The sequence below is a fragment of the Rhizobium ruizarguesonis genome (assembly GCF_012349115.1).
GTDB classification, from domain to species: domain Bacteria; phylum Pseudomonadota; class Alphaproteobacteria; order Rhizobiales; family Rhizobiaceae; genus Rhizobium; species Rhizobium ruizarguesonis.
The window spans coordinates 1-42,846 of the sequence record NZ_PQIG01000109.1; the positions used below are offsets into that span (position 1 = coordinate 1).

General features: G+C 60.0%; 46 protein-coding genes and 2 pseudogenes. 25 read left to right on the plus strand and 23 right to left on the minus strand.

All coding sequences use genetic code 11. The annotated features are described in order from the left end of the window. Positions 1-1,240 (minus strand): cation diffusion facilitator family transporter (locus C3Y91_RS29285; RefSeq protein ID WP_168576109.1); only part of this gene is annotated, 1,240 nt, incomplete at its 3' end. A 527-nt stretch (positions 1,241-1,767) separates the two neighbouring features. On the opposite strand from C3Y91_RS29285, the gene C3Y91_RS29290 reads away from it, so the two are divergent. After that, positions 1,768-2,040: a BON domain-containing protein gene (locus tag C3Y91_RS29290; protein WP_024323401.1), complete on the plus strand. Its 273-nt coding sequence runs from the start codon at positions 1,768-1,770 to the stop codon at positions 2,038-2,040. A gap of 409 nt (positions 2,041-2,449) precedes the next feature. Here C3Y91_RS29290 and C3Y91_RS29295 read toward each other — a convergent pair whose 3' ends face one another. Further along, entirely contained in the window at positions 2,450-2,830 is a 381-nt protein-coding gene (locus C3Y91_RS29295; RefSeq protein ID WP_024323402.1) for a hypothetical protein, read from the minus strand. Positions 2,831-3,030: 200 nt separating this feature from the next. On the opposite strand from C3Y91_RS29295, the gene C3Y91_RS29300 reads away from it, so the two are divergent. Next, positions 3,031-3,327 (plus strand): BON domain-containing protein, encoded by a 297-nt coding sequence (locus C3Y91_RS29300; RefSeq protein WP_075225336.1) that lies wholly within the window; start codon positions 3,031-3,033, stop codon positions 3,325-3,327. On the opposite strand, the gene C3Y91_RS29305 is transcribed toward C3Y91_RS29300, so the two are convergent. The 5 genes from C3Y91_RS29305 to C3Y91_RS29325 form a co-directional block, all read right to left on the minus strand. Further along, a complete protein-coding gene (locus C3Y91_RS29305; RefSeq protein ID WP_018068449.1) occupies positions 3,328-3,585 on the minus strand; it encodes a GlsB/YeaQ/YmgE family stress response membrane protein in 258 nt (85 codons plus the stop codon). Between the two features lie 163 nt (positions 3,586-3,748). Beyond that, on the minus strand, positions 3,749-3,967 hold the full coding sequence (locus C3Y91_RS29310; protein WP_024323404.1) for a hypothetical protein: 219 nt from the start codon (positions 3,965-3,967) through the stop codon (positions 3,749-3,751). A gap of 390 nt (positions 3,968-4,357) precedes the next feature. Continuing rightward, positions 4,358-4,969, minus strand: a complete 612-nt coding sequence (locus C3Y91_RS29315) for an ATP-dependent Clp protease proteolytic subunit (protein WP_018485617.1) — start codon at positions 4,967-4,969, stop codon at positions 4,358-4,360. Between the two features lie 45 nt (positions 4,970-5,014). Next, the gene (locus C3Y91_RS29320) at positions 5,015-5,374 is read right to left on the minus strand and encodes an SRPBCC family protein (protein WP_024323405.1); all 360 of its coding nucleotides are present in this window, start codon (positions 5,372-5,374) and stop codon (positions 5,015-5,017) included. Further along, positions 5,371-5,685: an ArsR/SmtB family transcription factor gene (locus C3Y91_RS29325; protein WP_003557361.1), complete on the minus strand. Its 315-nt coding sequence runs from the start codon at positions 5,683-5,685 to the stop codon at positions 5,371-5,373. Before C3Y91_RS29325 ends, C3Y91_RS29320 begins: the two co-directional genes overlap by 4 nt. Positions 5,686-6,329: 644 nt before the next feature. On the opposite strand from C3Y91_RS29325, the gene C3Y91_RS29330 reads away from it, so the two are divergent. Then, a complete protein-coding gene (locus tag C3Y91_RS29330; protein ID WP_168576110.1) occupies positions 6,330-8,723 on the plus strand; it encodes an arylsulfatase in 2,394 nt (797 codons plus the stop codon). A gap of 393 nt (positions 8,724-9,116) precedes the next feature. Here the strand turns inward: C3Y91_RS29330 and C3Y91_RS29335 are convergent, their stop codons facing one another. Further along, positions 9,117-9,710: a TetR family C-terminal domain-containing protein gene (locus tag C3Y91_RS29335; protein WP_498370389.1), complete on the minus strand. Its 594-nt coding sequence runs from the start codon at positions 9,708-9,710 to the stop codon at positions 9,117-9,119. Positions 9,711-9,866: 156 nt separating this feature from the next. Between C3Y91_RS29335 and C3Y91_RS29340 the strand changes: the two genes are divergently transcribed. The 5 genes from C3Y91_RS29340 to C3Y91_RS29360 all read left to right on the plus strand — a co-directional run bounded on the left by C3Y91_RS29340 (position 9,867) and on the right by C3Y91_RS29360 (position 12,341). After that, positions 9,867-10,256: a RidA family protein gene (locus tag C3Y91_RS29340; protein WP_168576111.1), complete on the plus strand. Its 390-nt coding sequence runs from the start codon at positions 9,867-9,869 to the stop codon at positions 10,254-10,256. A 343-nt stretch (positions 10,257-10,599) separates the two neighbouring features. Beyond that, positions 10,600-10,917, plus strand: a complete 318-nt coding sequence (locus C3Y91_RS29345) for a PepSY domain-containing protein (protein WP_131712538.1) — start codon at positions 10,600-10,602, stop codon at positions 10,915-10,917. 18 nt (positions 10,918-10,935) lie between these two features. Further along, on the plus strand, positions 10,936-11,535 hold the full coding sequence (locus tag C3Y91_RS29350) for a general stress protein (RefSeq protein WP_168576112.1): 600 nt from the start codon (positions 10,936-10,938) through the stop codon (positions 11,533-11,535). A gap of 92 nt (positions 11,536-11,627) precedes the next feature. Further along, positions 11,628-11,726 carry a BBE domain-containing protein gene (locus tag C3Y91_RS38200; protein WP_210271246.1) on the plus strand — a complete coding sequence of 33 codons (99 nt, stop codon included), beginning with the start codon at positions 11,628-11,630 and terminating at the stop codon, positions 11,724-11,726. A gap of 78 nt (positions 11,727-11,804) precedes the next feature. Continuing rightward, complete coding sequence (locus C3Y91_RS29360; RefSeq protein WP_018068462.1) at positions 11,805-12,341, plus strand: GNAT family N-acetyltransferase; 537 nt, start codon at positions 11,805-11,807, stop codon at positions 12,339-12,341. Between the two features lie 158 nt (positions 12,342-12,499). Here C3Y91_RS29360 and C3Y91_RS29365 read toward each other — a convergent pair whose 3' ends face one another. Next, a complete protein-coding gene (locus C3Y91_RS29365; RefSeq protein ID WP_131612630.1) occupies positions 12,500-13,306 on the minus strand; it encodes a class I SAM-dependent methyltransferase in 807 nt (268 codons plus the stop codon). 413 nt (positions 13,307-13,719) lie between these two features. Here C3Y91_RS29365 and C3Y91_RS29370 point away from each other — a divergent pair, with 413 nt between their 5' ends. Then, positions 13,720-13,875, plus strand: a complete 156-nt coding sequence (locus C3Y91_RS29370; RefSeq protein WP_018068464.1) for a hypothetical protein — start codon at positions 13,720-13,722, stop codon at positions 13,873-13,875. 226 nt (positions 13,876-14,101) lie between these two features. On the opposite strand, the gene C3Y91_RS29375 is transcribed toward C3Y91_RS29370, so the two are convergent. From C3Y91_RS29375 to C3Y91_RS29385, 3 genes are all read right to left on the minus strand, one after another. Further along, positions 14,102-14,803 carry an alpha/beta fold hydrolase gene (locus C3Y91_RS29375; RefSeq protein ID WP_130797652.1) on the minus strand — a complete coding sequence of 234 codons (702 nt, stop codon included), beginning with the start codon at positions 14,801-14,803 and terminating at the stop codon, positions 14,102-14,104. Positions 14,804-15,048: 245 nt separating this feature from the next. Then, complete coding sequence (locus C3Y91_RS29380) at positions 15,049-15,735, minus strand: alpha/beta fold hydrolase (protein WP_168576113.1); 687 nt, start codon at positions 15,733-15,735, stop codon at positions 15,049-15,051. 201 nt (positions 15,736-15,936) lie between these two features. Next, on the minus strand, positions 15,937-16,860 hold the full coding sequence (locus C3Y91_RS29385) for a helix-turn-helix transcriptional regulator (RefSeq protein ID WP_246733187.1): 924 nt from the start codon (positions 16,858-16,860) through the stop codon (positions 15,937-15,939). Between the two features lie 361 nt (positions 16,861-17,221). On the opposite strand from C3Y91_RS29385, the gene C3Y91_RS29390 reads away from it, so the two are divergent. Further along, on the plus strand, positions 17,222-18,022 hold the full coding sequence (locus tag C3Y91_RS29390; RefSeq protein WP_168252023.1) for an SMP-30/gluconolactonase/LRE family protein: 801 nt from the start codon (positions 17,222-17,224) through the stop codon (positions 18,020-18,022). Between the two features lie 75 nt (positions 18,023-18,097). Here C3Y91_RS29390 and C3Y91_RS29395 read toward each other — a convergent pair whose 3' ends face one another. After that, positions 18,098-18,607, minus strand: coding sequence for a DUF2867 domain-containing protein (locus C3Y91_RS29395; RefSeq protein WP_130666783.1), 510 nt, complete (start codon positions 18,605-18,607; stop codon positions 18,098-18,100). A 343-nt stretch (positions 18,608-18,950) separates the two neighbouring features. On the opposite strand from C3Y91_RS29395, the gene C3Y91_RS29400 reads away from it, so the two are divergent. Both C3Y91_RS29400 and C3Y91_RS29405 read left to right on the plus strand, forming a co-directional pair. Beyond that, positions 18,951-19,628 (plus strand): winged helix-turn-helix domain-containing protein, encoded by a 678-nt coding sequence (locus C3Y91_RS29400; RefSeq protein ID WP_130672148.1) that lies wholly within the window; start codon positions 18,951-18,953, stop codon positions 19,626-19,628. Positions 19,629-19,732: 104 nt separating this feature from the next. Then, a complete protein-coding gene (locus tag C3Y91_RS29405) occupies positions 19,733-21,133 on the plus strand; it encodes a HAMP domain-containing sensor histidine kinase (RefSeq protein WP_168576114.1) in 1,401 nt (466 codons plus the stop codon). Between the two features lie 124 nt (positions 21,134-21,257). Here the strand turns inward: C3Y91_RS29405 and C3Y91_RS29410 are convergent, their stop codons facing one another. Both C3Y91_RS29410 and C3Y91_RS29415 read right to left on the minus strand, forming a co-directional pair. Further along, positions 21,258-22,598, minus strand: a complete 1,341-nt coding sequence (locus tag C3Y91_RS29410) for an FAD-binding oxidoreductase (protein WP_168576115.1) — start codon at positions 22,596-22,598, stop codon at positions 21,258-21,260. A 192-nt stretch (positions 22,599-22,790) separates the two neighbouring features. Next, a complete protein-coding gene (locus C3Y91_RS29415; RefSeq protein ID WP_168576120.1) occupies positions 22,791-23,615 on the minus strand; it encodes a glycosyltransferase family 25 protein in 825 nt (274 codons plus the stop codon). Between the two features lie 578 nt (positions 23,616-24,193). On the opposite strand from C3Y91_RS29415, the gene nthA reads away from it, so the two are divergent. The 4 genes from nthA to C3Y91_RS29435 all read left to right on the plus strand — a co-directional run bounded on the left by nthA (position 24,194) and on the right by C3Y91_RS29435 (position 26,633). Then, entirely contained in the window at positions 24,194-24,835 is a 642-nt protein-coding gene (gene nthA, locus C3Y91_RS29420) for a nitrile hydratase subunit alpha (protein WP_018068476.1), read from the plus strand. After that, the gene (locus tag C3Y91_RS29425) at positions 24,835-25,473 is read left to right on the plus strand and encodes an SH3-like domain-containing protein (RefSeq protein WP_018068477.1); all 639 of its coding nucleotides are present in this window, start codon (positions 24,835-24,837) and stop codon (positions 25,471-25,473) included. Before nthA ends, C3Y91_RS29425 begins: the two co-directional genes overlap by 1 nt. Further along, positions 25,460-25,810: a hypothetical protein gene (locus tag C3Y91_RS29430; protein WP_027689666.1), complete on the plus strand. Its 351-nt coding sequence runs from the start codon at positions 25,460-25,462 to the stop codon at positions 25,808-25,810. The genes C3Y91_RS29425 and C3Y91_RS29430 overlap by 14 nt, the downstream gene beginning before the upstream one ends. 127 nt (positions 25,811-25,937) lie before the next feature. Then, on the plus strand, positions 25,938-26,633 hold the full coding sequence (locus C3Y91_RS29435; protein ID WP_131612636.1) for a class I SAM-dependent methyltransferase: 696 nt from the start codon (positions 25,938-25,940) through the stop codon (positions 26,631-26,633). A gap of 154 nt (positions 26,634-26,787) precedes the next feature. Here the strand turns inward: C3Y91_RS29435 and C3Y91_RS29440 are convergent, their stop codons facing one another. Beyond that, complete coding sequence (locus tag C3Y91_RS29440) at positions 26,788-27,354, minus strand: DEAD/DEAH box helicase family protein (protein WP_130797644.1); 567 nt, start codon at positions 27,352-27,354, stop codon at positions 26,788-26,790. Between the two features lie 361 nt (positions 27,355-27,715). After that, a complete protein-coding gene (locus C3Y91_RS29445) occupies positions 27,716-28,612 on the minus strand; it encodes a LysR family transcriptional regulator (protein WP_168576116.1) in 897 nt (298 codons plus the stop codon). A gap of 226 nt (positions 28,613-28,838) precedes the next feature. Between C3Y91_RS29445 and C3Y91_RS29450 the strand changes: the two genes are divergently transcribed. The 5 genes from C3Y91_RS29450 (at position 28,839) to C3Y91_RS29470 (ending at position 32,196) form a co-directional block, all read left to right on the plus strand. After that, positions 28,839-29,573, plus strand: coding sequence for an SDR family NAD(P)-dependent oxidoreductase (locus tag C3Y91_RS29450; protein ID WP_130770231.1), 735 nt, complete (start codon positions 28,839-28,841; stop codon positions 29,571-29,573). A gap of 50 nt (positions 29,574-29,623) precedes the next feature. Next, positions 29,624-30,376 (plus strand): SDR family NAD(P)-dependent oxidoreductase, encoded by a 753-nt coding sequence (locus C3Y91_RS29455; protein ID WP_130765038.1) that lies wholly within the window; start codon positions 29,624-29,626, stop codon positions 30,374-30,376. Positions 30,377-30,408: 32 nt separating this feature from the next. Next, positions 30,409-31,008 carry an NADPH-dependent F420 reductase gene (locus C3Y91_RS29460; protein ID WP_168576117.1) on the plus strand — a complete coding sequence of 200 codons (600 nt, stop codon included), beginning with the start codon at positions 30,409-30,411 and terminating at the stop codon, positions 31,006-31,008. Between the two features lie 86 nt (positions 31,009-31,094). Continuing rightward, the gene (locus C3Y91_RS29465) at positions 31,095-31,508 is read left to right on the plus strand and encodes a nuclear transport factor 2 family protein (RefSeq protein WP_130762133.1); all 414 of its coding nucleotides are present in this window, start codon (positions 31,095-31,097) and stop codon (positions 31,506-31,508) included. Between the two features lie 55 nt (positions 31,509-31,563). Continuing rightward, positions 31,564-32,196, plus strand: a complete 633-nt coding sequence (locus C3Y91_RS29470) for a class I SAM-dependent methyltransferase (protein WP_168576118.1) — start codon at positions 31,564-31,566, stop codon at positions 32,194-32,196. A 448-nt stretch (positions 32,197-32,644) separates the two neighbouring features. Here C3Y91_RS29470 and C3Y91_RS29475 read toward each other — a convergent pair whose 3' ends face one another. Next, positions 32,645-33,586, minus strand: a complete 942-nt coding sequence (locus C3Y91_RS29475) for a hypothetical protein (protein WP_246711238.1) — start codon at positions 33,584-33,586, stop codon at positions 32,645-32,647. Positions 33,587-33,753: 167 nt separating this feature from the next. After that, positions 33,754-33,849: pseudogene (locus C3Y91_RS29480) on the minus strand (transposase domain-containing protein); the annotation flags it as partial. A gap of 267 nt (positions 33,850-34,116) precedes the next feature. Here C3Y91_RS29480 and C3Y91_RS29485 point away from each other — a divergent pair. The 3 genes from C3Y91_RS29485 to C3Y91_RS29495 all read left to right on the plus strand — a co-directional run bounded on the left by C3Y91_RS29485 (position 34,117) and on the right by C3Y91_RS29495 (position 36,534). Beyond that, positions 34,117-34,620 carry a P-loop nucleotide/nucleoside kinase family protein gene (locus C3Y91_RS29485; protein ID WP_130771183.1) on the plus strand — a complete coding sequence of 168 codons (504 nt, stop codon included), beginning with the start codon at positions 34,117-34,119 and terminating at the stop codon, positions 34,618-34,620. Positions 34,621-35,152: 532 nt separating this feature from the next. Further along, positions 35,153-36,118, plus strand: coding sequence for a hypothetical protein (locus tag C3Y91_RS29490; protein WP_130772144.1), 966 nt, complete (start codon positions 35,153-35,155; stop codon positions 36,116-36,118). Positions 36,119-36,297: 179 nt separating this feature from the next. Further along, on the plus strand, positions 36,298-36,534 hold the full coding sequence (locus tag C3Y91_RS29495) for a hypothetical protein (RefSeq protein WP_026170630.1): 237 nt from the start codon (positions 36,298-36,300) through the stop codon (positions 36,532-36,534). A 144-nt stretch (positions 36,535-36,678) separates the two neighbouring features. Here C3Y91_RS29495 and C3Y91_RS29500 read toward each other — a convergent pair whose 3' ends face one another. The 4 genes and pseudogenes from C3Y91_RS29500 to C3Y91_RS29515 form a co-directional block, all read right to left on the minus strand. Beyond that, entirely contained in the window at positions 36,679-37,494 is an 816-nt protein-coding gene (locus C3Y91_RS29500) for a methyltransferase domain-containing protein (protein WP_130771181.1), read from the minus strand. A 238-nt stretch (positions 37,495-37,732) separates the two neighbouring features. Then, a complete protein-coding gene (locus tag C3Y91_RS29505; protein ID WP_168576119.1) occupies positions 37,733-39,883 on the minus strand; it encodes a mechanosensitive ion channel family protein in 2,151 nt (716 codons plus the stop codon). A 227-nt stretch (positions 39,884-40,110) separates the two neighbouring features. Then, a pseudogene (locus tag C3Y91_RS29510) lies at positions 40,111-40,455 on the minus strand (integrase core domain-containing protein); the annotation flags it as partial. Between the two features lie 7 nt (positions 40,456-40,462). Beyond that, positions 40,463-42,235, minus strand: coding sequence for an adenylate/guanylate cyclase domain-containing protein (locus tag C3Y91_RS29515; RefSeq protein WP_024323238.1), 1,773 nt, complete (start codon positions 42,233-42,235; stop codon positions 40,463-40,465). A gap of 452 nt (positions 42,236-42,687) precedes the next feature. Between C3Y91_RS29515 and C3Y91_RS29520 the strand changes: the two genes are divergently transcribed. Continuing rightward, the gene (locus tag C3Y91_RS29520; protein ID WP_155249537.1) at positions 42,688-42,828 is read left to right on the plus strand and encodes a hypothetical protein; all 141 of its coding nucleotides are present in this window, start codon (positions 42,688-42,690) and stop codon (positions 42,826-42,828) included. Positions 42,829-42,846 lie beyond the last annotated feature (18 nt).

The following is a 42,846-nucleotide window of genomic DNA, read 5'->3' on the forward strand; positions in this document are numbered from 1 at the left end:
CGTTGCTGATCAAAGCGTGATGATCGGCCGGCGAAGGGAGCAGCGGCAGCCGCTCAACGACGCCATCGCGGGCGATCTCCACGACGGCCTCAAGTCCCCTAGCGTGTTTCGAAATGGAGAGCCGCATACGTTCACCCTCCGGCGTGTCGACAATCTCCAGGAATCCGGTCGCCAATCGGGAACTCACCGTGAACGCAGCGGGTGCGTGGTGATGCCCCTGGCCGCGATGGCTGGTGGGCGCTTCGGCGGCTGCTTCGGCGATCTGGATGGTTGCCGTACCAAGCGCCGGAAGATGTGCGTGAAGCTCATTGCGAAGCGTGGCCACGATGACCTTGGCATCCGCGACGGGCTTGTCGCCGCTGACCGAGATCGTAACGTCGGCATGGAGCCGGTGACCGATCCAGCGAGCCTTCACGTCCGTCAGACTACCAATGCCCGCGACATGTTCTGCTGCGTGACGGATCTCGTCTGTGATCCCGGGCTCGACGCCGTCGAGGCTGCGGGTAATGATGGCGCGCGCCGACTGCCAGACGATGCCGAAGATCGCGATGGTGATCAGCAGGCCGATGATCGGATCGGCGAGCGGAAAGCCGAACCAGACCCCGACGGCGCCGGCGACGACGGCCAGGCTCGTCAGACCATCGGTGCGGGCGTGGTAGCCGTCGGCGATCAGCGCGGCGCTGTTCATCTGCCTGCCGACACGGATGCGGAACACCGCCACGGCTTCGTTGCCGATGAAACCGATAACGCCGGCCACGGCCACAGCCAGAAGCTGGGTGATCGGCTGCGGGTTCAGCAGGCGGTCGATCGCCTCATAGCCGGCGACGATGGCGCTGAAGAGAATGATCAGCACGATCACCATACCGGCAAGGTCCTCGACCCGGCCGAGGCCATAATTGAAGGTTTTCGACGGCTTCCGTCTGACCAGCGTGAAGGCGATCCACAGAGGAATTGCGGTGGCGGCATCACCGATATTGTGGATGGTGTCGGCCAGCAGCGCCACGCTTCCCGACGAGAAGACGACGGCAAGCTGCAGAGCCGCGGTGATGGCAAGAATGACGAACGACCACTTGATCGCCCAGATGCCGCGCTCGGACGAGGCGATGCTGGGATCGACGACGCCGTGCGTGTGACCATGGCCTCCGGCATCTCCATGCGAGTGGCCGTGCGAGCCGTGACTGTGGCCATGGGATTGACCGCCTTGGCCGAAACCGAACCATTCCCTGATGCTGGCGAACATTGCAGACCTTGATTGATTGTGCCGTTTACCTATCCCCCCGGAGGGGATGCGTCAAGTTGGTTTCTTGTGTGTGGATGCGAACAAGGTTATCGATTGCGGCATGATTCATCGCCGGGACAACAGATCGAGCATGCTCGCTTCCGCCCGAAAGCGCGGCCCATTTCTCTTTTGCTGAACAATCCCGTGTTTCCCGCGCAACTGGTAAAGGCAGGTTGAAAGCGTTGTATGGTGGAGGCCACGCGTCAGAAGCTGCCCACCGAAACCGCCGCGGGCGCCAAAATCATCGATCAGACAGGCCTAGGGGAAAAGCGTTCGGTCGCTCCTGCATCATCAGGGAGGTTCTGACTGGAGTTTGGCAACATTCCTAAAACCTCCCTGATGTCCTTTTAACAAGGATCAGGAGAATCTAGGCCGGATCGTTCCGAGGGAAAGCCGGACTTAAGTCCAGGTGGCGACGTCAGGACACGCTGCTCATATGTTATGCGAGGTAATGTGAAGGTCCGTGGAGGGGCGGACAGGAGGAGAATATGAAGTTCGGCCCCGATAACTACAATCACGAAGAGCGCTGCTCGCAAGGCCACAGTTCGGCGTCCACCATCGCGACAATCGAAGCAACCCTTTCCGCCGATCCCGATATCGACAGCAGTGCCATCGAGATCAGGATGCTCGGCCCTGTCGTCCTGCTCGAGGGCTTTATAACCAACGCCGCAGACCGCGACAAAGCCATCTCGCTTGCTGCGATGATCGTCGGCTGGGAGAACGTCCAGGATCGGATGCTGAGCCGTTTCCCCACGCAATAGCCAGGCGGATCCCGAGAGTGAGGAATAAGGTCGGACCCGCCCCGGCGTGACGTCCGACGTCTGGAACACTTCCTTCATCTTTCGGTCGACGACGACATCCCGGTATCGGCGATCGACGACGCCCAGGGCCGGCGCTTCGTGCTTCGTGCTTCGTCCGTCGTGAAGGTGTAGTCCTTTCGGGTGAGAGGCGGAACTGCCGAACCCTCAGGCGGGTTTGAAAACAGGTCGCTCGGCTGGTTTTCACCCCGAAAACCGCTGTCTCCTGTTAAGCCGGGCGGCCGCCCCGGCTTGCAGGTCGACGGTCCTCTTGATCGATGTTGCAGATCCTTCAAGAAGGACGACAGCTCAGCTGCTTCACCGATGCTTGCAGCGCCCGCGCCCGGTTTGCAAATCGATCACGGCATCGAGGCTATTTCCAAGAATTTATGCCAATATTCTCTTTTCCGTTCAATACGCTAACAGACTTCGGGCCTGTTTTATTCCAGGCCTCACATACCGCCTTGCCCGCGTCCCTTCCCCCCTTCCAGGTACGGCAGAACGTGTTGCCGGAAATGTGCCATACGCCGTCAATTGAGATTACATCTCCAGAATCGAGTTTAACCTGACCATGTGCGGTGCCATCCTTGAGTACAGAAAGCTCCCCACTGTAGCCCTCACTTGGGCCGCCCAGCGCAATCACCTTGCCGTCTGAAAGCAGAGCCTGAAGCTCTTTCCCTATCATCGCGGTAGCAGCAATAGCTTGCGTTCCGAGAAAAATTACGGATAGTACAGTTAGTATAGTTCTGTGCATTGGCCAACTTCTCCCATCTCTGCCAAGCACAGTTTCTATCCAACACATATGGACTACAAGTCATCTTTTGTAATTAGCTGCCAATCGCTTTGCCGTAATAGCGAAGCCGCACGATAATTTGATAGTTTTCAGCAGAAGTACGGGAAAAGTTAGTTCATAGATTATTGTTTTATTGAAAACTGGCGGGACAGGTGGAGAATATGAGGTTCGGCCCCGTTAACTACAATCACGAAGAGCGCTGCTCGCAAGGCCACAGTTCGGCGTCCACGATCGCCACAATCGAAGCAGCCCTTTCCGCCGATCCGGATATCGACAACAGTGCCATCGAGATCAGGATGCTCGGCCCTGTCGTCCTGCTCGAAGGCTTTATAAACAAGGCTGCAGACCGCGACAAAGCCATCTCGCTTGATGCGATGATCGTCGGCTGGGAGAACGTCGGCCCCGGCATGAAGACCCACGTCAGGGCGGCCAGGTTTGCGAAGCCGGCTCCTGTTTGATCAGGCCGTGCGTCTGACCATTCTCGCCACAGCGATGAGGATGCAGGCTCCGATGAAGCCCGCGATCAGATAACCCAGCCATCCGCCAAGGACGACGCCGAAGAGGGACAGGATAAAGTTGGCGACGATGGCGCCGACAATGCCGAGAAGGATGTTCATCAGCACGCCCATGTTGCTCTTCATGAGCATTTCAGCGAGCCAGCCGGCGATGCCGCCGATGACGATTGCGGCGATCCAGCCGATACCTGCACTTTCCATAGCAATTCCCCTTGTGAATGATGAGCGGCCGGCGCGGGCAATCACGTCTCGCAGATCCAGGCTAAACCGATTGCCAAGCGACAAGACTATAATCTTCGCCGCGCCAGTTGGTTCCATAACCCCCGCCCCAAGAGGTCGCGTGCCCTCCCCGATCGGTTTCAGGTCACTTGTCGGCCGCGGGCCAATCGTTTGCAGGCTCCTCTATGACGGCAACATCATCCTCCGCAGGGTCGGGATCGCGCTCAAGGGCTGCGCGCAGATTGCCGATCTCCTTGATGATCGTATCGAAAACGTCCTGCTGCCTGGCCCCGGCCACAACGCAGTCGTCGACGAGATGCTCCAGCTTGGCGCGAAGCCCGGCCTTCCAATTATTCTTGCTCATCACCTTCTCCTCCTCTGATCGTTCCTCACGGAGCATCGTCGCTCGCGTGTTCCACCGCCTTTGATGGGCGGGCGGCGGTTTCCGCGCTCAGGAGACAGCGATCGATGCGTGGCCCTGGTTGGCGGTTCGATCCTCGCGAAATCCTGTTCTGCGGGATGAGATCGCGGCGAACGGGTAAGGTGCTCTCCTGGCGTTTCCGCCCGCACCGAGAAATCGGAAAAACCGGTGCGTTCACCATCTCCGTCACGTCCGATTGGCACGCCACGACCTCGACGGATTAACCGATCACCGCAGCAACGGTTCCGCCCTGCCTGGACTCTTTGCATCCGTGACAGGGTCTCGCCTTCACCATTCTACGACGTTGCAAAAGTCAGGAAAACAAGTGTCGCTTTAATCGGGAATTTCGCCTTCCCGAACCGTTAGAATACGGTCGATAAGACCCCATTCCAATGCTTCTTCCGCCGTCATGAAGCGGTCGCGATCCATCCCGCGCTCAAAGTCTTCATAGGAGCGTCCGCAATGCTCCGCGTAGAGCCGCGTCATGCGCTGCTTGGTCTTCGAAATTTCTTCGGCATGAATCAGCATGTCGGAAGCCTGCCCCTGGAAGCCACCGGATGGCTGGTGAATGAGGATACTGGCATTGGGCAAAGCAGCTCTTCCGCCGGCTTCGCCGGCCATCAGCAGGAACGATCCCATGGAACGGGCTGTCCCCATGCAAAGCGTATGAACCGGCGCGCGGATAAAGCGCATGGTGTCGTACATGGCGAAGCCGCTGGTCACGACGCCGCCCGGAGAATTGATGTAAAGATTGATCGGCTTCTTTGGATTCTCGGCCTCAAGGAACAGCAACTGCGCGCAGACCAGAGCGGAAACGGTATCGTTGACCTCGCCGTTGAGGAAGATGATGCGTTCGCGCAGAAGGCGGGAGTAAATGTCAAAAGACCGCTCCCCTCTGCTGGATTGTTCTACGACCATAGGGACGAGTTGCATCGCTTCGCGCATCGGCGAACTCCAATCTTCCAGAAATTAAAGGGAGAGCTTGCCGCGTCAGGCGGCGAGCATGACGGGTGGACTGTTGCTGTTCGCGGCCGTTTTCGCCATCCGGTCAAGCCTGGCGTCGGTCAGCTCGTGGATAATGCGCAGGCGGGTGCCGCCGGTCGCGTTCGGGACGATCGTGAACGTGACCGTGCTTTCAAGGAAAGGTGGAGCATCGTCGCGCAGGCTATAACGGACTTCCTCGCCAGGTGTGATCGTGGCCGGGGTAGGATCGGCTAAAGCGTCTTTCGGCAACCAGTTTTCCCGAAATTCCGGAATGCTGATTGCACGCCAGACCTTTTGCGGCGGTTCATCCAGATCGAATTCCAGTTCGAAGCCGTCTTTCTGCTCCTTGGCCTTTCCATCGTTCATTGGTCCATATCCTTCAGCAAGACCTTGAGAGCTTCGATGCGGGCAGGCCAGTAGGCGCGATATTTCGCCAACCATTGTGCGATGAGAGCCAGCCCGTCCGGATCGACTTCGTAATTCACGAAACGCCCCTGCCGTTCTTCCCTCACGAGCTTTGCGCTCCGCAAAACCGAGAGGTGTTGCGACATTGCCGGCTGGCTGATCTCCATGCCCTCACGCAGGGCACTGGCGTTCATGCCGCCCGCCGCCAGCTTCTCGAAGATCGCGCGGCGGGTCGGGTCAGCCAAGGCTCGGAAGATGTCATTCTCGATCATGCCAACACATAAGCACACACTTATGCGATTCGCAAGTCTATTTCGCGATGGCTTATCCGTTGTCGCGCAACTCCCGACTTTTGCGACACTCCGGTCTTTCCGGAAAGCGTTCGAGGATCCTCGCCGCAAAACTCTGCCGGTTTCTTGAAGGCAGCGGCTCCGCATCGCGGCGTCCTCGATTGCCATGCCTGCGCCCTACGCTGCGAAGCCGCGCGTTCAAGACAAACCGGTTTCCTTCAGTGGTGCAATCTTCTCTATCTTTTCCGGCCTCAGCATCTGGGACCAAATCGGCCATCCGACGTTCAAATTCTGCCCGTAGGATACAGTAAACTACCTTCCTTGCGAGAGCGCGATGCCGTAGCGTCACCTTGGAGCAAGACCTTTGCCTTGGATTTTCAACAAGCAGCACCGACCACGACTTGCAGGCGGAGACTTCTATTGGGTGCGCCGGTTCTCGCCGCGGTTTCCTATGCCGGCGTCGCGCGCTGCACCTATCGGCGAGCTGTCTTGTACTGAGGGACCAACCGCGCGGGGACGGAGCCGCCCGTTTTGTCACGGCGCAGCGCGGAAATAACCAAGACATCTGCAGGGGACAACACGCCTAAAGATCCAACCACATCAATGGGAAGCACAGGAGGCTTGTGATGAAATCTCGCACGTTGTTGCTAACGTCATTTCTGATCTCAACCGGATTCTACATTGCGCCAATCCACGCGCAGACCATCACCGGCACCCCGGGCTCGCCCAGCGCCACGACAACCGTCGACGGGAGGTACCTTCCCAATCCGCCGGAGGCATTCGGCGGTGAGATCAATCTCAGCGCCAAGGACTCGAAGCCCTATTGGCCGCCGCAAATCGTGCCGCCCAAGGGCGCGCCGAACATCCTCCTGATCATGACCGACGATGCCGGGTATGGAGTCTCAGGCACTTTCGGCGGCGTCATACCGACACCGGCGCTCGACCGGATCGCGCAGTCGGGACTGCGCTACACGCAGTTCAACTCCACGGCGCTCTGCTCGCCGACACGGGCAGCGCTGATTACCGGACGCAATCATCATTCGAGCGGCTTCGGTGTTATTTCCGAGCAAGCCACGGGCTATCCGGGCTACGATTCGGTCCTCGGCGTCGAGAACGCTACGATCGGCAACATTCTGAAGCAGAACGGCTACGCCACGTCATGGTTCGGCAAGAACCACAACACGCCGTCTTTCCAGTACAGCAGCTCCGGACCTTTCGACCAATGGCCGTCCGGCATGGGTTTCGACTATTTTTATGGCTTCATGGGTGGCGACACCAACCAGTGGCAGCCCTATCTCTTCCAGGACCACACGCAGATTTTCCCCTGGGTTGGCAAGCCCGGCTACAACCTGATCACCGACGAGGCCGACAACGCGATCAACCACATCAAGCAGTTGAACGCGTCAGCGCCCGACAAGCCGTTTTTTGTCTACTATGTTCCCGGCGCCACGCATGCACCGCATCATCCGACGCCCGAATGGATTGAGAAGTTCAAGGGCAAGTTTGACAACGGCTGGAACACCATGCGTGACGAGATATTCGCCAACCAGAAGCGTCTCGGCGTCATCCCGCAGAATACGCTGCTGACCGCCTGGCCGGACGACCTGCCGAAATGGGAAACGCTCGACCCCGAGAGCAAGAAGCTCTTCGCCCGGCAAGCCGAGGTATTCGCCGCCTACGTGGCCTACTCCGACAACGAGATCGGTCGGGTGATCCAGGCGGTGGAGGACGTCGGCAAACTCGACAACACCCTCATCATCTACATCGAGGGCGACAATGGCACGAGCGCGGAAGGGAGCACGCTCGGCACGCCGAGTGAACTGATCACCATCGAGGGCCTGACAATTCCGGTTGCCGAGCAGATGAAGTTCTATGACGCGTGGGGTTCCGACCAGACCTACCCGCATATGTCGGTGGCCTGGTCATGGGCTTTCGACACGCCGTTCAAATGGACCAAGCAGGTCGCCTCGCATTTCGGCGGCACGCGGCAGGGCATGGCGATGTCGTGGCCGGCCCGCATCAAGGATGCCGGCGGCGTCCGCAACCAGTTCCACCATGTCATCGACATCGTGCCGACGATCCTCGAAGCCGTGGGCATTCCGGCGCCGGTGATGGTCAATGGTGTTGCCCAGAAGCCGATCGAAGGGGTGAGCATGGCCTATGCCTGGGACAAGGCTAACGCCGAAGCTCCTTCCGCTCGACAGACGCAGTACTTCGAAATGTTCGGCAACCGAGGCATCTACCACGCGGGCTGGTATGCATGCACAACCCCACCAGCCGCGCCCTGGCTGATGGGGCAGTCCGCGATGCCGGAAGTCGTCAACGGCTATAAATGGGAGCTCTATAATCTCGCCGAGGACTTCTCCCAGGCTAACGACCTCGCGGCGGTCAATCCCGACAAGCTGAACGAAATGCAGGAGCTATTCCTGCTGGAAGCCGCGAAGTACGGCGTGTTCCCGCTCGACAACTCTATCCTGGAGCGCCTCATGACACCCCGGCCAAGTGCGACCGCCGGACGGAACGTGTTCAGCTATTCGGGCGTCATCTCCGGTCTGCCCGGCAGTAACGCCCCGAACATCGTGAACAAGTCCTACACCATCACCGCGGAGATCGAAGTTCCGGCAGATGGCACCGAGGGCATGATCGTCACCACGGGTGGCAAATTTGCCGGCTACGGCCTCTATTTGCTCAAAGGCAAGCCGGTGTTTCTCTACAACTTCATGGATATGGAGCGGTTCCGTTGGGAGGGCTCCGACGTGCTGACACCGGGCAAGCACACCATCGTGTTCGACTTTAAGTCGGACGGACCAGGCATGGCCAAGGGTGGAAGCGGCGTTCTGACGGTGGACGGCGAGGAGGTTGCCAGCCAGAAAATCCCGCATACAGTCCCTGCCTTGATGCCGTGGGACGAGACATTCGATGTCGGCTTGGATACGCGCACCGGCGTCGAGGACAAGGACTATCAGGTTCCGTTCGAATTCACCGGAACCATCGACAAGCTGACCGTGCAGTTGAACTGAGTTGAGCTAATGGCGGCTCTGATGCGAACCAGGGCCGCCAATGGCGAGACTGCTGAAAGAGGGAAACTGAGTGCAAGCGCAAAGCCAGTATTGTTATGCTCCACTCAGACTGCAACGAACGCGATCTTGACGGAAGCAAAGTTCTGAGGCTTGCCGATCGTTGCAGTGGATTGGTCCGACCGACTGCTCTGGGTCGAAAGCAGACCCATCGCCCCATCATCATCCCCCATCATCATCCCCCCCTCATCATCCAATGGCGAAGGTAAACTGACGACCACCGATCCAGCCCGTGCCGCTTCCCTTCTCTCGCTTCGAACAGCGAGTAAGGAGAAGGAGCCACTTTCGCCGTTACTGCGGTGAACGTCCCTTCGCTCGACTTTGGCCCTTGGCAGATCACAAACGCTGCACCAGCAGGCCTGCCGCCAAGGCATGGAAAGCCTCGACCGCCTTTGGCAGCACGCTCTGCGGATCTTCGCTGGCGGCGATCCAGAGAGCCGCATTGAGAGCGGCGCCGCTCAGCAACCGGGCCGCCGCCTCCGGGTCAAGCGGCTTGAGGATGCCTTGGGCGATCAGGCGCCCCACAGTGCTCTTGGTCACCTGCAGGCAATTGTTCTGGCTCGGCCACTGCGAGGGATCCCCCAGCACCGCAGGTCCGTCGAGCAGGACGATGCGCTGGACTTCCGGATTGAGCGCCATCTCGATATAGGCGGCCCCCTCGGCGAGCAGGCCCTGCCAATCGTTGCCTGCGCCCGCCCCGATCTCCTGAGCGCGCACCGCCATCTCAGTGTCGATCTGATCGACCACCGCCGCCAGCAGCCCGCGCTTGTCCTGGAAGTTGTGGTAAAGCGCGCCCCGTGTCAGACCGACGTCGGCCGTCAGTTCATCCATCGACGCTGCGGAGTACCCCTTTTCCGCAAAAGCCTTTCGTGCCGCCGCGATCAATTTGACGCGGTTTTCCTGCATCGTTTCGCTGCGCTTCTTGACCATTCCATCTCTCAATTTCATATACGAAGCGTATATGGACTTGACATACGATGCGTACGCCCGCATATTTCACATACGAACCGTATACCAAATTTGGCGCGAGATGTGAAGCGTCACGCCGCGCTCATCGGTCGTTGTCAACAATGAAGAGAGATCAGAATGACCCAACGCGAACCAATCTTTCCCGCCAACCGGCACGCTCTTTACGAGGAGCATGGCTATTCCGCCGCGATCCGATCCGGCGATCTGCTGTTTGTGTCCGGACAGGTCGGCAGCCGTCCGGATGGAACACCCGAACCCGATTTCGAACGCCAGGTCCGGCTCGCCTTTGAAAACCTGAAGGCGACGCTGAGTGCCGCCGGATGCACGCTGGATGATATCGTTGACGTCACCAGCTTCCACACCGACCCCGAAAACCAGTTCGGAACGATCATGGCGGTCAAGCAGGAGATTTTCAGCAAGCCACCCTACCCGAATTGGACGGCCATCGGCGTCAACTGGCTCGCCGGCTTCGACTTCGAGATCAAGGTCATCGCCCGTATTCCGTGAAGTCACTGACATTGCCGGGGCCGCATCCGTCACCCGCACGACGTGCCGGCAGGAGAGCGGCCCCGCGCTGCCACCCCTAGGACATTTGACGGCAGCACAACTTTAGGAGTTAGAGGATTGGCCTCACACCGAGAGGCTTCCTTGAAGCGCGCCGTGGATCGTCGGTTACCCCACACCGTTACTGTCTGCTTACATTGCCCCGGCGCCGCAGAGAATGAGCCGCAGCGCGCCGCTCTGCCATATATTTAGAAAAATCAATTGCATATTCTCGGGGAACAAAGATCTCCTCTGCATGTTTTCACCGCACGGATCGTCATCTGATCCGCAAATGGAGGAAACATATATGAAGAAGATCGTCTTTGCGGCGGCAATTCTCGGCGCGTCTGCCATTGCAGCCTTTGCCCAAACCACACCGGCTCCATCCAAGGATGGAAATACACCTGCGGTTGCAACCACAGATACCAAAAATCCGACCGCTCCCGTTGAGGGCGCCAATAGCTTTACCGAAGCTCAGGCGAAGGATCGCATTGCGGATGCGGGCTACACCGACGTCAAGGATCTCAAGCTCGATGACAAGGGAATCTGGATGGCCTCCGGCATGAAGGACGGCAAAGCCGTCGCCATTGCCCTCGATTATCAAGGCAACATCGTCGCCAAGTAACCCCCAGGGAGAAACATGATGAGAACTGTAACCGGACTTTTCGACGACTACTCGGACGCTCGCTCCGCCGTCAGCAAATTGGAAGCGGCAGGCATTCCCTCAAACGACATCAGCATCGTCTCCAACAAGGCTGGCCGCATCGATCGCGACTCTGACGTTGGCGAGGATGCCGCGACCGGCGCCGGCATCGGCGCTGCCGTCGGTGGCGCTGGCGGCCTGCTCACCGGACTGGGCCTGATGGCCATTCCGGGTGTCGGGCCGGTGGTTGCCGCAGGCTGGCTTGCCGCGACTGCGGCCGGGGCTGTCGCCGGCGCCGTCGCTGGCGGTGCCGCCGGTGGCCTGATCGGCGCCCTCACCGACTCGGGCGTCCCGGAAGTCGATGCCCACCTCTATGCCGAAGGTGTCCGCCGTGGCGGCAGCTTGGTCACCGCCAAGGTCGACGACACCCGCGCGCCCGAGGCGCAGGCCATCCTCCAGGGTTCAAACTGGGTCGACCCGATCGAACGCCGGCGTGCCTATAACGAGCAGGGATGGACCCGGTTCGACGACGCGCTCGATCCTTATTCCCCTGAACAGATCGCGCAGGAGCGCGACCGGTATCGGCCGACCGCCATCTAACCGCCCTTGAGTTCAACCCTCCTTGCACGTCGCAAGGAGGGTTGAAGCGTTGATTTCACGCAGAGAAGCGGGCAAGACCATCCGCAAGACGCATCCGAGGTGGCACCAATTATCCGCGCCTTGCCGCCATCAAGAAGCAATACGATCCGACCAATTTCTTCCGATTGAACCAAAACATCAGGTCTGGATAATTCGGAATTCGGGGGGGGAACCGTGCGCAGTCGCTGGACGATCCTCCCGAACGAAATTCGTCATATGGAGACTTGAACATGGCCAGTGAAAACTTTCGGCAGCGGATAGCACAACGCGAGGATCTCCCGGCCCTGATTGCGCTCATGAACGCGGCGATCTCTGAACTCCAGAAGCCCTTTCTGGATGACGCTCAGATCCAATCCAGCCGCACCATCATGGGGCTGGATACACAACTTGTCGACGACGGGACTTACTTCCTCGTGGAGCACAACGGCGTTTTGGCAGGTTGCGGCGGTTGGAGCCGGCGCGCAACGATGTATGGTGGAGATCAGTCGCCTGGACGTGATGCAGCGCTGCTTGATCCTGCCAAGGATGCAGCACGCATCAGAGCCATGTACACCCATCCGGACTTTGTCCGGCGGGGGGTCGGCCGCCTGATCCTTGCGCTTTGTGAGCGTGCAGCCAAGGCCGAGGGCTTCGCCCGTGCCGAGCTGGCGGCTACCGCGGCCGGAGAGCCACTGTATCGCGCCTGCGGGTACCAACCCGTCAAGAAATTCTTCGACGAGCGTGGCGGGGCTCCGGTTCCTATCCTGCTTATGAGCAAGACGTTCTGACCTCCGGCCCAGCGTGAAGGAATGACCGATTTGGGGCCGTTAGCGGCCTGGCAGCTTTTTGGCTGCCGAGGAACGACAGCTGATGATCATCCCGCGGGGTTAAGGTCTGAGAACGGCCCACACCAGGCCCTCGCAGGCCCATTGCATGCTCTCCAGAATCAGGCTGGGACCAAGCCACGCACCACACGGAACATCATGGGAAATGACCGGGGTCCATCGGGCAAGCCAACCAGATACCCGGCACGAACATGCTGTTCGATCGAACCGCGGGCGTCGTCCGAAAGTGCCATCAATATGCCTGTGACGCTGCCCGGGCCGTCGGTGAACGTAGCCCAATAATCCGCGAAGGACGCATACTCGCAATCCACGACAACGGGAATCTCCGTCACGTCGACGAGGCCGATCTTCCGCCACAACGTCGCTTGACCATTAGGCCAGAAGAGCTGGCGCCCCGCCCGCATGGATCTCAGCCTGGCGAAGTCGGTCTCAAGCACGGCGCCGGTGTTAATGACGAGATCGAAGGCGGGCATGCCGCCCAAGAACTGAGTAACGGCGGACGCGACCACGCCACCTGGACGGGTCACGCGCTTCATCTCGGCAACTACCTGTTCAATTTCCGGGATAACGTCCAGGGCCAGCGTGGAAACGGCCGCATCGAAAAAGTTAGTGTCGAACCGCATGTGCCGGACATCGCCGTGTTCATAGGCGATATTGGGGTGGGATCGTCGACGGCGGGCTCCTTCCAGGTATCCCTCCGATGCGTCAACCCCGATCACCTGCGCTCCCGCCTCGGCCAGTGCTTTCGACAACACACCTGTCCCACATGCTACATCGAGCACGCGACTGCCCGGAGCAATATTGGCGCGTGTGAGAAATGGGCTTGCCAGATGTTCGCTCCAGCGCCCTATGAATGTCTCGTAGACGTCGGGATCAGCCCAATTATATCGTAGTTCTGCGGCTTCCATGTCTTGCCATCCTCTCTCGATCAAGAATGGACCGTAACACGGCCATTCGGGTCGCACGTATCGCCGTCACACCGGGCAATCCAGTGGAACCTTGTTAACGCTTCTCAAGAAAATATGACACAGCGGGATCCCCTGAAATCACACTGGCCTTCCCCTCGGGGGGCTCCGACGTGCCGCCTGGTTGGTTTGACTAGTGTGATCCGCGTAGATCGCACGGCGGGAGCTCGCTTCGCCCACTCACTGCAATCCTTCAGCCCGGCCCGTGGTCTAAAGGATCAATTGCCAGCCAGGAACTGCGGATCGCTGGACAACGTCCGCTATTAGCGCGAGAATCCCGTTGCTGAACGACTGCTAAGAGGGCGCAAAGCAGCCTTATCCTTCGATAACCAAAAAGTCCGCTCTTTGGGCAGAAGGTGGACCGACAGCTCCAGGGTTCAAACTGGGTCGACCCGATCGAACGTCGGCGTGCCTATAACGAGCAGGGATGGAGCCGGTTCGACGACACGCTCGATCCCTACGCCCCAGAGCAGATCGCGCAAGAGCGCGACCGCTATCGGCGGACCGCCTAACCGGCCTTGAGTTTCAACCTTCCTCGCACGTCGCTAGGAGGGTTGAAGCGTTGATCTCACGCATCAGCCGGTGCCTTGGACCTGCGATGACGCCTCCCGCAGCTGGCATTCGCGCCTGATCCCCCTCGCACGGTGAACAGTTGGCGGACGCGCTTAAAGGCGCATCTGCCAATAACAGAAAAGACCGCCTCATGACGGTCTCTTCATAGGCAATGTCCACGATATATCAGCGACGCTGGACGGCCGCTGCTGCCTTGCGGATGACATCGATGACCACGTCGGGTTGAGAGAGCATCGGCACGTGGCTGCTTTCCACCTCCGTCACCGTCGCGTTCATACGCTTGGAAACCCAGCGCTGAAGATCGGGGTGCACCGTGTGGTCCTGCGTCGCCAAGACGTACCAGCTTGGCTTGGACTTCCACGCGATCCCGTCGGCACCGAGCTTTTGCTGGTTGAACAGATCGGCAACCGGCGCATAGTGCGTGGCCCATACAAGCTTCTGCTCTTCCTCCGAGAGGTCTCCAGCGAAGAACTTGGTTCCGCTCGGCAGCATCCAGGCCCGACCGTCCGCTGCCTCAACGTGGTTGAAGATGTCCGAAGGATACTTGGCGAGCTGATCCTGCACGGTCTCGCCGACATCCGGGGCGACCGCGGCGATGTAAACCAGGCCAACGACACGCTCGTCGATGCCGGCGGCCGTGATCGTTGCGCCGCCGTAGGAATGCCCGACGAGGATGACGGGGCTGCCGACACGATTGAGCGTCCGCTTAACCGTAGCCACGTCCTCCTCGTAGGAGTCCAGGCCGTACTGGACGGCGATGACTTCGTGCCCGTCCGCCTGCAGTGCAGGGATGACTTTGCTGAAGCATGAGCCGTCGGCCCAAATGCCGTGGCAAAAAACGATGGTGGGTTTTAGTGATGTAGACATGATCCTGTTCCTTCTTGGGTTGGATAAATAATTCCGCTGGGGGGCAAGCGAGCCAACGGCTTCTTTCGAAGCTTTTGTGACCAGGCGATGTGCGCCAGGTCGAACTTGGTCGAACAGACGCAGTCCGCTCAGGAATGGGCCGCTCAGGAATGGGCCGCTCAGGAATGGGTCGTCGTTTCGCCGCTGTGGCGAGGTCGTTCCGGAATATGTTGTTTCGAATGATGCTTCGGCTTGGGACCGAATTATCAGTCAAAAGACGCGGCGGCGTTGGCGATGAAATCGGCAACGGCTTTCGGCTGTGAAAGCATAGGCAAGTGGCTTGCCTGAACAACCATGATCTCGGCACCCATACGTTCGGCGGAGTCCTGCTGTACCGCGGGCGGAACCGTGTGGTCGAGCGTTGTGACCATGTACCAGGAAGGCTTGGTGTGCCACGCGCTTTTTGAGATCTTCTCTAATGTACTGCGTGTTCCAAGCGGTCCCTGAGTGGCGTAGACAATATCGGCTTCTTCGGTCGGAAGATCCTGGCCCAGGTATTTGCGCACCCCGTCGCGGGTGAGCGTAACATGCGCGTCGCCCCAGGGCCTCAGTTCATTCACAACAGCCGCAGTCGCATAACCGCTCCACCAGTCGTCGACGGACTGGCCACTGTCCGGCGCAGCGCCGGCGATGTAGACGAGGCCCGCAACTCGGGTGTGGTTGCCCGCCTCGGTAATGACCGCGCCACCATAAGACTGTCCGACGAGGATGACCGGACCGTCCTGCATTTCAATGGCGCGATGAACAATTGCCACGTCATCAGAGAGAGAGCTCAACGAAATCTGAACGGCGATTGCATCAATGCTTCGCTCTGACAGTAACGGTATAACTTTATTCCAAGCATTACCGTCGAGGAAATATCCGTGCACAAGAATAACGTTTCTAATATTCACGTTTATATCTCCTGCCTTGATGTCGTCCGTTGGCAATACATATGAACCACTTCGGAGATCAGGTCATGGCATTTTATTGCTGCATATGGGATGTTATTGCTTAAATTGAAACAATAAGACGAAAAATCTGTTTTTTCGCTTGATAGGTATCGAAGTTATCTTGCGTTTATGGTAACTTATTGCCTAGTTTGTACATTATTGTTATATCTCTGACAAATGCCGGCGGCCCTGCGCGCGTGCGTATGCAGCAGGGGTACTCCCTACGACCTTTTTGAAACGTCGGGTCAGGTGGCTTTGATCGACAAACCCAAGCTTATCGGCAATATCGGCCAACGATATTTCGGCTGTCTCGATCAATGACTTCGCTTGCTCAATTCTGCATTGCTCGACGTATCGCGCAGGCGTCATGCCAATCTCAGCTTTAAAAACCCGGATGAAGTGAAAGCGGCTGAGACCGGTCCGCTTGGCGAGCGAGGCGAGGTCGGGAAAGTCGTGTGTTGTCCGCCCAAGATGCTCGATTACCCGTCGGATGGCTTCCCTGTCGCTGATTTCACCGGTGTGATCGGAAACTGTGTAAACACCATACGTTGTCACGAAATGCACGGTTAGCGCTTCGGCAAGGTGACGCAGCAGAGGCATCCGCCATTCAAAATCCGGCTTGCGCATCTCCTCGAGGATCGCGCCGCCGATGTACAGTGCAAACAAATCGTTGGCGTGAAGGATGGAACCCGTCTGATCATCCCGGCCTCGGAGGGGCTCACGCAACCGGGAGCCATCACTGAGTTGCTCCGGGTCGATACCGATCCGGAGCATCGGCGGGATAGCGCCTCCAAGCCGTGCTGGGCTACCGGCCGGGACGACAATCAGATCCCCTGCTCTGCAAGATACCTCGCGGGTCGCTATGTGCGTTTGAAAGCGGAATTGCCTTGATGATCCCAGCGCCACTAATACTGCATGATGATCACACGCAGGCACAACCAGTTCGACGCCGTGGCTCCCGTCTCTCACATCAAAGTGCAGGCCGCGAGAGGTAGACGACATGCCTGCCGTCGATATGGGCCAGCCGCCGAACTGGGCTCGGATTTCACCGATACCAGACAGCTCACTCTGGCCCTGAATCTTCATCTCTTTAGCTCCATATTTAGGCCAGAATGTCCTTGGCGTGATACCGCCGCAAGAATCATGCACCGTTACGAACCTGCTGCGCAACATTCAACTTTGCTGCAAAGCTCCGCCTTTTTAAGCGGCGCGATTGCAGTTGGGATCATGGCATAGGGGCGCGGAAATGCCTTGAGGAATACGAACATTCGTGGTCCTGCAAGGCGTCTGCCAGATCTGGCGTGACAGCTCCCGCTACACAGCAGAGAGTACGATACGGCCGTGATTGCCCTTTTCGCCAGACACGTGTCGGCATTGGCTTTGCTTGTTCGTCTTTACAAGATGGCTCCATTCGACGAGCCAAGGCGCAGAACGACAGGAGGCAGAAATGAACAGGGCAAAGGTTCGGTTGGAAGACCGGGGGCTGGTCGAATGCCCACGATGGCATGATGGCGAGCTGTGGTTCGCGGATTGGACAAGCGGTGAAATCCTCGCCTTGAGCGAGCACGGAACTGTCAGAGTGGCGACAACCGCGAAAGCCCCGCCCCTGTCATTCGACTTCGGACCACAGGGCGACATGTACGTCGTCGCGTCCAGGGCATCGCATTTGCTGCGGTTCAACGGGTCCGGACTGGAAGAGTTCGCCGAGTTGGGAGCCAATGGCTGGAACGAGATCGTGATCGATCCGCACGGCCGGATCTACGTCAACGGCCCCGCGATCCTGCTGATACATCCAGACGGGACGGTCGAAACACAAGCGGAAGGCTTTCAGTTTCCGAACGGAATGGCTCTCTCTGCGGACGGGCGCACACTGGTTTGCGCCGAAAGCTGGGCGAAACGGCTGACATCGTTTGATGTCGCCGCCGACGGGCAACTTTCCCGTCGACGGGTTTGGGCCGATCTTCCCGGGCCGCCCGATGGCATATGCTTCGACGCTGAAGGCGCGATCTGGTACGCCGACGTCCCCAATGCTTACTGCCGCAGGGTTCGTGAAGGCGGCGAGCTCCTCGATGAAGTGAAGCTCGATCGCGGCGCATTCGCCTGCATGCTGGGTGGACCTGATCGAACCACCCTATACATAACTGCCGCCAGATGGTTCGGGATGGACAAGATGGACCAGATGGGCGGAACTGGCCAGCTCTTGTCCGTCGAGGTCGAGACAGCCGGGGCGGGATGGCCTCACGGGTAGAGCCTTTCCGGGTTAGATTGAAGCATTCTGTTGGCTAGTGGCCGACTGCAGCCAGTCGCGGCCGCCAAAGCATGCTTAAATCTTCATTGCTCTTGCTGCCTGTTCCAAATTCGCCCGCGCAATCGCGCGATGAAACGGTGCTATCATCGCAAGATAGATACGCCCCAGTCGATTATGGCAATGCACCACCGTACCCACGACCAACTCGCGCCCATTTGCTGCATCGGTGCGAAGTTGGATCGTGACGCGGAAGTCGAGATGCGCGTCATCCTCACCCACGACCAACTCCGTCGCGCTCTTTGACAGCAGCGGGAAGTAGCCGATGACCGGCCCACGCCCCGCTGCGGCAAGACCGATGGCGCGCGACGATTTGATGCCGACTGTCGCCATCACCACATCGCGGATACGAGTGAGCGCACGAATCCACCCCGCCGGTCGCTCGAAGCCGGCGCGTGCCAACACCTCCAGATCATCGCTTGCCCCCGCCGGCAGTCGAATTGCAAACGCGTCTAAAAGGTCCGCGCCGGCGTAAAGCGGCGCAAGCACGCTGTTGCCAGGCATGGGCACGGCGCGCGCTTTGGTCATGCGTTTGGGTCCCGGATGCTGGAGTGGGGCGTAGCAATCGTGCAAGCAGGGCAAATCAAGATGTCTCTCCTCGACAGCCACCATCGAAAGCGCCGTGGCCTGGATATTCGTCGCTCATATCCGCCGCCTCACAAGGAGATCGATACGAACGTGAAATACCGCACGCATTTCTAGTCAGACTCTAACGTATCACTTCTTTCCAAGGAACGGCGGGAAACTCCTGGCGCCCGGTTGCGGCGGAAAGCCGCTCCCCCACCCATCACCTTACCAATCCGTAAGTTGTGGCCACGCCGTCCCCTCGGCTAAATCTCGCCATCCAGGCATGCCGGGAACGATCGGGCTGATGCGAATCCTGCTTATCGAAGACGACCGGAAAACATCCGATTATATCGCCAAGGGCTTCTCCGAGGCCGGGCATGTCTGTGACGTGTTCGGCGACGGCCGCGATGGGCTGTTTCAGGCGCAGCGCGAAGCCTATGACGTCATCGTCGTCGATCGCATGCTGCCGGGTCTCGATGGCCTGGCGATCGTGCGTTCACTGAGGGCTGCCAAGGTCGGCACATCGGCGCTGTTCCTGACATCGATCGGCGGCGTCGACGATCGGGTCGAGGGGCTGGAAGCGGGCGGCGACGATTATCTCGTCAAACCCTTTGCCTTCTCCGAGCTGATGGCGCGCGTCAATGCGCTTGGCCGGCGGCCGCCGGTGCAGGAGCAGCGGACGGTGTTGAAGGTTGCCGATCTCGAGCTCGATCTGATCCGGCGGGAGGCTCGCCGCGCCCGCCAGGTGATCGAGCTGCAGCCGCGCGAATTCACCCTGCTCGAGGTGCTGATGCGCGGCGAAGGCCGGGTCATCACCAAGACGATGCTGCTGGAGCGGGTCTGGGATTTCCACTTCGATCCGAAGACCAGCGTCGTCGAGACCCATATCAGCCGTCTCAGGGCCAAGGTCGACAAGCCGTTCCAGATCCAGCTTCTGCACACGGTCCGCAACACCGGATACAGCCTGCATGCGCCTCGCTAGAACAGGAAAATCTCAAATCCTGTTCGCAATTTAAAGAGTAAGAGCATGATGTCGTCCGAAAACCGCGCACACTTTTCGGCATCATGCCCGGAAAGAGTGAGAGCATGATGTCGTCCGAAAACCGCGCACACTTTTCGGCATCATGCTCTAGCCTGCGCAGGAGCACGCCGTTCCGGCTTGCCGTCACCTTCGGCGTGCTCTTCGTCGTCGCCTTCATCTTTAGCGGCGCGATCATCTATCACATGCTGCGCCTCGGCCTCGTGCGCGATCTCGAACAGTCGCTGAGCGAGATGAATTCGTTGATCGTCTCGACCTACGAGCCCAATGACACCCAGGATCTGATCAACACGCTGAACAATTATGCGAGCTTCCAATCGACCTCCGACGGGCTTTATTCGCTGACGGATGCAGGCGGGCGCAAACTTGCCGGCAATTTCGCCGCACCCCGTATCCCGAACGGCGTCTATACCGTCACCTCCAGGGATGTCGGGTTGAAGGGGCATGAACGCTACCGGATGCAGGTCTCGACCATCGGCCCCTACAGCCTGGTGGTGGCGGAAAATTTCAACGATGTCGACGAGATGCTGCGGATCGTGCTGGTGAGCTTCGAATGGGCCGCCGCGATCGTCGTCGCGACCGCGATCGGCGGCGGCGTCTTTCTCGCCGTCCGCGCCCAGGCGCGGCTGGACAGGGTCGCCCACACCATGAACGATGTCTCCCTCGGCGCGCTCGACGCCCGCATAGCCATCACCGGCAACGGCGACGACCTCGATACGGTGGCGATCCAGATCAACGCGGCACTGGAGCGGCTGCAGAGATTGGTCGAGAGCATGCGGCAGGTGAGCGCCGATATCGCCCACGATCTGAAGACGCCTCTGAACAGGCTGCGCCTGACGCTGGATGCGGCGGTGGCCGGAAACGACCAGCAGGCGGATGTGTCGGCGCTGCTTGACGAAGCGAGACACGAGAGCGACCGGATCAACGCCACCTTCGAGGCGCTGCTGCGCATTTCCCAGATCGAGGCCGGCGCCCGCAAGGAACGTTTCCAGGCGACCGATATCGACGCCGTGCTTGCCGTCATTTCCGAAGTCTATGTCGATGTCGCCGAGGACGCGCTGATGTCGCTGACGATCGCGGAGCGCTGTCCCGCGCGCATCCGGGGCGACCGTGATCTCTTGACGCAGATGATCGCCAACCTGGTGGAGAACGCCATCAACCACTGCCCGGCCGGAACCGGCATCACGGTTTCGCTCCGCCGCCAGGACGGCCGCGCCATCGTCTCTGTCGCCGATAGCGGCCCCGGCATTCCCGCCGACGAGAGGGACAAGGTTTTCCGGCGTCTCTACCGGCTCGACAAGAGCCGCGCGACGCCGGGAAGCGGCCTCGGGCTCAGCCTCGTCAAGGCGATCGCCGACCTGCATTCGGCTGAGATCACCATGGCGGACAATCATCCCGGCCTCATCGTTTCGATCGGCTTCCCGCTGATGCCAGCGGCAGGATCCTAAAGCGCGGCGCGATCTTTCAGATTCGCGCTATTCGGCAGCAACTGCCACCAACTTTGTTCTGTTGAAAAACCTGACGTCGGGTTCCGGGCAGCCTGGGCCGGCCTCGCCCTCTTGCGGATAGGACTCAAGCCAGCGGCGCGATGTTCTGATTGAGACGGAACATATTGTGCGGATCGAACCGTGTCTTCAGGCTCGCAAGCCGCTGGTACTTCTCCGGGCCATACGCATCTAAAGCTACGACCGTCCCGGCATCAGCCTGCTCGTTGACGTAGTTCCCGGCCATCGAGAGCTTCGAAAGCGATTTGCCCGTGATCCGTCCCCAAGCAATGCATCGGTCGTCATCGGCAGCGACGTCCCAGACCGGCTCTGCAATCCAGTAGTAGCTTGCACCTCTTCCCGTATACGCAGTTGCCTCGTCCGGTACGTCGGAGACCGCTCCGCCAAGCTGCAACACGTTAATTTCGGAATCTGGCGTTGGCGCATCGGCGATTGCCAGCATGATCGCGTCTATGACTTCATCGGTGATTTCCGACCAGAATCCTCCCTTGCAATAATATCGTCGTGACCATGCGAAGTGCTCGTCGTTACGGCTCTGCAGGCTGAGATAGGGCAGCTTGTCGACGCTTCCTATGCCGCCATCGGCAAGCGCCCCGAACGGTGACAGAACCGAGTGAGTGAGAGCAGCATCGCCTGACCAAACCGCTGTCACGCTGAGACCCGTGGCTGTCGCGGTGAAGTTGAGCGTAAAGTCGCGCGGTTGGCCATGCGCGCGGTCGCGCAGCGCCTGCAGGGCTTGCCTCATGTTGGCCGCAGGATAGCTCCATTGGCCGACTACGACGGAACCAAGCGGATGCATCCCGAACTTAAATCGGGTGACTACGCCGAAGTTGCCACCGCCGCCGCGGATGCCCCAGAAGAGTTCAGGTTCAGACGTTGCGCTTGCCCAAACGACGTCGCCAGCCGCGGTCACGATCTCCGCGCCCAGCAGGCTGTCGATGGTAAGGCCGTATCTCCTGCTGGCCCATCCCATGCCGCCACCCAGGGTCAGACCTGCCACACCCGTATGCGAAATCACGCCTGCCGGTACCACGAAACCCTCGGGAACTGTCGCGCGATCGAGATCGCCAAGTAGTGCCCCGCCGCCGACCTCGATCGTGTGCGTATCTCGATCGATGGCAATGGCAGTTAGGTCCGATAGATCGAGAACAAGTCCCCCATCGCAGGTCGAGAATCCCGGAAGGCTGTGGCCGCCGCCGCGCACCGCAAGCAGGGCGTGAGATGCCGCCGCTGCATGCACGACCTTGCGGACATCATCTACACTTTGCGGGCGGACGATCGCAGCAGGCCGTCGATCGGCGACACCGTTCCATACTTTGCGATAGCGCTCATAATCCCGATGGTCCGCCGTGATGATAGGGCAGCGGTGTCCTACTAAAGAAAGTTCTCTCAGCAGTAAATTGGACATGTCGTGTCCCCCGACGCTCGCACAACTTCTAGCACTCCGTGATTGGATCCGGAATACCCTTCGATCGAGTAACCGTCAGCTGGCAGTTGCTACCGAACAGCGCAGATACGCTCCTCGCGCTTTAGGTCTTTGTTTTCCGCATGTCGTTATCCCAAAACCGCTGCACACTTTTGCGCGACATGCTCTAACCCCTCATTCCGGAGGAGCGGTCCTGAGACCGCTCAGCCGCCATGCCGCGAGCCGGCTGAAGCGGGCGGCAAAGCGGCGCAGCTCGGCGGCGGCGCGATACGGCAGCACGCTCCACGGCCGGCGGCGGCCCAGCCGATAGGTCGAAAGCCCGGCCTGGATCTGCGAGCAGGGATCGGCCCTTTGGCTGACCGGCAGCGGATCGACGAAGCAGGCGCTCAGCCCATCATCGAACTCCAGATCGAAGGCGAGATCATAGGGCAGGCGCATGGGGACAAGCACACCGGCAATCCAGCCTGCTGCCTTGCGGTTGATCAGATAGGCGCCGGACCCCTTCTCGCGGGTGAGCGCGATGGCGAGCGAGCGCGATGCGGTCAGCGGCTCCACCTTGTGCTTTCGCCCGGAATTGACAGTGGACAGACGCAGGATGTCCCAGCGCGCCTGGTGCTCGAGGGCGGCCTCGAGCAGCTCGGCCAGATCGTCATCGAAATCGAGATCGTCTTCCAGAATGAGCGCGAACTCGGCATGGCTGCCGAGGAACCGCTTGGCGCATTCGACGTGGCTGAGATAACAGCCGATCTCGAAAGGGTTCGGCCGGCGGCCGTGCTGGCGGAGATAGGATGCTTCGTCAAAGCCCGGATGCGGCAGGCTCAGCCCTGCGCCATCGACCGCCGCCACGCGCTCGAAGGCAAGGCCGGAGCTTGCCAGCAGGCGTTCCATTCGGAACCTGCGCAAGGGCGCACGGTCGAGATTGATCAGGTAGGTGTTCACCCGCAGGCTGACCGGGTGAAGGGCCGGCATAAGGGCGGCAGGTGCGGCGCGCATGTTCATGAAAGAGCTGACCTTCGACTTGGCAATGATGGCGCCAAGCCTGCGCTCCAATCTTCACGGGAACCTCGCTGGAACTATACATTTTCGTAAAGTGCGAGGGTCGAACGGCCGGGGCGGCATTCTTACGGATTGGTATGATCCCGGCAAAGTGCGCGTGAGAATGCCGCGCTACCAGCTCTCCTGCGGCATGCAGTGGACGCCTCCCTTCCCGCGATCGAAACGACAACCACCGCGCCTTCGATGACGACAGCGACCCACTGCGTGCCGTGCCGGATGACTCCTGGCTTGAGCAAGCCGCTCAGCGCCCACCACCCGCCCGGAGATCGCCGCCTGCGCTGGACCTTCTTCCCCCACTCGGCGGCGCGCGGCTCTCGCCGGCGAGACAAACCGCGGGAAAGGCCAGTGTCAGGCGACGAAGGCGTCGCTCCCGCCTCATTCGGCGGCATAACGATTCCCTCCTCGCCCGGCCGTCCGATTTGCAGGCCTCTCATGGCGGACGGCCTGCTGCAGACATGACAAAGCGCGCGTTTTGCGCTATTGCTCAACGCCGGAAATGATTGTCAGCCAGGGGGAGCGCCATGACCTCGTATGACTCTGACAAGGCCGCCAAACTTCACCGCGAATTGCATAGCCACCTGCCGCCGGAACCCGCGTTGCGTCTGAAAGCCCTGGAGACGGTCCTGACCGAAAAGGGCTTTCTCGGTGCCGATGCTGTCGACGCTTGGCTCGACAACTATGCAGAGAATGTCGGGCCGATGAACGGCGCCAAGGTGATTGCCCATGCCTGGACGGATCAGGCCTTTGCCGATCGGCTGGCAGAGAATGCGATCTCTGCCTTTGCAGAAGTGGTGCCAAGCGTCGAGCCGGATTACAATCTGCGCGCAGTCTTCAACACGCCGGATGTTCACAACCTGATCGTCTGCACCCTGTGTTCCTGCTATCCGCTCAGCATCCTCGGCATGTCGCCTTCCTGGTATAAATCGACCGAGTACAGGGCGCGTGCCGCCCGCAATCCTCGGGGCGTCCTTCAGGAGTTCGGCATCGTGTTGCCGGAATCGGTCGAGATCAGGGTGTGGGATTCAACATCCGACCGCCGTTACATGGTCATTCCGCAGCGGCCCGAGGCGACCGAAGGCTGGTCGGAAGAGCAGCTTGCGACGCTCGTGACCCGCAATTCGATGATCGGCACGGCCAGGGATCTCACGCCGGGGGCCGGGTGATGGATACCATTCACGATCTCGGCGGCAGGCAGGGATTTGGGCCGATCTTGCACCAGTTCGACGATGACGACGTCATGTTTCCTGAAGAATGGAAAGCGCGCCTCTGGGCGATTGCGATGATGTCGATGTCGAAACTCAGCCAGGAAGAAACCGGATGGACGCTCGACTGGTATCGTCACGTTCTGGAACGGTTGCCGCCGGACCTCTATCTCCGCTTCGACTATTTCGAAAAGTGGACACTGGCGATGATGGTCACGGCGATCGATGAAGGCATTGCCGATGTCCAGGAATTCGTGGACGGGCATGCAGGGTCTGCCCAGATGCAGCTGCAACATATGCCGCCGCAGACAGAGAGCGCAGCGACCTTTGACTCCTTCAAACCCGGCGACAGGGTCGTCGCCAAGCGAGATAGCGGTTCGATGCACACCCGTTTGCCATCCTACGTGCGAGGGCGCCGCGGCATCGTCGAAAGCGTGACAGGGCCGCAGCCTCTGCCGGACCGTTCCGCGACCGGCAGAATTTCCATCGAGCAGACCTACGCGGTTCGCTTCGATATGAAGGAGCTCTGGCCCGAAGCGGCTCTGAGCCGCGACGTGCTCCTGATCGACATGTGGGAGAGCTACCTTGACCCGGTCTGAGATTTCCCGTGGTTCGCTTCGATCTCGCGACCGAAATCCCGCCTTCCAGGAGCAATGGCATGCGCAAGTCGTTGCGATTGTCGAACTGCTGCTCGCTTCGGGAAAACTGGACGCGGAGGACTGGTCGCAAACCCTCGGCGCGGAACTCGAAAAGCGCGCCCGCGCTGGTGAGGCCGACGACGATGCGACCCATTACGGGGCGTTCAAGGCCACCCTCGAACGTGTTCTCGATCGCACTGGAATAGCGCCGCATTCGGAAGTGGATCGGCGCGAGAGCGAATGGCGCCGAGCCTATCTCACCACGCCGCATGGCAAGCCGGTGGCGCTCTCGGGCTAACGAGCCGAGGTTGGGGCCTGAGTTCAAACTTTGCCGACGAAGCGATCTCTGCCTGTTTGCAGGCCGATCGAGCAAGCTCCTGACACACACACGCAGATCTTCGAACAGTCTTCGGAAAGGGAAAATCTTGGCCGAGAATGATTATGATGCGTTCGCGGCGGCTTATGATGCCGATAACGAGGTCAATGCCTGGAATGCCTATTACGAGCGGCCGGCTATTCTTGCCCTGGTTGGCGACGTCGCCGGGCTTTCCGTGCTCGATGCGGGATGCGGCGGCGGGGCGCATGCGGCAGCGCTGATCGAGCGCGGGGCTGTCGTGACCGGGATCGACGCCAGTGCCGGCATGCTTGAAATAGCCCAACGTCGCCTGGAAGGGCGCGCGCGGCTGCTAACGGCGGATCTCAACGAAGCATTGCCGTTTACGGACAAGGCTTTCGATCTGATCCTCGCCTCGCTTGTCATGCATTATCTGCCCGACTGGTCGAGGCCCCTTTTGGAATTCAACCGGCTGCTGCCTGAAGGCGGTCGCCTGGTTCTTTCCACCCACCATCCGTTCATGGATCACGCCTCGACCGGCCGCGACAATTATTTCGAGACCTACAGCTTCGATGAGACCTGGCAGCGCGGTGGAAAGGATATCGCCATGCGCTTCTGGCATCGGCCGCTCCACGCCATGTTCGACGCGCTGAAGTCGGCCGGATTTCAGATCGACATCGTCAGCGAGCCCCAGCCCGATCCGCAAGCCCGCACGCTTTTTCCGCAGGCCTATCAGAGCCTGACGACCAAGCCGCGGTTCCTGTTTTTCTCGGCGGTGAAAGCATGACGACGGGTGCTGGCGTTAGGGTCTCTTGACCCTATCCGGCGTGGTGTTCCGATCTTTGCGCCTCTTATCGGTCGTTAAGACACCCGGTTTCTCGTTCTGAGAGCTGCCGGTCGACTACGAAAGCGATAATGCCGCCTGTGAGCCGTTCAGGCGGCTAGCGTTCCCGCAATAATCGAGTGCTTTCCATCTCATTCTCAATACTTTCAGGGCCTCCGGCGAGTTGAGCGAGGATATCGTCGACGACACTTGGGACGGTAGCCGTCGTGTCGATATTGATGCCGATGGGAAGATATTCCCGGGTATGATGGTAGTGGAGCACCAGCGCCCGCTCGGCCGGCTCGAAGCCCGGCTCATTCGGCCGCCCATCGAATCGTCGGTTCAAGGTCTCGACGTCTATGTCGAGCACGAAAACCTTGTCGAACAGGTCCAGGAATTTGTGGAAATTGCGCGAGCCGCCACAGAAGAACGTGGCAGGATGGGTGGTGTCGGCAGCAATAGCGCGGACCTTGTCGACACGCCAGATCCAGTGGGCGTATCCCCAAACGATGCGGTCCGCGCCTTCGGGTGGTCCTGCGAGTGCCTGGCCCGTCTCGGGGTCGCCGACATAGGCCAAGACCCGGTCACCATGGACGACATGGTAGCCCCGCCGCTCCAGTTCGGTAGCGACAGACGTTTTCCCAGTGCCGGAACCGCCTTCGATCAGATAGTTCTTGATTCCCATAGGCGCCGCTTATCATGGCCTTCGATCTGGTGAGAAGACACTCTACCTGGGAACGCTTCGCCAACGAAATGACGGCCCCTCAGATTGGTAGCGATGGCAAATACACCACACTTGGTCTGCCAATCACGCCCAACTCTTCCCGGAAGGTGTCCGGCTGCGCAGAGGCCAACGCTTCTTGAAGCCGCATACCGGTGGAGCAAGGGACCTGTTCACCGACGCATGGCGCGACGTGGGGGACATCGCCTTGAACGTTGATTTAGGCCGAGCCACCGACGCCAGGTCTTCACTGACAGGTTCATAAAGCTGCTGTGGGCAAGTCATTTCTTATCCACGGCAAGCGTCGCCGGCGACCTGCCGGGCGTCAGTCGCGCGAGATGGACAGCCCCGTGAGAAGCGGAGCGTAGGCGGCGAGCCTGCGGGATACGAACTCCGCGAAGAGCCGCACGCGCTTCGTCTTGCGTGTCTCCCCCTGTGTGAGAAGCCAGAGCGTTCCGTACATGTGCAGGTCGGTGCCCGGCACCCTCACCAGAAGGGGATCGGCATCTCCGACGAAGCAGGGCAGTGTCGTGATCCCGAGCCCTTGCCGTACAGCAACGATCTGCGCCTCGCCGTCCGTGGTCCTGAATGGAACCCCCGTGGTGCGAACCTCACCCTCGCCGGCCCAATCCGGAATTCCATGCATGCTGATGACGATCCACCGGATGGGATCCGGCGCGCCCGCACGCCACGCGGCTAGCCGATCGCAGGACATATAGACGCCGCCGAACAGCTCCGGTCCCTTCAGTCCGTGAAGATTGAGCGGCAGGGTTTTGCGGTCGTAGACGACGCGGATCGCCACGTCAGCCTCGCGGTTGGTCAGATTTGCCAGCTCGCCGGACGACACGATTTCCATCTCGATTTCAGGATGCAGACGCGCGAAATCGGCGAAGTCAGGCATGAGCAGGTGTGTCGCGAGGGGCGGAGCCAACGTCACCCGCAAAAGCCCGCGCACGCTCTGGTCGCGGCCGAAGACGCGCGTCTCCAGCTGGTGCGACGACGCTTCCATCTGCTCCGCGAGCTGGAGGACCTCCTCGCCCGCAGCCGTCAGGCGGTAGCCCGAAGGCAGCTTTTCGAACATCTGCGCCCCGAGGCGATCCTCGAGCTGGGCGATGCGTCGCAGCACCGTCGCGTGGTTCACCCCGAGGCGCTTGGCGGCAGCCCGCAATGAGCCTCCGCGCGCGGCGGCAAGAAAGTAGCGAACGTCGTCCCAGTCGATCATGGTGCAATCCTGCGCCGCGCGGCGCGGCTTCCGAAGCCCGTTCTAGCACACTGAGCCGGACTGTGCGCGAGCGTTGCGGCGCTTAATCATCTGGATGGATCGTTTTTGCACCAGCGATGTGCGTGATTGCGCACTCCCTGCCCGACTTCGGCGAACCCACATCGGGGCTCTCGGGGACTTCCCCGTACAGCCGAAAACGCGTGAGGGCGAATGAAGGATGCATGACATGACCAGACTGAATGGAAAGACCGCCGTGATCACCGGCGGCGCTACCGGCATCGGCCGCGCCGCTGCAAAGCGCTTCATCGACGAGGGCGCCTTCGTCTTCATCTTCGGCCGCCGGCAAGAAGCGCTTGACGCCGCTGTGGCCGAGCTCGGGCCCAACGCGCGGGCGGTGAAGGGCTCGGTCTCGGATGAGGCCGACCTTGATCGCCTCTACGCCGCGGTGAAGGCAGAGCGCGGAAGCCTCGACATCGTCTTCGCCAATGCCGGGGCCGGAAGCCCGCTTCATCTCGGCCAGATCACCGCCAAGCACATCGACGACACTTTCGACACCAACGTGAAGGGCACGATCTTCACGGTCCAGAAGGCGCTGCCACTGATGGGCCCGGGCGGTTCGATCATCCTGACCGGATCGAGCGCCGGGACCACCGGCGCCCCGGGATTCACTGCCTACAGCGCGAGCAAGGCAGCCGTGCGCAACCTCGCGCGGACCTGGGCGGAGGACCTGAAGGGCACCGGCATCCGGGTCAACGTGCTGTCGCCCGGGGCGACGGCGACCGAACTCGCGAAGGAGGCGCTGGGTGAGGAAGGCCAGAAGGCCTACGGCGCGATGACTCCACTCCAGCGTATGGCCGATCCCGCGGAGATCGCGGCCGCGGCCGCCTTCCTCGCGTCGGACGACAGCAGCTTCATGACCGCCAGCGAAGTCGCCGTCGACGGCGGCCTGGCTCAACTCTGACCCCGGCGCGGTTCCGTGCCTAACTCACACACAACGAAGGACAAAAGATTATGAAAGCACTCGAAGGTAAAATCGCAGTCATCACGGGTGGAAGCAGCGGGATCGGCTTGGCCACCGCCAAGCGTTTCGTGGAGGAAGGTGCGCAGGTCGTGATCATTGGGCGACGCGAGAAAGCCTTACAAGAGGCCGCGGCCCTTATCGGGAAAAACGTGACAACAGTCGTGGGCGACGTCTCGCGCTTGGAAGATCTGGACCGGCTCTACGCCACCGTGAAGGAGAAACATGGTCACATCGACATTCTCTTCGCAAACGCAGGCGCGGGGACAATCGCGCCGCTCGCGGCAGCTACTGAGGCCCATTTTGACCAGACCTTCGATGTGAACGTGAAGGGTCTGTTCTTTACAGTGCAGAAGGCCCTTCCCCTCTTCAAAGACGGCGGATCGATCATTCTGAACTCTTCGGTCTCGAATGTGATGGGGCTGCCAGCGTTCAGCGCCTACGCAGCAAGCAAGGCGGCTGTTCGCAGCTTCTCGCGGTCTTGGACCCAAGAGCTGAAGGACCGCAATATCCGCGTCAATACGATGAGCCCCGGCGCGATCGAGACTCCCGCCTTGGCGACAACGACCGGCCTCACCGCTGAGCAAGCCGAGGAGGCGGTCGCCCAGTTTGCTGCACAGATCCCAATGGGTCGCAGGGGCAAGCCAGAGGAAATCGCGGCTGCGCTCACGTTCCTCGCCTCCGATGAAAGCTCCTACATCACCGGTATAGATCTCGCCGTCGATGGTGGTTGGGCGCAGGTCTGACCCCGGCGTTAAAACAAGATCGGAGAAGCATTATGAGCTATTCAATTATAGGATTCGGCAATATCGGCCAGGCGCTTGCCAAGGCCTTTGCCCGAAACGGCATCGAAGTTTCCGTTGCAACCACGCGCGACCCGGAAAGCTTCGCATCCGATGCGGCTGCGATCGGCTCTACGATCATTCCCAAAACACTGGCGGAAGCCGTCAAGGCGGACATCATCTTCTTGGCTGTCCGTTTCGAGTCGCACCCGGAGGTCGCGAAGGCGCTTCCCACCTGGCAGGGGAAGACAATCGTCGATGTGACCAATGCCTACGGCGTGCCCCCGGAGGAACTGGAAGAACAGCCGTCTTCCAGGTTCATCGCACAGGCGTTTTCCGGTGCGAAACTGGTCAAGGGCTTCAACCATTTGATCGCTGCCACGCTTGACCAGGATCCCGCGGTAAAGGGTGGCAGGAGAGTCGTGTTTCTGGCGAGCGACGATGACGCTGCCGCAGCGGAGATTGGTGCGCTCGCGGAAAATCTCGGTTTCGCGCCGATCAAACTTGGCGCGCTTTCGGAAGGTGGGCTGCTAGTCCAGGCGCGCGGAAATAGCTGGGGTCATCTGATCTTCAAGGATCTGGTCAAGTTCGACTGATGAAGACGACGTGCCCACCGGCACAGGGCCACGCTGCACGGATCGGATCGAGCGCGATCCGATCCAAGCGAAATGGAGAAATAATTATGAGCACCGAAAAGAACATCCAGACCGTACAGGACTTCTTCGCCGCGATCGGCCGCGGCGACAGGGAGGCTCTGCTGGGGCTGGTCGCCGAAGACATCGAGTGGATCATTCCGGGCAAGGACTGGCCGCTGGCCGGAACGCACCGCGGACACGCGGGACTTGCGAATTTGCTGGAGACGGCATCCAAGTCGATCGAAACGTCCACGCAACCCCGGGAGTTCGTAGCGCAAGGAGACCGGGTCCTGGTCGTCGGCTTCGCGAAGGGAAAGATCAAAGCCACGAACAAGACGTTCGAGGACGACTGGGTCTTCGCCATCACGGTCCGGGACGGCAGACTGACCAACATCCGGGAATACGTCGACACGCAAGCGCTGGCGCGCGCCGCGCAGATGGACGCGTCCGGGCCGGCGTAGCGCTGGCCGACCGCGGCCCGCGCTCGTCGAATGCTCAACCGCAAAGGAGATTCCAATGTACGACCAATCCAAGCTATCCGAATTGATCCGGTTCGCACGCGTCGATGCGGGCTCCACCGTCATCGACGTTTACCCGGGCGACGGCGACTGGACCCGTCTCTTCTCCGACATCGTGCGACCCGACGGGCGGGTCTTCAGCTTCGTGCCGGCCGAAGTCGCTCACTTCAAGAACGATCCGGTCGGCCGCATGAGAACGCTTGCGATGGAACCGGGCCGAGCGAACGTCGAAGCCGTCTCGGCGGACCTCGTGGCGCTGTCGGAGGTTACGCGGCCAGCGGATGTCCTGTGGCTGCATCTGTTTTACCACGATCTCCACACCGCCCTGATCCAGGCCAGGGGCGCGACGGCCGCCGCCTTCAATCGAGCCGTCTACGAGCGGCTGAAGCCCGGCGGGTCCTACGTCATCGTCGACCACGCCGCCGCCGTCGGGGCGGGTACGAACGACGCGCAGTCGCTGCATCGGATTGAGCCTGCATCCGTTCGCGAGGAGGTGGAGGCGGCCGGCTTCGTCCTGGACGCGGAAAGCACCGTGCTTGCGAACAAGGACGATTCGCACTCGATCAAGGTCTTCGATCCCTCGATCAAGGGCGAGACCGATCGCTTCGCCTATCGATTTTTGAAGATCTGACACTGAGCCATTCTCCAACGATGAGGTCGGCTCTCGTACGTGAGGCGGCTTTGGTGTTCCTGCCGTTGAAAGAGCAGCGCCGGACGGCGGCTTGTCCCTTCTGACCGCCGGAAGCGGACAGGCCGTTGTCCACCCCTAAAGCGGGCTTTTTCGTTATCGAAGGATAAGGCTGCTTTACGGCCTCATGTCAGCCATTGAGGAGGCCTTTGCCACTGCCCAAATGTAGACATCGCCGATGGCGAAACTGTAGGTCGCGGTTGCGCCAATTGTAGTAGGCGGTGTTCTGATCGCACCTGCCGGATCAGTGCTCGATTGACGATGTTCGGCCCATATCGATTTTTCAGCTTACGCTCAAATCCCAAGAGGCACTGGACCGGGTTTGAGGTCTTAGCAGCGGCCGGCGGTCGACTGGAGCGACGAGCAAATTGTGCAAATCGTTGCCGGAGAGTTATGATGCGGACGACTTGTCTGGCGGCTTCCAGCCCAATTCAGCCATGACGAGGCCATCATACCGCTCGCGGATGACGGCACGTCTCATATTCTGCGCAAGCGGATCGTGGAATATTTCGAGCGCTCTTTGAGACTCTTCACCCGAGAGCCAACCGTCGGATAGTCGCCAGCGTCGATAAAACATCCAGTCGAGTTTGTCTGACCGATTATGCTCGACGCCAGCACGTCCGCGTGCCAGCTCAATGTCCGGCGGGAGAACTTCGGGAGGCGCGACGTCCTGCGCTCGTCGCTTGGCGTTGGCATAGTTTATGTCTCTGACCTTGCGGCTGAGGATCACACTCTTTTCGACATCGTCGTCAGTGATCGTCACGAGGCGGTCCATTTCGTCGTTGATGTCATCAGGCATCGTCTCGCAGGCAATTTTGACCGCTTCCATAAAGCGAACGTCATGAAGGTGTGAGGGCTTCCAACCGTCCCCATCTCGCCAGTGGATCGTCTCTGAAGCCTGTGTCCATTGTCCATTCTCCGCAAGACCGAGGCTGGCGAGCAGCGGTAAAATGTCGGTGCTAGCCTGTGCCGCGTCAGCTGTCTTGTAGGCAGCGATATTCGCATCTGGAGCTGTCCGAACCGGTTGATATCTCCCGGGTGGCGTGGGCGCTGCCACTCGCAAGAACCTCACATGCGCCAGACCCAGGACAGTCACGCATATGTCATCCCAGCGCGGCAGAGTTTCGGGTAGTGTTGGGCAGTCCTTCGCCAGCGCGCCTGGCCCGAAGCGCTCCGCCTGTCCCAACGCCACCAACGCATCGCACCCGAACTGATAGGCTGTCATGCTATCATCGGACCATTTCAGCGGTGATTGACTGGCCACCGGAAGACTTTCCTTCAGGAACTCGATGGCAGCGCTTGGCCAGTCGTCGTTCGGTCCATTCGCACTCATTCGCTTCTCGCCACGTTGCCGGGATGATGCAACTATTGCATGTCGTCGGCAGCGCGTCATGGATTTTGGCGTTGTGCGATGGATGTTGGTCAACAATCTCCTTCGAAACCGATCAGGGCCAATGAGACAGCTACAGTCAGCTCCATCGACGCGCCAGCGACAACGAGTCATCTTGCTAGGCAATTCCATGGCAGAAGACCCTCGATCTGGCTCTGCCTATGACCGTTGACGATGGCGGTGAGCGTGGCGGTCAGATAGGCTCGGAGACATCCTCGCCAATGCGGTGGAGACATCCGCCGCAGAGGAGTTGGTGGCATTTGCTACATAACACCGCAAAACAGCCGGTGGGTTAGACGACCTCACCTGTGAGCTCGCTCATGCGCTCCGTCTTGACCCCCGAGCAGAGCGGTCCTACAAGATCGACTATGGCAACACACCTCTGATTGGCCGCGCCTTGCGGCCTTGAGCAAAAAGTCCTGCACGACACCGCGGGGCCACTTCCCTTGCCAAGCCAAAATCAGAGATTTCCAATGCCCACGCTCTACCTCACTTGCGGTCTTCCCGGTTCGGGGAAGACGTCGCTTGCCAAGATCATCGAACATGAAGCATCTGCCCTCCGTCTGACCGGAGACGACTGGATGCACAAGCTTTACCCCGGCATCTCCACGCCGGAAGCCGAAACTGGTCCGTGCCGAGGCAGGGTCGAGAGCCTGCAATGGCAGATCGCTCTGCGTGCCATCAGGCTTGAGTGCAACGTTGTCGTCGATTGGGGCGTGTGGTCACGGGCAGAACGCGACATCTGCCGGGAGGAAGCTCGCGCAGCGGGTGCCCGCGTCGTCCTCTGCTTCCTCGACGTTCCCTTTGATGCGCTTTGGGACCGGCTCTCCCGGCGAAACGCCGCGCTTCCAGCCGGCACGTTCGACATCTCGCGGGCGGACCTGCTTCGGTGGTGCAAGCTGTTCGAGCCGCCAACCGCCGAGGAGTTGGCGCTTTACGATCGGCAAACCCTTCCAGCCATCACCGCCTCTAGATGAAACGCCACAGCGCTGGGGGTATTCTCAGTCTGCGTAGCAGGCGGGTCCGGACCAACTCGCTCGTGAGGACGGTCTCGCCTTCTTCCCCGAGGGGCCGGAGCACGAGAAGGTGGCGGAGCTGTTCCTGCCATTGAAATAGCACCGCCGGACGGCGGCTTCCCCTTCCGGTTGTCAGAAGCGGACCGGCTGTTGGCCGCCCCTAAGCGGACTTTTTGAAGCGTCGCTGGCTCCTGGCATCACTTTGCACGCTGCCTTTTGCATCTTGCATCTTGCCAGGGCGAGATGCGCAACCGTTCGCTATAGGGTTATTGGGTCGGAACATGGCACGGTGGACGGCAAGTCGGGACTCGCAGCCTAAAATGGAATTGCCTTTTAGTTATATGATTGCAGTAGCGAGAGTCTTCGTGGATGGGAGCCGATAACTGAGATGCCCATCGGCTAAGAACGCAATGTTGACGTTACTCGCAAGGATGCAGACCTACAGTGGATAAGCCTCTTCTCTCACCCGCACGGATCCTGAAGGACAAATATTATGAACCCCGCGTCATTTCGCAAGGATTACTCCGAACTCGTCCCGCTGAACCAGGACTTCTACCAGAATATTTTTAAGTTGAATGGTCGCTCTTTTCTGTTCGAGGGAACCAATGATGGTGTCCAGGGCTATGGAACCTTCAATTTGAAGATTCAGGATCGCGAGTACGGTCTGTCCAGCGAACTGTCACCGATTGAGTTAAGTCTGTGGAGTTTCGAAATCGAAGAGCGCACGATCGTCTGTGCTGTGGCGCAGCATTTCCGGCGCCTTTCCAACTCTCCGCCTGACGCGAACATGCGCTTTCGCTATACCGTCGAAGCGATAAACGTGAGTTGTCTACATCACAGGGCTGACGCCGCGATCACAAAGGCCGATTGCCAGATGTTGTCGCGCATTTTGCGGAAGATGCTGCCCGATTATCATCGCATGGCATTCCGGAATTTTCCGCTGCAAGCGGCCGCTCCCATTGAAATCGTTGAACGGTGGAGCAATCCGAATCGACAAGTTGCATCTTTTCTCGCGTTGACGACGCAAGTCGCGTGGGACGTTGATTCTGCGGAGCGCCAGGTCGAAGGTATAGATAGCTTCTTCAAAGAAGGTTGGCGAGACCGATATGATTTTGGCTCCGACAATAATTTTGCCGTCAAGTTTCGTGCTCCACCGATTGAAGACATTCCTTCGTTTAGTTTTATATTCGATGGTCTTGAGTTCACGTACAACTATCAGGAAGTTTCAGAGAAACTAGGACAAAAAAGCTTTTTCTCTGCCCTGGTATACGCTCCCTGGTCGCCGAACTCTCTCAGGGCATCCGTCGATGGGGCGCCGATGTCTTCTATCGCCGATGAGACGAGAGCAAGAGCTGATCGGTTTGCACGCTTTAGGGTTTACAAGAAGCTTAGGGCAAGCCGGGGTGAGAAATATCGAGAAACCCCTCTTAGCGTAATTTTGCTTTCCGGAGCGCTCTGATGTCTTATTTATCCCTCCTGATTATAAGTCAATTCTAGCCAAGACCCTGTCCAAGTTCGAGGAGGCGGTGGAAACTGCCCAGTCGGTTGCCACTCTAAAAGCCGAATTGATGTCCTTGATACGGGATGACCTCAATTTACCGCCAAATGTCACCCCAGCCAGACGACAACAGGAGTGCAATCGTGAGCGAACCGACCGTAGCAGATGCAACAAACCGCATTTATGAGTCGCTCCAGGCCGACAACGCCGACATCGACGTGCATATCGCGGCCCTCAAGGAAGCGTTGACGCGGGCGGGTTTGAAAGAGGCCGTATTCGACCCGGCCAGGCTCGTGCAGAATAACCGCTCCGGCAGGAAGCGAATGCAGGCCTACTTTCGCCAGCGCGGTGTCATGGTGAATTTCTCAGCCTCGTGAAGCCTTCCAGACGGCTGTAATCACCCTCAGTGGGGCTGACACCACGCATTGGCGTCGCCCTGCGGATGATCGTCCAGGCGCAGACGCTAAAGAGCCGTCCAACGAAGGGCCGGGAGCCCTGCCGTGATCTCAGGGCTGCCGACGTCAGAGGGGCCGAATCCCTTCCGCCGATGACATGCCGAACCACACCGCCGAATCTGGCGCCTTGCTCCACGCGATCAAGGTGTCGAGACCTGCGGTGACCGCGTCTCGTGAAAGCCCGGTCGCCACGATGTCGTCGATCGCTTCGTCGACGATGCTCGCAATGTTGCGAACCACATCCTCGAAATCGGGATCACCCGCGCAACCGCCGAAGAAGACAAGCGTGTTGCGACGAGGACGTAGATCCGCCTGGTGAAGCAACTGCACGAGGCGACGCCCGACGATAGGGTCGTTGCAATGCCTGTCATAGGTGCGCTGATAAGCGTTCCAGACCGACGAGAACCCTGGGGGTTCTGGCCATAGCCGCAGACCGTCGTAGTCGTCATCGGACAGGATCACACGGCCACCTGGCCGCACCGCGCGCGCCATGTTGCGGACGACCTGCAGCGGGTCGGGTATGTGCTCAAGGACGAAGCGAGCGTGCGCGACGTCGAACTGACCTAGTTCGTCGTCGCGAAGGGGCGGATCGAGGACGTCGCCCTGCCTCATCTCGATCATTGCGGTCTCGTCGTCGGCCGCCGCCTGGCGCAACGCCTCGGCGATCTGTTTGGGACTTCGCTCCAGCCCGAGCACCGGGACGCCGGTGACGCGCGCCATCATCCGCGAGTACTGACCAAGGCCGGCTCCGAAGTCGACGACGCGTTCACCGGCGGCGAGCTGCGCGGCATCGATACACCGTTCGTTGAGCCGCCTGTTCAATGCGGTCAAGCGCTGTTGCTCTGCCTCGCTCGATCCATGCGTATAGTGGGATGATGACATTCGCTGCCCCCGCTGAATGGCACGACAACGGTGCCAGAATTCGGGCGGGTGTCAATGAGGCCGACCACATGTCCGCAGGCCCCGTGCGGCGAACCTCTGCTCAAAAGTAGCGGCGGTCGGTCACCTCCGGAGCTTCGCCATTTCAATGCCGCTGAGGCAAATCTGAACAAGCCGATAATGGCCCGGGAGGATGCGTTTCCGGATCAATCCTCTCGCAGTTTTACCTCTGACGCACTCGTCATGCTGCCACCGGCTTCTGTGGCGTGGTGGTGGCGTGTAGCGCCGCATCCGCATTGATCACCGCTTCCGGTTGTGATCCGGCAGCGCTGGAAACCTGTACGGCTTTCGAGGCGAAACAGATGCCATTTTCATCAAACGCCGTCTTGATCATGACGAGGGCGCGACGGCGGACGGCGGCCTGCTGTCCGGGCTTGGTCTTGAGCTTCAGCCTCAGCTTGACGCCATACTCTCCGAACTCCTCGACGCCTTGCATCTTGAGCGGTTCGATGGTGATTGCCTTGAGTTCGGGATCTTCGGCCAGTTCAAGTCCGATCTTCTTGATGAGCTTGCGCGCCTTTTCCAAGTCGGAATCATAGGTGATCGTCAGTGACAGCTTCTCGATCACCCAATCGCGGCTCATGTTCTGGACAGCCCCGAGGACGCCGAACGGCACGGTGAATATTGGTCCCCGGCTGTGCCGCAGTTTCACCGAGCGCAGGCTGAAAGACTCAACTGTGCCCTTGTAGTTGCCGCTCTCGATATATTCACCGACACGGAAGGCATCATCCAACAGAAAGAAGACGCCGCTGAGGATATCTTTCACCAGCGTTTGCGCACCGAAACCAATGGCAACACCGGCAATACCCGCGCCGGCAATCAACGGCCCGATCTGAACCCCCATCGCCGACAACGCCATCAGTATCGCAACGATGGCGAGCGTGGCCCAAAGAAAATTCCGCAAAATGGGCAAAAGCGTGTTGAGCCGGCTGCGCCGCTGCGTCTCCTCCGTTTGAACAACCGCCGTATCGCGCACTTTTGCAATTTGATTATCTATGAGGGTGCGTAGGACCCGCCAGACCAAGTCCGCGACCAGAAGGATGATGACAGCAGAGATGATGCCATGAGCGACCCGGACGGGGGGCGTGTCAGCCGCGCTGAGCGCGATAAGGTCGATGTTCCACGCCCAAGCGAGGAGCAGCAACCCGGAAATGATCAGAATGAACCGGATGCCCCGACTGAGAAGAGTTACGCCGGCACTCGGTGTTGCCGCGCCGATCCCGAACGAAGCAGGCTGTTGCAGCAGGTGGACAACGATCCGTTCTGCAATGGCGATAGCCCAAACGAGGCCGATCGCTATTGCAGCAAGCCAGAATAGCTGTACTGCGCCGAACGCCCACAAGCACCACAGCAGCACGAAATAGGCCGAGATGAGACCCACGGATGTCTTCGCGCGGACAAAAACCTCTCCATCCCTTGCAGCATCCGCGATCGCTGGCCCCGGCGCTCGCCTGACCGTATCGATGCCGACACCGAGGAGCCCCAATCCCAACGAATATGCGACAATCTCGCGGGCTTCGACTGAGAAGCCGAGAAGGCTCAGCGATAGTGTTGTTGCGTAGCTGACGGCGAGGATGATGACAACTAGACCGAGGCGCTGGGTCCAGAACCGAGCCGACTCGCCGTCCATCGGCACGATCCGAAGATCGTTCGCGTCCTTTCCCGGCGGCGACAAAAGAAATCGTAACACAGCGCGCGCGAGGAGCACGATGATGAAGGCGAGTAGACAGGCGAGCACGATCTTCTCGATGACCTCAGGCCAATAGTGCAGGGCCACGAAGACACCGATGCCAGCCGCCGCGATGACTGCGACGCGCCCGACGTCATGGGCGAGGCGGCTAGCGAGCACCATCACTTGACCGCGCCTTGTCGCAACGTCCAGATGCGCCACTCGGGTCATGAATCCTGATGTGGCACGCCGATACAGCCGCTCGGCACCGAAAGCGGCAGCTGCGAACAGTCCGAAAAGGCCGACAAGGCCAGCCAGACCAACCTTCTCGGCATCCGCAACAAGGATGGACCAGGCTGCTGCGAACTCATCAGGCAGCGTCGTCAGTGCCCGGGCGAGGCCATGGATGTGCGCCCGAACGGCCCCGACATAGTCGGCCAGTGGATGAGAGAGATGCGGCGCTTGGGTGGTTATCGGGGGGACTTCAGTCGTCGCCGATGCGGCTTTGTGGGTCTCAAGCCATTTTTGAACTCCAGGATCGGCCAAAAGCGACAGAAGTGCCTCGATATTGGGTGGCAGCTGTTCGCTCGATGGTGCGGTATCGGCTCGCGCCACCAGCATGACCCCAAGCAGCATGAGGGCGGCAAGAATCAACACACGCATCGTGTTCGTCTCCAGTTAAGCGAATATAGTCCAACTTCCGCCATTCATCCGTGCCGTAGATCTCCTAGTATAATCGCGTGCGGATAGTCGTGCGGCGAGTAGTTTACACTAACCAACGCCCGGACGCGACATTTCGAGGCCGTCATCGGCGTGCTGTCGTCTTTGGTTACAGTGCCTGCTCGAGGATCAGCGCCTTTTCCTCATCGGCCTGACCTTGCCCCCAAGTTTTATCCAATCTTGTGTTCGCTCCAGCGGTCTTTGGTTGCGATATTTGGTGTGGTAGCGGCGGGTTGCGGAGCGGAGCCATTTCGGCTGCGCAGCACCGCATCACGTCGCGGGTTGATGGTCTGAGCGAACTCGGCAGGTGTCAGCCAGCCGAGGCCAGAGTGCGGTCGGTGACCGTCATAATCGCTGCGCCAGCTTGAAAGCGCTGATCGAGCATGGGTCCGTGACGAGAAGAGGGTTTCATTCAAGAACTCGTCTCGCAGCCGCCCGTTGAAGCTTTCGATGAAGGCGTTCTGGATCGGTTTGCCAGGCGCAATGTAATGCCAATCCACCTTGGTCCGATCCGCATCACCGTCATTGTACGACACCGGCCTTGCGTAGCCCTTCCACGACGAGCTCGAAATCGGCGGGGTTCTTGAAGGGCAAGACTTTGCGACGGTATTCCAAGGAGTAGTCGGGATTGACGCGCATCACCTCTTGCCACGTCGCGCGAGCCTCTTCGAAACGGCCGAGGTGCCCGTAACAGGCGGCCAGAAGCGCGCGCGAGACATCGGTGATGGGGTTGCGGCTGATGCGCTGCAGCAACAGTTCGACTGCCTCTTCGTACCTTCCCAGTTGAAACAAGGCCAAGGCCTGAAAGTGGAGAACGATATCCGGAAAGTACGGGTTCAGGACACTCGCCTGATCGAAATAGGCGAGTGCCTCCTCGGATCTGCCTGAATAGATGAGTGCCTCGCCGAGGCTGACATGCCCTTCGGCGAAGTTCGGATTGAGGACGATCGCACGCTCGGCCTCGCTGATGGCTCTATCGTGCTGTCGCAAGTAAAGGCTGACCAGACTCAGTGCCCAGTGTGCAACGGGATCGCTATCATCCCGCGCTACCGCCAGCGTCGCAGCCTCTTCGGCTTGCTCGAGCGAGCGCTGCGGCAACGCGCTCCACCGGTTCAGGTAGTCGAGCCCGTGGGTAAGGGCGAGGAAGGCGTGCGCCGAGGCGAAGTACGGGTCTAGCTCGACGGCACGTTGCAAAAGGTCGCGGGCGTCGCGGTTCGTTTGCTTCGTCAGCCGGTGCCACAGCTCCCGGCCTCGCAAGAAGCAGTCATACGCCTCGGGGTGCCGGGTCTGCCCCGGCGCAAGTCTTTGCCGGTCGCCCTCTGTCAGGTTGACCGCCAGCGCATCGACGATCTGCTGCGTGACATCGTCCTGAACCGCGAATATGTCGGTGAGGTCGCGATCGAACCGCTCCGCCCATAGATGCCCGCCGGTGGTCGCGTCGATGAGCTGCGCGGTGATGCGCACCCTGTTTCCCGATTTGCGGACGCTGCCCTCAAGGACATGCCGCACGCCGAGCTTCGTGCCCACCTCCTGCACCTGGACGTTCTTGCCCTTGAACGTGAACGACGAATTGCGCGCGATGACGAAGAGCTGCGACAGCTTCGATAGCGCCGTGATGATGTCTTCCGAGATGCCGTCGGCGAAATAGTCCTGTTCGGCGTCACCGCTCATGTTGGCGAAGGGCAGGACGGCGATCGACAGCTTCGGCGGCGCTGCCGTCGCCGGTTGGCTCGTCACGGTTTCCGAGGTCGCGGCCAACTTGGTCGCTGCGCTGCCGACTTGCAGCGAATAGACCCGGATCGGCTCGGCGATGTTCTTGAGCTGCGTGCTGCCGAGATCGTTGACCGAGAGGTCGAGCCTCGCCTTGACTTGGCGATAGGCATCCTCGGACAGGCAGATCGCGCCCGCCGCGGCGACGCCCTCCAATCGCGAGGCGATGTTGACGCCATCGCCCATCAGATCGCCGTCGCTTTCCTCGACGACGTCGCCCAAATGGATACCGATCCGGAACTCGATGCGACGGTCCTGCGGGACGCCGTGATTGCGCTCCACCATAGCGTTCTGCACCTCGATGGCGCAGCGCACGGCGTCCACTACGCTGCGGAATTCGACCAGCGCACCATCGCCGGTGCGCTTCACCACCCGGCCATGGTGCACGGCGATCGTCGGATCGATGAGATCGCTGCGCAGTGTGCGCAACCTCGCCAGGGTGAGGTCCTCGTCGGCGCCAGCAAGCCGGCTGTACCCGACCACGTCCGCGGCCAGGATTGCAGCCAGCTTTCGGTTCTCGCTCATGGCGCTGTCTCCCAACCTCCAAGATAACAGGGAGACAGAGGGCAAGAAAGAACTTTCAGCCGCTGCTCAGAGCGATCCTGGTTGAGATCGCGTTGGCCATGGCTGATGTGGACGCAGCCGACGTTGCAGCCCCACGCAATGACGGCTCTGTCATGCTCCGGCCGTCCAACGCGGTCGTCCCGAAAGCCCACTCAGGCTCGGGTCAAGACGATGTCCGCGCCCATCCGAATGTCCGCTCTTTGAAGATCCGCAGCCTGAAGTTGCCAGTCCGCTAGCGGCCCCGGATCTGCCGCCTTCATGAGGTCACGGCCTACCTCCTTCGAGGTAATTGCAACTTTCGGTAAAGGCACTATCTCAAGGGCAGAAATTGGTCCGAGGGGACGAGCGGGCTCGGCTGGAAGAAGGGCAACACGGCGCTTCTTCCAGACGATGCCGAGGGCAATATCTGGATCATGAAGGGGTTCCAGCTGGGACTGAAGCCTCAGCACACGCTCGAAGAGTTCACTGCCGCAGCAGCAAGCACGATCCTGTCGGACGCGTTTTTCAACGTCTATGAGACGACCGGACCGGGGATGGGCGACGACAAGCCCTAGAGCGCCGTGCGTCCTTTC

What these genes read in the sequence shown, in the direction of transcription:
- C3Y91_RS29290 (WP_024323401.1), top strand. Translation starts at nt 1,768, where the DNA reads ATGAAGTTCGGCCCCGATAACTACAATCACGAAGAGCGCTGCTCGCAA.
- C3Y91_RS29295 (WP_024323402.1), bottom strand. Translation starts at nt 2,830, where the DNA reads ATGCACAGAACTATACTAACTGTACTATCCGTAATTTTTCTCGGAACG.
- C3Y91_RS29300 (WP_075225336.1), top strand. Translation starts at nt 3,031, where the DNA reads ATGAGGTTCGGCCCCGTTAACTACAATCACGAAGAGCGCTGCTCGCAA.
- C3Y91_RS29305 (WP_018068449.1), bottom strand. Translation starts at nt 3,585, where the DNA reads ATGGAAAGTGCAGGTATCGGCTGGATCGCCGCAATCGTCATCGGCGGC.
- C3Y91_RS29310 (WP_024323404.1), bottom strand. Translation starts at nt 3,967, where the DNA reads ATGAGCAAGAATAATTGGAAGGCCGGGCTTCGCGCCAAGCTGGAGCAT.
- C3Y91_RS29315 (WP_018485617.1), bottom strand. Translation starts at nt 4,969, where the DNA reads ATGCGCGAAGCGATGCAACTCGTCCCTATGGTCGTAGAACAATCCAGC.
- C3Y91_RS29320 (WP_024323405.1), bottom strand. Translation starts at nt 5,374, where the DNA reads ATGAACGATGGAAAGGCCAAGGAGCAGAAAGACGGCTTCGAACTGGAA.
- C3Y91_RS29325 (WP_003557361.1), bottom strand. Translation starts at nt 5,685, where the DNA reads ATGATCGAGAATGACATCTTCCGAGCCTTGGCTGACCCGACCCGCCGC.
- C3Y91_RS29330 (WP_168576110.1), top strand. Translation starts at nt 6,330, where the DNA reads ATGAAATCTCGCACGTTGTTGCTAACGTCATTTCTGATCTCAACCGGA.
- C3Y91_RS29335 (WP_498370389.1), bottom strand. Translation starts at nt 9,710, where the DNA reads ATGGTCAAGAAGCGCAGCGAAACGATGCAGGAAAACCGCGTCAAATTG.
- C3Y91_RS29340 (WP_168576111.1), top strand. Translation starts at nt 9,867, where the DNA reads ATGACCCAACGCGAACCAATCTTTCCCGCCAACCGGCACGCTCTTTAC.
- C3Y91_RS29345 (WP_131712538.1), top strand. Translation starts at nt 10,600, where the DNA reads ATGAAGAAGATCGTCTTTGCGGCGGCAATTCTCGGCGCGTCTGCCATT.
- C3Y91_RS29350 (WP_168576112.1), top strand. Translation starts at nt 10,936, where the DNA reads ATGAGAACTGTAACCGGACTTTTCGACGACTACTCGGACGCTCGCTCC.
- C3Y91_RS29360 (WP_018068462.1), top strand. Translation starts at nt 11,805, where the DNA reads ATGGCCAGTGAAAACTTTCGGCAGCGGATAGCACAACGCGAGGATCTC.
- C3Y91_RS29365 (WP_131612630.1), bottom strand. Translation starts at nt 13,306, where the DNA reads ATGGAAGCCGCAGAACTACGATATAATTGGGCTGATCCCGACGTCTAC.
- C3Y91_RS29375 (WP_130797652.1), bottom strand. Translation starts at nt 14,803, where the DNA reads ATGTCTACATCACTAAAACCCACCATCGTTTTTTGCCACGGCATTTGG.
- C3Y91_RS29385 (WP_246733187.1), bottom strand. Translation starts at nt 16,860, where the DNA reads ATGAAGATTCAGGGCCAGAGTGAGCTGTCTGGTATCGGTGAAATCCGA.
- C3Y91_RS29390 (WP_168252023.1), top strand. Translation starts at nt 17,222, where the DNA reads ATGAACAGGGCAAAGGTTCGGTTGGAAGACCGGGGGCTGGTCGAATGC.
- C3Y91_RS29395 (WP_130666783.1), bottom strand. Translation starts at nt 18,607, where the DNA reads ATGACCAAAGCGCGCGCCGTGCCCATGCCTGGCAACAGCGTGCTTGCG.
- C3Y91_RS29400 (WP_130672148.1), top strand. Translation starts at nt 18,951, where the DNA reads ATGCGAATCCTGCTTATCGAAGACGACCGGAAAACATCCGATTATATC.
- C3Y91_RS29405 (WP_168576114.1), top strand. Translation starts at nt 19,733, where the DNA reads ATGATGTCGTCCGAAAACCGCGCACACTTTTCGGCATCATGCTCTAGC.
- C3Y91_RS29410 (WP_168576115.1), bottom strand. Translation starts at nt 22,598, where the DNA reads ATGTCCAATTTACTGCTGAGAGAACTTTCTTTAGTAGGACACCGCTGC.
- C3Y91_RS29415 (WP_168576120.1), bottom strand. Translation starts at nt 23,615, where the DNA reads ATGAACATGCGCGCCGCACCTGCCGCCCTTATGCCGGCCCTTCACCCG.
- nthA (WP_018068476.1), top strand. Translation starts at nt 24,194, where the DNA reads ATGACCTCGTATGACTCTGACAAGGCCGCCAAACTTCACCGCGAATTG.
- C3Y91_RS29425 (WP_018068477.1), top strand. Translation starts at nt 24,835, where the DNA reads ATGGATACCATTCACGATCTCGGCGGCAGGCAGGGATTTGGGCCGATC.
- C3Y91_RS29440 (WP_130797644.1), bottom strand. Translation starts at nt 27,354, where the DNA reads ATGGGAATCAAGAACTATCTGATCGAAGGCGGTTCCGGCACTGGGAAA.
- C3Y91_RS29445 (WP_168576116.1), bottom strand. Translation starts at nt 28,612, where the DNA reads ATGATCGACTGGGACGACGTTCGCTACTTTCTTGCCGCCGCGCGCGGA.
- C3Y91_RS29450 (WP_130770231.1), top strand. Translation starts at nt 28,839, where the DNA reads ATGACCAGACTGAATGGAAAGACCGCCGTGATCACCGGCGGCGCTACC.
- C3Y91_RS29455 (WP_130765038.1), top strand. Translation starts at nt 29,624, where the DNA reads ATGAAAGCACTCGAAGGTAAAATCGCAGTCATCACGGGTGGAAGCAGC.
- C3Y91_RS29460 (WP_168576117.1), top strand. Translation starts at nt 30,409, where the DNA reads ATGAGCTATTCAATTATAGGATTCGGCAATATCGGCCAGGCGCTTGCC.
- C3Y91_RS29465 (WP_130762133.1), top strand. Translation starts at nt 31,095, where the DNA reads ATGAGCACCGAAAAGAACATCCAGACCGTACAGGACTTCTTCGCCGCG.
- C3Y91_RS29470 (WP_168576118.1), top strand. Translation starts at nt 31,564, where the DNA reads ATGTACGACCAATCCAAGCTATCCGAATTGATCCGGTTCGCACGCGTC.
- C3Y91_RS29475 (WP_246711238.1), bottom strand. Translation starts at nt 33,586, where the DNA reads ATGAGTGCGAATGGACCGAACGACGACTGGCCAAGCGCTGCCATCGAG.
- C3Y91_RS29485 (WP_130771183.1), top strand. Translation starts at nt 34,117, where the DNA reads ATGCCCACGCTCTACCTCACTTGCGGTCTTCCCGGTTCGGGGAAGACG.
- C3Y91_RS29490 (WP_130772144.1), top strand. Translation starts at nt 35,153, where the DNA reads ATGAACCCCGCGTCATTTCGCAAGGATTACTCCGAACTCGTCCCGCTG.
- C3Y91_RS29500 (WP_130771181.1), bottom strand. Translation starts at nt 37,494, where the DNA reads ATGTCATCATCCCACTATACGCATGGATCGAGCGAGGCAGAGCAACAG.
- C3Y91_RS29505 (WP_168576119.1), bottom strand. Translation starts at nt 39,883, where the DNA reads ATGCGTGTGTTGATTCTTGCCGCCCTCATGCTGCTTGGGGTCATGCTG.
- C3Y91_RS29515 (WP_024323238.1), bottom strand. Translation starts at nt 42,235, where the DNA reads ATGAGCGAGAACCGAAAGCTGGCTGCAATCCTGGCCGCGGACGTGGTC.
- C3Y91_RS29520 (WP_155249537.1), top strand. Translation starts at nt 42,688, where the DNA reads ATGAAGGGGTTCCAGCTGGGACTGAAGCCTCAGCACACGCTCGAAGAG.